The 56,049-nt window shown below is 63.6% G+C and carries 54 protein-coding genes and 1 tRNA gene (1 of these 55 only partly in view); 31 read left to right on the top strand and 24 right to left on the bottom strand.

Features of this window, described 5'->3' with window-relative positions; genetic code table 11:
- Together HY852_RS24605 and HY852_RS24610 are read right to left on the bottom strand one after the other, a co-directional pair.
- The coding region (locus HY852_RS24605) for a hypothetical protein (RefSeq protein ID WP_291607506.1) at positions 1–549 on the bottom strand (549 nt) is incomplete at its 3' end.
- A gap of 275 nt (positions 550–824) precedes the next feature.
- Complete coding sequence (locus HY852_RS24610) at positions 825–1,577, bottom strand: porin family protein (RefSeq protein WP_291607507.1); 753 nt, start codon at positions 1,575–1,577, stop codon at positions 825–827.
- A 472-nt stretch (positions 1,578–2,049) separates the two neighbouring features.
- On the opposite strand from HY852_RS24610, the gene HY852_RS24615 reads away from it, so the two are divergent.
- Both HY852_RS24615 and gyrA read left to right on the top strand, forming a co-directional pair.
- Positions 2,050–2,535, top strand: a complete 486-nt coding sequence (locus tag HY852_RS24615; protein WP_291607508.1) for a single-stranded DNA-binding protein — start codon at positions 2,050–2,052, stop codon at positions 2,533–2,535.
- A gap of 321 nt (positions 2,536–2,856) precedes the next feature.
- Positions 2,857–5,598: a DNA gyrase subunit A gene (gyrA, locus tag HY852_RS24620; RefSeq protein ID WP_291607509.1), complete on the top strand. Its 2,742-nt coding sequence runs from the start codon at positions 2,857–2,859 to the stop codon at positions 5,596–5,598.
- Positions 5,599–5,633: 35 nt separating this feature from the next.
- On the opposite strand, the gene HY852_RS24625 is transcribed toward gyrA, so the two are convergent.
- Positions 5,634–5,891, bottom strand: coding sequence for a hypothetical protein (locus tag HY852_RS24625; RefSeq protein WP_291607510.1), 258 nt, complete (start codon positions 5,889–5,891; stop codon positions 5,634–5,636).
- A 232-nt stretch (positions 5,892–6,123) separates the two neighbouring features.
- Here HY852_RS24625 and coaD point away from each other — a divergent pair, with 232 nt between their 5' ends.
- The 4 genes from coaD to HY852_RS24645 are packed head-to-tail and all read left to right on the top strand — an operon-like array spanning position 6,124 to position 8,105.
- Positions 6,124–6,621 (top strand): pantetheine-phosphate adenylyltransferase, encoded by a 498-nt coding sequence (gene coaD / locus HY852_RS24630; protein ID WP_291607511.1) that lies wholly within the window; start codon positions 6,124–6,126, stop codon positions 6,619–6,621.
- Between the two features lie 42 nt (positions 6,622–6,663).
- A complete protein-coding gene (locus tag HY852_RS24635; RefSeq protein ID WP_291607512.1) occupies positions 6,664–7,227 on the top strand; it encodes a peptidylprolyl isomerase in 564 nt (187 codons plus the stop codon).
- Between the two features lie 6 nt (positions 7,228–7,233).
- Positions 7,234–7,644, top strand: a complete 411-nt coding sequence (locus tag HY852_RS24640) for a hypothetical protein (RefSeq protein ID WP_291607513.1) — start codon at positions 7,234–7,236, stop codon at positions 7,642–7,644.
- Positions 7,641–8,105, top strand: coding sequence for a peptidylprolyl isomerase (locus tag HY852_RS24645; protein WP_291607514.1), 465 nt, complete (start codon positions 7,641–7,643; stop codon positions 8,103–8,105). Before HY852_RS24640 ends, HY852_RS24645 begins: the two co-directional genes overlap by 4 nt.
- A gap of 188 nt (positions 8,106–8,293) precedes the next feature.
- Here HY852_RS24645 and HY852_RS24650 read toward each other — a convergent pair whose 3' ends face one another.
- On the bottom strand, positions 8,294–9,202 hold the full coding sequence (locus HY852_RS24650) for a hypothetical protein (protein WP_291607515.1): 909 nt from the start codon (positions 9,200–9,202) through the stop codon (positions 8,294–8,296).
- Between the two features lie 107 nt (positions 9,203–9,309).
- Between HY852_RS24650 and queA the strand changes: the two genes are divergently transcribed.
- Complete coding sequence (queA, locus tag HY852_RS24655; protein ID WP_291607516.1) at positions 9,310–10,404, top strand: tRNA preQ1(34) S-adenosylmethionine ribosyltransferase-isomerase QueA; 1,095 nt, start codon at positions 9,310–9,312, stop codon at positions 10,402–10,404.
- Between the two features lie 98 nt (positions 10,405–10,502).
- On the opposite strand, the gene HY852_RS24660 is transcribed toward queA, so the two are convergent.
- Positions 10,503–11,528: an aspartate-semialdehyde dehydrogenase gene (locus tag HY852_RS24660; protein WP_291607517.1), complete on the bottom strand. Its 1,026-nt coding sequence runs from the start codon at positions 11,526–11,528 to the stop codon at positions 10,503–10,505.
- 316 nt (positions 11,529–11,844) lie between these two features.
- Here HY852_RS24660 and tgt point away from each other — a divergent pair, with 316 nt between their 5' ends.
- The gene (gene tgt / locus HY852_RS24665) at positions 11,845–12,978 is read left to right on the top strand and encodes a tRNA guanosine(34) transglycosylase Tgt (protein WP_291607518.1); all 1,134 of its coding nucleotides are present in this window, start codon (positions 11,845–11,847) and stop codon (positions 12,976–12,978) included.
- A gap of 6 nt (positions 12,979–12,984) precedes the next feature.
- Here the strand turns inward: tgt and HY852_RS24670 are convergent, their stop codons facing one another.
- Positions 12,985–13,200, bottom strand: a complete 216-nt coding sequence (locus HY852_RS24670; protein WP_291607519.1) for a hypothetical protein — start codon at positions 13,198–13,200, stop codon at positions 12,985–12,987.
- Between the two features lie 232 nt (positions 13,201–13,432).
- On the opposite strand from HY852_RS24670, the gene cysK reads away from it, so the two are divergent.
- Positions 13,433–14,410, top strand: coding sequence for a cysteine synthase A (cysK, locus tag HY852_RS24675; RefSeq protein ID WP_291607520.1), 978 nt, complete (start codon positions 13,433–13,435; stop codon positions 14,408–14,410).
- Positions 14,411–14,412: 2 nt separating this feature from the next.
- Positions 14,413–14,652, top strand: a complete 240-nt coding sequence (locus HY852_RS24680; RefSeq protein ID WP_291607521.1) for a BrnA antitoxin family protein — start codon at positions 14,413–14,415, stop codon at positions 14,650–14,652.
- A gap of 188 nt (positions 14,653–14,840) precedes the next feature.
- On the opposite strand, the gene HY852_RS24685 is transcribed toward HY852_RS24680, so the two are convergent.
- Positions 14,841–16,289, bottom strand: coding sequence for a caspase family protein (locus HY852_RS24685; protein WP_291607522.1), 1,449 nt, complete (start codon positions 16,287–16,289; stop codon positions 14,841–14,843).
- A gap of 211 nt (positions 16,290–16,500) precedes the next feature.
- On the bottom strand, positions 16,501–17,376 hold the full coding sequence (locus HY852_RS24690; protein WP_291607523.1) for a DMT family transporter: 876 nt from the start codon (positions 17,374–17,376) through the stop codon (positions 16,501–16,503).
- Positions 17,377–17,518: 142 nt separating this feature from the next.
- On the opposite strand from HY852_RS24690, the gene HY852_RS24695 reads away from it, so the two are divergent.
- Positions 17,519–17,917 (top strand): RidA family protein, encoded by a 399-nt coding sequence (locus tag HY852_RS24695; RefSeq protein ID WP_291607524.1) that lies wholly within the window; start codon positions 17,519–17,521, stop codon positions 17,915–17,917.
- 59 nt (positions 17,918–17,976) lie between these two features.
- On the opposite strand, the gene HY852_RS24700 is transcribed toward HY852_RS24695, so the two are convergent.
- The 3 genes from HY852_RS24700 to HY852_RS24710 form a co-directional block, all read right to left on the bottom strand.
- Entirely contained in the window at positions 17,977–18,522 is a 546-nt protein-coding gene (locus HY852_RS24700) for a hypothetical protein (RefSeq protein WP_291607525.1), read from the bottom strand.
- On the bottom strand, positions 18,467–18,817 hold the full coding sequence (locus HY852_RS24705) for a hypothetical protein (protein ID WP_291607526.1): 351 nt from the start codon (positions 18,815–18,817) through the stop codon (positions 18,467–18,469). Before HY852_RS24705 ends, HY852_RS24700 begins: the two co-directional genes overlap by 56 nt.
- Before the next feature lie 159 nt (positions 18,818–18,976).
- The gene (locus tag HY852_RS24710; RefSeq protein WP_291607527.1) at positions 18,977–19,567 is read right to left on the bottom strand and encodes a formyltransferase family protein; all 591 of its coding nucleotides are present in this window, start codon (positions 19,565–19,567) and stop codon (positions 18,977–18,979) included.
- Between the two features lie 172 nt (positions 19,568–19,739).
- On the opposite strand from HY852_RS24710, the gene HY852_RS24715 reads away from it, so the two are divergent.
- The gene (locus HY852_RS24715; RefSeq protein ID WP_291607528.1) at positions 19,740–19,919 is read left to right on the top strand and encodes a hypothetical protein; all 180 of its coding nucleotides are present in this window, start codon (positions 19,740–19,742) and stop codon (positions 19,917–19,919) included.
- 328 nt (positions 19,920–20,247) lie between these two features.
- On the opposite strand, the gene HY852_RS24720 is transcribed toward HY852_RS24715, so the two are convergent.
- On the bottom strand, positions 20,248–20,433 hold the full coding sequence (locus tag HY852_RS24720; RefSeq protein WP_291607529.1) for a hypothetical protein: 186 nt from the start codon (positions 20,431–20,433) through the stop codon (positions 20,248–20,250).
- A gap of 628 nt (positions 20,434–21,061) precedes the next feature.
- On the opposite strand from HY852_RS24720, the gene HY852_RS24725 reads away from it, so the two are divergent.
- The 7 genes from HY852_RS24725 to HY852_RS28005 all read left to right on the top strand — a co-directional run bounded on the left by HY852_RS24725 (position 21,062) and on the right by HY852_RS28005 (position 25,125).
- A complete protein-coding gene (locus HY852_RS24725; protein WP_291607530.1) occupies positions 21,062–21,304 on the top strand; it encodes a hypothetical protein in 243 nt (80 codons plus the stop codon).
- A 242-nt stretch (positions 21,305–21,546) separates the two neighbouring features.
- Positions 21,547–21,622 (top strand) — tRNA-Lys (locus HY852_RS24730).
- A 497-nt stretch (positions 21,623–22,119) separates the two neighbouring features.
- Positions 22,120–22,218, top strand: a complete 99-nt coding sequence (locus HY852_RS24735; protein WP_291607569.1) for a PEPxxWA-CTERM sorting domain-containing protein — start codon at positions 22,120–22,122, stop codon at positions 22,216–22,218.
- Positions 22,219–22,802: 584 nt separating this feature from the next.
- Positions 22,803–23,084 carry a hypothetical protein gene (locus HY852_RS24740; protein ID WP_291607531.1) on the top strand — a complete coding sequence of 94 codons (282 nt, stop codon included), beginning with the start codon at positions 22,803–22,805 and terminating at the stop codon, positions 23,082–23,084.
- Positions 23,085–23,400: 316 nt separating this feature from the next.
- Entirely contained in the window at positions 23,401–23,655 is a 255-nt protein-coding gene (locus HY852_RS24745) for a hypothetical protein (protein ID WP_291607532.1), read from the top strand.
- Positions 23,656–24,252: 597 nt separating this feature from the next.
- Entirely contained in the window at positions 24,253–24,483 is a 231-nt protein-coding gene (locus tag HY852_RS24750) for a hypothetical protein (protein ID WP_291607533.1), read from the top strand.
- Between the two features lie 246 nt (positions 24,484–24,729).
- Positions 24,730–25,125, top strand: coding sequence for an SH3 domain-containing protein (locus HY852_RS28005; RefSeq protein ID WP_367116421.1), 396 nt, complete (start codon positions 24,730–24,732; stop codon positions 25,123–25,125).
- Between the two features lie 68 nt (positions 25,126–25,193).
- Here the strand turns inward: HY852_RS28005 and HY852_RS24755 are convergent, their stop codons facing one another.
- Positions 25,194–27,881: a glycosyltransferase gene (locus HY852_RS24755; protein WP_291607534.1), complete on the bottom strand. Its 2,688-nt coding sequence runs from the start codon at positions 27,879–27,881 to the stop codon at positions 25,194–25,196.
- Between the two features lie 187 nt (positions 27,882–28,068).
- Positions 28,069–28,632 carry a beta-1-3, beta-1-6-glucan biosynthesis protein gene (locus HY852_RS24760; RefSeq protein WP_291607570.1) on the bottom strand — a complete coding sequence of 188 codons (564 nt, stop codon included), beginning with the start codon at positions 28,630–28,632 and terminating at the stop codon, positions 28,069–28,071.
- A 322-nt stretch (positions 28,633–28,954) separates the two neighbouring features.
- On the opposite strand from HY852_RS24760, the gene HY852_RS24765 reads away from it, so the two are divergent.
- On the top strand, positions 28,955–30,511 hold the full coding sequence (locus HY852_RS24765) for a beta-(1-6) glucans synthase (protein WP_291607535.1): 1,557 nt from the start codon (positions 28,955–28,957) through the stop codon (positions 30,509–30,511).
- Here HY852_RS24765 and HY852_RS24770 read toward each other — a convergent pair.
- Complete coding sequence (locus HY852_RS24770) at positions 30,471–30,851, bottom strand: hypothetical protein (RefSeq protein ID WP_291607536.1); 381 nt, start codon at positions 30,849–30,851, stop codon at positions 30,471–30,473. The genes HY852_RS24765 and HY852_RS24770 overlap by 41 nt on opposite strands.
- Before the next feature lie 111 nt (positions 30,852–30,962).
- On the bottom strand, positions 30,963–32,168 hold the full coding sequence (locus HY852_RS24775; protein ID WP_291607537.1) for a hypothetical protein: 1,206 nt from the start codon (positions 32,166–32,168) through the stop codon (positions 30,963–30,965).
- A 211-nt stretch (positions 32,169–32,379) separates the two neighbouring features.
- Here HY852_RS24775 and glmU point away from each other — a divergent pair, with 211 nt between their 5' ends.
- A complete protein-coding gene (glmU, locus tag HY852_RS24780; protein WP_291607538.1) occupies positions 32,380–33,735 on the top strand; it encodes a bifunctional UDP-N-acetylglucosamine diphosphorylase/glucosamine-1-phosphate N-acetyltransferase GlmU in 1,356 nt (451 codons plus the stop codon).
- 28 nt (positions 33,736–33,763) lie between these two features.
- On the opposite strand, the gene HY852_RS24785 is transcribed toward glmU, so the two are convergent.
- On the bottom strand, positions 33,764–33,973 hold the full coding sequence (locus HY852_RS24785; protein ID WP_291607539.1) for a hypothetical protein: 210 nt from the start codon (positions 33,971–33,973) through the stop codon (positions 33,764–33,766).
- Between the two features lie 247 nt (positions 33,974–34,220).
- Between HY852_RS24785 and glmS the strand changes: the two genes are divergently transcribed.
- The 3 genes from glmS to HY852_RS24800 all read left to right on the top strand — a co-directional run bounded on the left by glmS (position 34,221) and on the right by HY852_RS24800 (position 37,854).
- Positions 34,221–36,047, top strand: a complete 1,827-nt coding sequence (glmS, locus tag HY852_RS24790; RefSeq protein ID WP_291607541.1) for a glutamine--fructose-6-phosphate transaminase (isomerizing) — start codon at positions 34,221–34,223, stop codon at positions 36,045–36,047.
- A gap of 88 nt (positions 36,048–36,135) precedes the next feature.
- Positions 36,136–36,906, top strand: coding sequence for a DUF502 domain-containing protein (locus tag HY852_RS24795; protein WP_291607542.1), 771 nt, complete (start codon positions 36,136–36,138; stop codon positions 36,904–36,906).
- A gap of 90 nt (positions 36,907–36,996) precedes the next feature.
- Positions 36,997–37,854 (top strand): NAD(P)-dependent oxidoreductase, encoded by an 858-nt coding sequence (locus tag HY852_RS24800; RefSeq protein WP_291607543.1) that lies wholly within the window; start codon positions 36,997–36,999, stop codon positions 37,852–37,854.
- Here the strand turns inward: HY852_RS24800 and recG are convergent.
- On the bottom strand, positions 37,851–39,950 hold the full coding sequence (gene recG, locus HY852_RS24805) for an ATP-dependent DNA helicase RecG (RefSeq protein WP_291607545.1): 2,100 nt from the start codon (positions 39,948–39,950) through the stop codon (positions 37,851–37,853). The genes HY852_RS24800 and recG overlap by 4 nt on opposite strands.
- Before the next feature lie 203 nt (positions 39,951–40,153).
- Here recG and HY852_RS24810 point away from each other — a divergent pair, with 203 nt between their 5' ends.
- Together HY852_RS24810 and mfd are read left to right on the top strand one after the other, a co-directional pair.
- On the top strand, positions 40,154–40,441 hold the full coding sequence (locus tag HY852_RS24810; RefSeq protein ID WP_291607571.1) for a succinate dehydrogenase assembly factor 2: 288 nt from the start codon (positions 40,154–40,156) through the stop codon (positions 40,439–40,441).
- Positions 40,438–43,956 carry a transcription-repair coupling factor gene (gene mfd / locus HY852_RS24815; protein ID WP_291607546.1) on the top strand — a complete coding sequence of 1,173 codons (3,519 nt, stop codon included), beginning with the start codon at positions 40,438–40,440 and terminating at the stop codon, positions 43,954–43,956. Before HY852_RS24810 ends, mfd begins: the two co-directional genes overlap by 4 nt.
- A 21-nt stretch (positions 43,957–43,977) precedes the next feature.
- On the opposite strand, the gene HY852_RS24820 is transcribed toward mfd, so the two are convergent.
- From HY852_RS24820 to HY852_RS24830, 3 genes are all read right to left on the bottom strand, one after another.
- Positions 43,978–45,207 (bottom strand): GGDEF domain-containing protein, encoded by a 1,230-nt coding sequence (locus HY852_RS24820; protein ID WP_291607547.1) that lies wholly within the window; start codon positions 45,205–45,207, stop codon positions 43,978–43,980.
- A gap of 82 nt (positions 45,208–45,289) precedes the next feature.
- Complete coding sequence (locus HY852_RS24825; protein WP_291607548.1) at positions 45,290–46,795, bottom strand: AMP-binding protein; 1,506 nt, start codon at positions 46,793–46,795, stop codon at positions 45,290–45,292.
- An 8-nt stretch (positions 46,796–46,803) separates the two neighbouring features.
- Positions 46,804–48,630 carry an extracellular solute-binding protein gene (locus HY852_RS24830; protein WP_291607572.1) on the bottom strand — a complete coding sequence of 609 codons (1,827 nt, stop codon included), beginning with the start codon at positions 48,628–48,630 and terminating at the stop codon, positions 46,804–46,806.
- Positions 48,631–48,888: 258 nt separating this feature from the next.
- Here HY852_RS24830 and HY852_RS24835 point away from each other — a divergent pair, with 258 nt between their 5' ends.
- Positions 48,889–49,689 (top strand): invasion associated locus B family protein, encoded by an 801-nt coding sequence (locus tag HY852_RS24835; protein WP_291607549.1) that lies wholly within the window; start codon positions 48,889–48,891, stop codon positions 49,687–49,689.
- Between the two features lie 101 nt (positions 49,690–49,790).
- Here the strand turns inward: HY852_RS24835 and hspQ are convergent, their stop codons facing one another.
- On the bottom strand, positions 49,791–50,123 hold the full coding sequence (hspQ, locus tag HY852_RS24840) for a heat shock protein HspQ (RefSeq protein WP_291607550.1): 333 nt from the start codon (positions 50,121–50,123) through the stop codon (positions 49,791–49,793).
- A 108-nt stretch (positions 50,124–50,231) separates the two neighbouring features.
- Between hspQ and HY852_RS24845 the strand changes: the two genes are divergently transcribed.
- A complete protein-coding gene (locus HY852_RS24845) occupies positions 50,232–51,185 on the top strand; it encodes an AEC family transporter (protein WP_291607551.1) in 954 nt (317 codons plus the stop codon).
- On the opposite strand, the gene HY852_RS24850 is transcribed toward HY852_RS24845, so the two are convergent.
- The gene (locus HY852_RS24850; RefSeq protein WP_291607552.1) at positions 51,154–52,410 is read right to left on the bottom strand and encodes a UbiH/UbiF family hydroxylase; all 1,257 of its coding nucleotides are present in this window, start codon (positions 52,408–52,410) and stop codon (positions 51,154–51,156) included. The genes HY852_RS24845 and HY852_RS24850 overlap by 32 nt on opposite strands.
- A gap of 143 nt (positions 52,411–52,553) precedes the next feature.
- Between HY852_RS24850 and pcsA the strand changes: the two genes are divergently transcribed.
- The 3 genes from pcsA (at position 52,554) to HY852_RS24865 (ending at position 55,176) form a co-directional block, all read left to right on the top strand.
- Positions 52,554–53,279: a phosphatidylcholine synthase gene (gene pcsA, locus HY852_RS24855; protein ID WP_291607553.1), complete on the top strand. Its 726-nt coding sequence runs from the start codon at positions 52,554–52,556 to the stop codon at positions 53,277–53,279.
- Positions 53,276–54,001, top strand: coding sequence for a TerC family protein (locus tag HY852_RS24860; protein WP_291607554.1), 726 nt, complete (start codon positions 53,276–53,278; stop codon positions 53,999–54,001). The genes pcsA and HY852_RS24860 overlap by 4 nt, the downstream gene beginning before the upstream one ends.
- 200 nt (positions 54,002–54,201) lie before the next feature.
- On the top strand, positions 54,202–55,176 hold the full coding sequence (locus HY852_RS24865) for a quinone oxidoreductase (protein ID WP_291607555.1): 975 nt from the start codon (positions 54,202–54,204) through the stop codon (positions 55,174–55,176).
- 52 nt (positions 55,177–55,228) lie between these two features.
- On the opposite strand, the gene HY852_RS24870 is transcribed toward HY852_RS24865, so the two are convergent.
- Positions 55,229–56,049, bottom strand: partial view of an acetylornithine transaminase gene (locus HY852_RS24870; RefSeq protein WP_291607556.1) — the 3' portion only. The gene runs 376 nt beyond the window's last position; the window shows 821 of its 1,197 coding nt (coding positions 377–1,197); the start codon falls outside the window, past its right edge; its stop codon occupies positions 55,229–55,231.

Here is a 56,049-nt window from a genome sequence, read left to right on the forward strand (position 1 = left end):
CGTGGCACCCCAGCGGGTTTCGCTGGCCGAGCCGAGCAGGGCACCGCCTGCCGCCGGCGGATTGAAGACGTCGTACTCGTCGCTGACCACGGCGCCGCCGCCCTTCACATAGAGCAGGACGTTGTTGAAGGCGTAGCCGACATGGCCGGTGAACAGGCCGAAGGCATCGAGGCGCGATCGGTTGCGAAGACCGCTGAACGCGCTGATGTTGTCGCCCGAGAAGTCAGCCCAGTTGCCCTGGCCCTCGAGGCCGAACACCCAGTTGGCGGCCTGCCAGCGATAGCCGAACTGACCACCGATCGTGCCGCCGGTTGCATTGTGGCAGCCCTCGGGAGCGACAAAGACCCCGCCCGCGGTCACGAAATCCCAGCACTTGTGCGCCGAGCCGCCACCGCCGTTGAGACCAATGTAGAAACCGCTCCAGTCATAGATCGCAGCCATTACCGGCGGGGGAGCCTTCATGTAGGGCCGACCCAGATCCGCGGCGGTGGCAGGAGCAAAAGCGCCCAACGCAAACAAACTGGCCGAGGCCAGCAAAAACTTCTTCATGTTCAATTCCCCTGTCCCTTGAACTCTGTTCGCTTCCGTACGCAGGAAGGAAGCGGGCGCTTGGCCCGATAGCGCAGAAACTAGCCCGTACAGCTTAAACTCCTGTTTAAGTTGCGTGTCCCAGCGGCAACAGTTTCCTCCAAATCGCGGGCTACGAATGGGGGCTGGTTAACTCTTGGTTACGCCCGACGTTTGGACGATGGCCCCGGGTGCACCAAACAAAAAGGCCGGCGCGAGGCCGGCCTTTCTTCGAATTTCTGGTGGTCAGGCGAAGATCAGTACTTCGCGATGACCGGGCCACCCCAGCGATAGTTCACGCGGATGAGGGCCATGTCGACGTCCTGACTGACGCGGTTGGTACCGATAAAGACGCCGGCCGGAGTGGTAAAGTTGACGTCGCGATCATCGAGGAAAATGTGATTGTATTCGAAGCCAACCGACCAGTTGGGAGAGAAGCCGACTTCGATGCCAGCGCCGACGGTCGCACCCCAACGCGTTTCGTCACGGGTGGCCAACACCAGACCGGTCGCCACGTCCGAAATTTCCAACCGGTTCCCGACCACAGCCGCACCGCCCTTCACATAGAGCAGGACGTTGTTCCAGGCGTAGCCGATCTGACCGGTGATCAGGCCAAAGGCATCGACACGAGCGTGAAGGCGATCAGCCGGGAAAAGCAGGCTGATGCGATCACCGGAGATGTCAGCCCAGTTGCCCTGGCCTTCGAAGCCGAACACCCAGTTGGCTGACTGCCAGCGGTAGCCGAGCTGACCGCCGACGGTGCCGCCGTCTGCATCGTTGCAACCCTCGGCGACCAGGAGACCGGTCAGCGGATTGACGAAGTCCCAGCACCTCTCACTCCGAGCCCAACCCCCGTTCAGGCCGATATAGAAGCCGCTCCAGTCATACACGGCCGCGATTGCCGGGGGCGGAGCCTTGGTGATGGGACGCGCCGCCATATCCGCAGCGCTTGCCGGAGCCGACAGGCCCAGCGCGATCGCGCCCACTGCACCGATGATAAATTTCTTCATTTCAACCCTCCGGCTTTTTCTGTGGCCTAATTCCGCTTCACGTGATCCCCGAAGCGGCGTTGAACTCAGTCGCGATCGCCCTGCGATCCAGTTTCAAGCGGAACTATAACTCGCATTGGTGATAAAGTCCGTCTCCCAAATGCAACACTCGCTGGCGAAGTACCTCTAACCTAAGTTAGTGAAACTTAAGTCTTTTTGCTCTGCAGCGGAAACTTTTACAGTTCGCCACAATGTGGACAAGGTGGCGTCCCGCGGCGGCATGTTTCGCTGGCTTTTGCCCGGAACAAACCTGGAACATTGGTGGCGCCGGTGCTATATGTGGATAACCGCGGCTAATCAGGCTCGCAGGCGTGAGCAAGCGTTGAGCAAGCGTATAGGGTCCGCGGCAGCAAACGACAGGTCTGGCGCGGAAGCGAGGCGTTTCGACCTTGCCTTTCGTTAAGGCGCCAAAGTTCAGGAGTGGAGAGCGGCGATGGCTGGCAGCATCAACAAGGTGATTCTGGTTGGAAACCTCGGCAAGGATCCGGAGATCCGGCGCACCCAGGACGGCCGCCCGATCGCGAATCTGAGCGTGGCTACGTCCGAGACCTGGCGCGACAAGGCCACCGGAGAGCGCAAGGAGCGGACCGAGTGGCATCGCGTCGTGATCTTCAACGAGGGGCTGGCCAAGGTGGCCGAGCAGTACCTGAAGAAGGGCGCGAAGGTTTACGTCGAGGGCCAGCTTCAGACCCGCAAGTGGACCGACCAGAGCGGGCAGGAGAAGTACACCACCGAGGTGGTGCTGCAGGGCTTCAACTCGAATCTCACCATGCTCGACGGCCGTGGCGGCGGCGGCAGCAGCTTCGGCGATGACGCGGGCAGCGATTTCGGCTCGAGCGGACCGGTCAGCGCGCCGCGCCGGCCGGCCGTCGCCGGTGGCTCGCGCAACAGCGACATGGACGACGACATCCCGTTCTGAGGAAGCTCCGAGGCGGATAAACCTGTCACTCGCCTCTTCCTTTCCAGGCGAAGCGGCCGCATCCGCTACCAGTCAGCGCAACTCGCTGGGGATTTCCCGGCGTGTTTGACCTCAGTCGTGAGCTTTTGGGCCGGGGCTCCTCACGTTCTTTGGCAAAGCCTTGCGGCAGGCGATTTTCCGACGCTCGGCGGTCTCTTCGCAAAACGGTTTAAGTATTTGAAAAAACAAGGATAAAAAGCGCTGCCAAAGGGGCCGAAAAGGTGGCGGCAGAGGCTCCGATGCGCTATATGATTCCCGGACAAAACTTCACCGGATTCCCCCTTGGCTGACGAAGAAGAGAAAAAGCCCGGCGAGCCGTCGGAGCCCTCCGATATTCGCCCCGTCTCCATCCTCGAAGAGATGAAGCGCTCCTACCTCGATTACGCCATGAGCGTGATCGTGGCGCGTGCGCTGCCGGATGCGCGTGACGGCCTCAAGCCGGTCCACCGCCGCATCCTGTTCTCGATGAGCGAGAACGGCAACACGCCCGACAAGAAGCATGTGAAATCCGCGCGCGTCGTCGGTGACGTGATCGGTAAGTATCATCCGCACGGAGACCAGTCGATTTACGACGCGATGGTCCGCATGGCGCAGGATTTCTCCATGCGCGCCCCGCTGATCGATGGTCAGGGCAATTTCGGCTCCGTCGACGGCGATCCGCCTGCGGCCTACCGATACACCGAAGCACGCCTCACCAAGATCGCGCTAACGTTGCTCGACGATGTCGACAAGGAAACGGTCGACTTCCAGGACAACTACGACGGCGCGTTCAAGGAGCCCGTCGTTCTCCCGGCGCGGTTCCCCAACCTCCTGGTCAACGGCGCCGGCGGCATCGCGGTCGGAATGGCGACCAACATCCCGCCCCACAATCTCGGTGAGGTGATCGATGCCTGCGTCGCGCTGATCGACAACCCGGCGCTTTCCATTGAGGAGCTGATCAGCATCATTCCGGGACCGGATTTTCCGACCGGCGGCATCATCCTCGGCCGCCAGGGCATCCGCAGCGCCTATCACCTCGGCCGCGGCTCGATCGTGATGCGGGGAAAGGTTACGATCGACACCATCCGCAAGGAACGCGAGGCGATTATCATCACCGAGATCCCGTATCAGGTGAACAAGGCCACGATGGTCGAGCGCATCGGCGAGCTCATTCGCGACAAGAAGATCGAGGGCATCGCCGACCTGCGCGACGAATCCGACCGCCAGGGCTATCGCGTGGTGGTCGAGCTCAAGCGCGACGCCATGCCGGACGTGGTGCTGAACCAGCTCTACAGGTTCACGGCACTGCAGTCGACCTTCGGCGTCAACATGGTCGCGCTCGACAGCGGCCGGCCGCAGACGATGAACCTGAAGGACCTGCTGACGATCTTCGTTACCTTCCGCGAGCAGGTCGTCACCCGCCGCACCAGGTTCCTGCTCAAGAAGGCGCGCGACACCGCGCATGAGAAGGTCGGTCTCGCCATCGCCGTCGCCAATATCGACGAGATCATTCGCGTGATTCGCTCTTCGCCGACTCCGGCGGATGCACGCGAGATGCTGATGTCGCGCGACTGGCCGGCGAAGGACGTCGAGGCCATGATCACGCTGATCGACGATCCGCGCCACCGCATCAACCCGGATGGCACCATCAGGCTCTCGTTGGAGCAGGCCAGGGCCATTCTCGATTTGCGTCTGCAGCGCCTCACCGCACTCGGACGCGACGAAATTCGCGAAGATCTCGAAAAGCTCGCCGCGGAAATCAGCGATTACCTCGACATCCTGCGTTCGCGCGCCCGCGTGCAGGCGATCGTCAAGAGCGAGCTTGCCGAGGTGAAGGAGGAATTCGCAACCCCGCGCAGGACCGTGATCATCGAGCAGGAGGGCGAGGTCGAGGACGAGGACCTGATCCAGCGCGAGGACATGGTCGTCACCGTCTCGCATGCCGGCTACGCCAAGCGCGTGCCGCTGTCGGCCTATCGCGCCCAGCGGCGCGGCGGCAAGGGACGCGCGGGGATGCAGACCCGCGAAGAGGATTTCGTCAGCCGGCTGTTCGTGGCCTCCACCCACACGCCCGTCCTGTTCTTCTCCTCGCGTGGCCAGGTCTACAAGGAAAAGGTCTGGCGCTTGCCGATGGCCGCGCCCAACGCCCGCGGCAAGGCGCTGATCAACATCCTGCCCCTGGAGCAGGGCGAGCGCATCACCACCATCATGCCGCTGCCGGAGGATGAATCGACCTGGGGTCAGCTCGACGTGATGTTCGCCACGACGGGCGGCAATGTTCGTCGCAACAAGCTGTCCGACTTCGTCGATGTCCGCCGCTCCGGCATGATTGCCATGAAGCTCGACGACACCGAGTCCATCGTCGACGTGCAGATCTGCACCGAGCACGACGACGTCTTGCTGACAGCGGCCGGCGGCCAGTGCATCCGCTTCCCCGTCACGGACGTGCGCGTGTTTACGGGCCGCACCTCGATGGGCGTGCGCGGCATTGCGGTTGCCGGGGGCGACAAGCTGATCTCGCTGACCATCCTGCGCCATATGGAGGCGACCGCCGAGGAGCGCGCCGCCTATCTGCGCCGCGCCAGCGCCGTGCGGCGGGGCGGGGCCGAGGAGGAGGCGCAGACCGATACCGAGGACGCGTCCGGCACCATCGAGCTCGGCGAGCAGCGTTATGTCGAGATGTCGGCGGCTGAGCAGTTCGTGCTCACCGTCAGCGAGAACGGATTCGGCAAGCGCAGCTCCTCTTTCGAGTACCGCACGACCGGGCGCGGCGGCAAAGGCATCGTCGCGATGTCCGTCAACGAGCGCAATGGCAAGCTGATCGCTTCGTTCCCGGTCGAGGATTCCGACCAGATCATGCTGGTGACCGACAGGGGACAGCTGATCCGCTGCCCGGTCGAGGATATCCGCATCGCCGGCCGCTCGACGCAAGGCGTCATCGTCTTCGACACCGCCGAGGACGAGCACGTCGTGTCGGTCGAGCGCATCCCTGAAGAGGGCGAAAACGGGAACGGGAATGGGAATGGGAACGCAAATGGCGAGTAGGGGCGTCCCTCGCTAAGTCGGCATTCGCGATCCAGCTACGGCGTGCGGTCGGCGGTAACGAGCCGCGCCTCGCGGACGACGGCTTTGGTGCCGGCGCGACGCAGGCAGGACGATTCGAAATTTGGCCAGGCCTGTTGCGAGCAGTCCTTGCCTACGGAGCGGATATCGAGCCGGTCGGCCTTGGCGAGGGCCCGCGGCACGCTGGCTTCCACCTTGGGGGCAAAGCCGGGCAGAACGGTCAGCGCCGCTGCAACGCACGCAGCGATCGCAATCGCTGAAAGAGCCTTGATCATGACGGTCCCCTGTCGACTTTCGGGCCTTTGCTGCCCGCCGTTTCGTTGGGACAAGTGGTAATCAAGGCCGGTTTCGGGACGTCTTCGCAGAAACGGAAAGTGGTTTCGTTCCCGGTCCGTTTTGTTTCGTGCCGCGCCGCGGACGAAACACTTCTGCCGTTCCGCCATATGGACCCGGCGGTCGGGAACCGGGCTGGCTTGCCGGGCCGGACTTGGCGCGGTAGGAGGGATCATGCCCCGTATCGCGCTCTATCCAGGGTCGTTCGACCCCGTCACCAACGGCCACCTGGACGTCGTCCGGCACGCCGTTATTCTTTGTGACCGCCTGATTGTCGCCATCGGCGTCCATCCCGGCAAGAAGCCGCTGTTTTCCGCCGAAGAACGGCTGAAAATGGTGCAGGACGTGTTTGGGCCGATCGCGGCCAAGGCAGGCTGCGCATTCGATGCCACCACATTTGACGATCTCACGGTGACCGCGGCGCAAAAGCACGGCGCCACAATCATGATCCGGGGCCTGCGCGACGGCACCGACCTCGACTACGAGATGCAGCTTGCCGGCATGAACGAGTCCATGGCGCCCGAGGTGCATACGGTCTTTGTTCCGGCTTCCCCCGCCGTCCGCCCGATCACCGCCACACTGGTGCGTCAGATCGCCGGAATGGGCGGCGACGTCTCGGCCTTCGTGCCGCCGCTCGTGGCCGCCGGCCTCAAGGCGAAGTTCGCCGGCTAGGGGGCCGCCGCTTTCTATCTCGCTACCTGACCCGGAGTTTTCATGATCCGAATTCTCGCACTGCTGGCCGCGCTCGTCTGTGCGGCGCCGGCCATCGCGCAACCGCTGCCAGCCGGCCTCGACAAGGCCAACGCCATTGTCATCGACACCACCAAGGGCCGCATCGTCGTCAAGCTCAGGCCTGACATCGCGCCGCAGCATGCCGAGCGACTCAAGCAGCTCGCGCGCGACGGCTTCTACAACAACGTGCCGTTCCACCGCGTGATGGACGGCTTCATGGCGCAGACCGGCGATGGCAAGAACTTCGACGGTACCGGGGGCTCGAAATATCCGAACCTGAAGCAGGAGTTTTCCAACGTTCACTTCGCCCGCGGCATCGTCGGCATGGCGCGGCGCGGCGACAGCGTGGATTCAGCCAATTCGCAGTTCTTCATCATGTTCGCGGACGGCGGAGCGCTCGATGGCAAGTACACCGTGATCGGCGAGGTCGCGCAGGGCATGGACGTCGTCGACAAGCTGAAGAAGGCGCCGCCCGGATCGGCCGGCGGCACTGTCATCGATCCCGACAAGATGGTGAAGGTGCAGGTCGCCTCCGACATCAAGTGAGGCGCGATGGCCTGCCGCGGCAACAGGATTGTGCTGGCTGCCACGGCGCTCCTGCTGAGCCTTTCCAGCGCCGGCGCGCAGGTCAGCCCTGAGCAGGTCAACACCATCCGCGAGGTCTTCGCGCGGCTGCGAAGCTGCTGGATGCCGCCGTCGCGGGCCAATCCTATCGACATCACCGTTATCGTCAGCTTCAACCGCGCCGGAGAAATCCTCGGCCATCCGAGGGTCACCTATGAATCCGCTGAGGCCACCGACAACGACCGACTGCTGTACCGAATCGCGGTCATGGAGGCGTTGCAACGCTGCACGCCGATGCCATTTACCGAGACGATGGCCGGCGCTGCTGCCGGCCGGCCCTTCGCGGTCCAGTTCCGCAAGCCGAAACCTTCACCCCCAGCCATAGAGGGAAGAGCATGACCGTCACCGAAAACACATTGATCCTCGAGACCACGCAGGGACCCGTCACCATCGAGATGCGGCCGGATCTCGCGCCTAACCATGTCGCGCGGATCAAGGAGCTGGTACGCGAGGGCTTCTACGACGGCATCGTCTTCCACCGGGTGATCGAAGGCTTCATGGCGCAGACCGGCTGTCCCCAGGGCACCGGCACCGGCGGTTCCGGCAAGAAGCTCAAGGCCGAGTTCAACAAGGAGCCGCATGTGCGCGGCACCGCTTCCATGGCCCGCGCCGCGAACCCGGACTCGGCGGACAGCCAGTTCTTCATCTGCTTCGACGATGCGCGTTTCCTCGACAACCAGTACACGGTGTGGGGCAAGGTCGCGGAAGGCATGGAGAACATCGACAAGATCAAGCGCGGCGAGCCAGTGCAGAACCCCGACAAGATCGTCAAGGCGCGCATGGCGATCGATGGGGAGTGATTCTGCTTCGTCATGGTGAGGAGCCTGCGAAGCAGGCGTCTCGAACCATGAGGTCCCGAATGCCGACAGCAGCCAGCCCTCACTCTTCGAGACGCCGCATCGGCGCGGCTTTCAGGGGTGAGGAGCAAGCAGTGGGCGCACGAATGCGTAGTGCCAACTTCGCGTAGGCAGCAGCGCGCGCTCGCGCTTCATCGCGTTGGCGCAGTCGGAAACATCCTGCGAAGCAACGGCGGCCAAATCAGGAAAAAGGCAAAGTATAAGACCGCCAGTGCCTGAGTGGCGTGCATCGTTTGGAAGTCCATGATGCGGCTGCCAAGGTAACCAAGGGCGATCCAGACCGCCGATTGTGCCAAGCAGAGCAGGAGCCAGACACGCGGCAGGCCGATACGCAATTCATCCGCGCGCATCCATGGCCACACCGCCGGCGCGGCCATCGCCGCGAAGGCGAGAAGCAGGCCGGCGAGCTTGTTCGGCACTGAGCGCAGCAACGCGTACAGCGGTAACATGTACCAGTTCGGAATTATGTGGAGGGGAGTGGTGGTGGGATCCGGCGCCGGCCGCTCGATGAAGCTTGCAGCCAGCACAAGGCCGAACGCTGCCGCGGCGAGCGACAGAAAGAAAATGCCTTTTCGCAGCAGGGATGTCTTGCGCCATCGGCCCCAATGCATCACTGCAAGATCAAGACCGAGCAGAAACAGGCCTAAAATAGGCCAATACGCAGCAGCCTCACCGATCCGCTGGGTGATTCCTGTGAACGGCTCTGCCAGCGCTCGCTCGCCAAACATCCCCACGAGTTTGGCCATCAACCAGAAGCTTAGCTGTCCCCAGTAAGTCACGAAACCAACAAACGAACCGATTTCTGCCCCGAGCCAGGCTGCTATCAAGAGAAGCCAGGTCGCGGTACGACGTGCGTTGAAGCTGCCGTCACAGAGCGAAAAGCCGATGTGGATAAAGAGGGCGAGATAGAAAGTTCCAAGCAATTGGGAAGGAGATATTGAACCGTTGGCGATGCCCCCAAAGAGAGCGGTGACCAGTAGCGTCAATACCAGGAACAATCCGATATCTGCTGCCAGCGATCGATCCTGCAGTCCCTTCATGCTAGTCACGCACTTAAGTCTCGCTTGCAGGCGGCGGCGCTGCAGCCCACTTTGTTCCTGTCGTCTAGCATTGATGCCTGACCTGAAGAAGACTTGAGCGTAATTGCATGCGCACCGATCTCTTCGATTTCGAACTTCCGGCAAGCAGCATCGCGCTACGGCCGGCGAGCCCGCGGGACTCGGCGCGGATGCTTATTGTGCAGCCGGATGGCGTCCTGCGCGACCGCATCATCTCCGATCTGCCGCATTGGCTGGAGGCGGGCGACCAGCTCGTGGTCAATGACACCAAGGTGATCGCGGCCCAGCTCAAGGGTCGCCGCATCGGGCGCGAGACCGAACCGAAGATCGAGGCGACGCTGATCAGGCGCCTCGACGGCTCGCGCTGGAAGGCGCTGGTCAGGCCGGCGAAAAAGCTCGTCGCCGGCGATCGCATCCGCTTCGGCAATGAGGGCAAGGTCTGCCTGCTCGGTCATCTGGATGCCGAGGTCGAGGCCAAGGGCGAGGAGGGCGAGGTGACGCTCGCTTTTTCGTTCCACGGGCCCACCCTCGACCAGGCGATCGGCGATCTCGGCAGCCCGCCGCTGCCGCCCTACATCGCCTCCAAGCGCACCCCGGACGAGCGCGACGCTTCGGACTACCAGACCATGTTCGCGCAAGCCGAGGGCGCGGTGGCGGCGCCTACCGCGGGGTTGCACTTCACGCCAGCGCTGGAGAGCGCGTTGCGCGGGCGCGGCATCGGCTTGCACCAGGTCACGCTGCATGTCGGGGCAGGGACCTTCCTGCCGGTGAAGACCGAGGACACGGCGGGCCACAAGATGCATTCCGAGTGGGGCTCGATCACGGCCGAAACGGCGCGGGCGCTCAATGCGGCACGGCGCGACGGCGGCCGCATCGTTGCGGTCGGCACCACCTCGTTAAGGCTGATCGAGAGCGCAACTGTGGAAGACGGCACCATCGAGCCCTTCGAGGGCGAAACCGCGATCTTCATCACGCCGGGCTACCGCTTCCGCGCGGTCGATATCCTGCTCACCAACTTCCATTTGCCGCGCTCGACCCTGTTCATGCTGGTTTCGGCGTTCAGCGGCCTGGAGACGATGAAGAAGGCCTACGCCCACGCGATCGCGCAAGGCTATCGCTTCTATTCGTATGGCGACGCCTGCCTGTTGTTTCGCGCGCCGGAGCATACCTTCCCGGACCCGTAGGGTCATAGGATGCAGGGCTGGCAAAGCGAAGCTTGCCCCTCATCACGAGCGCCGGTGGGCACGACGCAGCGCTCCGTTGCCCACCCTAACAACTCCCTCTACGCCATGGCGCGCTCGGGCAGGAGCTCCGCGATCTGGACGGCGTTGAGCGCGGCACCCTTGAGAAGCTGGTCCGCGGCCACGAACATCGCAATCGAGTGGCCGGACGGATCGCTGAGGTCCTTGCGGATCCGGCCGACCAGCACGTCATCCTGGCCCGAGGCGTCGACCGGCATCGGGAAATAGTTGCGCGCGCGGTCGTCGACGATCTTCACCCCGGGAGCAGCAGCCAGCAGCGCACGCACCTCGGCGTCGTTGATCGGCTTTTCACATTCGAAGGTGATGGCTTCGCAATGCGCTCGCAGCACCGGCACGCGCACGCAGGTGACGCCGACGGCGATCAGGTCGTCCTCGAAGATCTTGCGGGTCTCCTTGATGACCTTGGTTTCCTCGTCGTTGTAGCCGGTCTCGGGATCGATGGCGGTGTTGTGGCTGAACAGGTTGAACGCGTAGGGATGGGGCATCACCTTCGGCGTATAGACTTGGCCGTTGAGGCTGGCGCGGGTCGATTCCACCAGCTCTTCCATCGCCGCCGCGCCGGCGCCGCTGGCCGCCTGGTAGGTCGAGATGATCACGCGCTTGATGCGGTTCTTCCGGTGGATCGGCCACAGCGGCACCAGCGCGGTAATGGCGGCGCAGTTCGGGTTGGCGATGATGCCCTTATGGTCGCGGATGCGGCGGGCGTTGATCTCGGGGATCACCAGCGGCACGTTCGGGTCCATGCGGAAAGCCGACGAATTGTCGACCACGACGGCGCCGGCCTTCACCGCGACCGGCGCGAACTTCCGGGAAACGCCGCCGCCGGCCGAGAACAGCGCGATATCGACGCCCTCGAAGGAGCGCTCGGTGAGCTCCTCGATCACGACCGGCTTGCCGCGGAAGATGACCGTCTTGCCCGCCGAACGCGCGCTCGCCAGGGCCTTGAGCTTGCCGACGCGGAAGCCGCGCTTGTCCATGGTGGCGATGAATTCGGCACCCACGGCACCGGTTACGCCGACGATGGCGACAACGGGATCGTTACTCACTTCTTGTCTCCATTTCTTTGAGCATGATCTTCTCGGAAAACCGGGGCCCGCTCTTCCGGATCATGCTGCAGGCAATAAAAAAGCCCCGGACCTTTTCAGGCGGAGCTTCGGGTCAACATGATGCGTTTTGTTCGACTACGCGCGCACGCCTCCCGAGGCCCCGGAGGGTTTGGTGGTTTTCGTCGTGCGTTTGGTGGTCGTCAGCATGGTGCGGAACTTATGCGGGAGAGAAAGACCCCCGTCAACGGCTTTCAGAGCGAAAATCGGGCCCAACGAGGTTGAATCCGGTCCCGCAGTCGCGCCATAAGCCGTGTCCATGAGCCTTCCCAACCATTTCGAGCTGCTGGCCACCGACGGTGCGGCACGGACCGGCCGACTGATCACCCCGCATGGCGTGGTGCGCACGCCGGCCTTCATGCCGGTCGGCACCGCCGGCGCCATGAAGGGCCTGCATTGGCGCGACGTGCGCGATGCCGGTGCCGACATCGTGCTCGGCAACACCTATCACCTGATGCTGCGGCCCGGTGCCGAGCGCATTGCCGCGCTCGGGGGCCTGCAGCAATTCACCGGCTGGAACGGACCCATGCTGACTGACTCCGGCGGCTTCCAGGTCATGTCGCTGTCGGCGCTGCGCAAGGTCACCGAGGACGCGGTGACATTCCGCTCGCACATCGATGGCGCCCGGGTCGAGCTGTCACCGGAACGCTCGATCGAGGTGCAGCGGCTGCTCGGCTCCGACATCGTCATGCAAATGGACGAATGCGTGCGGCTGCCCGCCGAGCGCGCCGATATCGAACGTGCGATGCGGCTGTCGCTGCGGTGGGCCGAGCGATCAAGGCGCGCTTTCGAAACGGCGCCGCCGGGCTACATGCTGTTCGGCATCGTGCAGGGCGGCGATGTCGCCGAGCTCAGGCACGCGAGTGCGCGTGAGCTCGTCGACATTTCCTTCCACGGCTATGCCGTCGGCGGGCTTGCGGTGGGCGAGCCGCAATCCGTGATGCTGGCAATGATCGAGGAGGTCGCCCCGCTCCTGCCCGCCGACCGGCCGCACTATCTCATGGGCGTCGGCACGCCGGAGGACATGCTGGAAGCGGTCAGTCGAGGCATCGACATGTTCGATTGCGTCATGCCGACGCGCAACGGCCGCCACGGCGTCGCTTTCACACGCTTGGGCCAGATCAACCTGCGCAATGCCCGCCATGCCGAGGATCCGCGTCCGCTCGACGAAGAGAGCGGTTGGCCGGCGACGCGCAACACCTCACGGGCCTATCTGCATCACCTCGTCAAATCCGGCGAGGCGCTGGGCGCGATGCTGCTGTCCGAGATCAACATCGCCTACTACCAGCGCCTGATGCAGGACATCAGAGAGGCGGTTGCGATGGGGAGCTTCGAAGAGTTCTACCAGCTCACGCGCGCGCAATGGGCAAGGGGCGATATCGCCCCACGCTGAAGCCGGTCAGTTGCTGCCCATACGCTTGATCGAATGCCTGGTGACGTAGCCGTAGCCGCACGTATCGCAGCTCCAGAGATAGCTGATCACACTGTCTGAAATATAGGCGGAGGCCTCTGCAGCGACCATGGAATCCGCGCAAACGGGACAGGTCGGCAATTCCTTTCCGCGCGGATCAGGCCGCAGCGCGGCGGCGGACAGGATTTCAGCAACTGCTGGCATCGTGGCCTCCCTGCTTGGTGGCCTCCTACTTTCCAACCAGGATAGCATAAGCCGATCGGTTGACGATGTCGCGACACAAATGCGTTTCCTTTACGTCATTTGAAGTAGCCAGGATTTGTGCGACGCAATGAATTGCCGCTGTGCCGCATTGTCGCTTGCGCGCGGTCGCAAGCTGCCGCTAACTGCGCAAGGCCCGAGATTCACACGCATATTGCCTCACAAGGAGTTCATGATGGATGTGCCTTCAATTTCGCGTGCAGCGCACGCGCCCGGGCGGGGGCGGGTGTACGACTCGATCGTCGACGCCATCGGCGACACGCCGATCGTGCGGCTGCGCCGATTGCCGCAGATGCACGGAGCGAATGCGACCATTCTCGCCAAGCTAGAATATTTCAATCCGGCCGCGAGCGTGAAGGACCGCATCGGTGCCGCGATGGTGATCGCGATGGAGAAGGCAGGCGTCATCAACGCCGACACCGTGCTGATCGAACCGACTTCCGGCAATACGGGCATTGCGCTGGCTTTTGTCGCGGCCTCGCGCGGCTACCGGCTGAAACTGGTGATGCCGGAATCGATGTCGATCGAGCGGCGCAAGATGCTCGCGTTCCTCGGCGCGGAGCTGGTGCTGACGCCCGCGGCGCAGGGCATGAAGGGAGCGATCGCAACTGCCGAGGAACTGGTGCGGACGACCCCGAACGCGGTCATGCCGCAACAGTTCAGGAACCTCGCAAATCCGGAAGTTCATCGCCGCACCACGGCGGAAGAGATCTGGAACGATACCGACGGCGGCATCGATTACTTCGTTGCCGGCGTCGGCACCGGCGGGACCATTACCGGCGTCGGCCAAGTGTTGAAACTGCGAAAGCCGTCGCTTCGGGTAGTGGCGGTCGAGCCGGAGGAAAGTCCGGTTCTGTCCGGCGGCCAGCATACGCCGCACAAGATCCAGGGCATTGGCGCCGGCTTCGTTCCCGATATCCTCGACCGGTCCGTGATTGACGAGATCGTGAAGGTCAACGGACCGACTGCCATCGAGACTTCGCGGGCGATGGCGCGTCACGAGGGGATCGCGGGCGGGATCTCCTCCGGCGCAGCGATTGCCGCGGCGCTGCAGATCGGCAAGCGACCGGAGGCCGCCGGCAAGACCATCCTGGCGATTGTGCCGTCATTCTCAGAACGCTATCTCTCGACCGCATTGTTCGAAGGAATCTGAAGATGGCGGATCAACCCAGACGGCCAAGAACGCTTGCGGATGCCAGGACCGAGGCGGAGGCGGCGTTCAAGAAGGTGACCACCAAGGTTGCGGAGGCGCCGCTGAAGAAGAGCGCCGCTCCCGGGATCAAGGAGCAGGTCACGTTGCGCATCGACCAGGACGTGCTCGAATATTTCCAGGAAGGCGGTCCCGGCTGGCAGGAGCGCATCAACCTCGTCCTGCGCAAGGCGGCGGGGAAGTAGGGCTTTCGCTGTGCAATCACTCTTGCCTCATGGTGAGAAGGCGCGTTGGCGCCGTCTCGAACCATGAGGCCTGTCGCTGCAGCGGTCGTTCTTTGAGACGCCCGCGGCCGGTGGGCGCCTCAGGACGGGACCGACAAAAAAGCCCGGCGTGGTGAGCCGGGCTTTTCTGACGAGATTGCTGTATCGAGTTACCGACGAATCATGCCGCCCATCATGCCGCCGACCACGCCGCCGATGAAGGCGGCGCCGCCAGGATCGGGACCGCGATGAGCAGGGGCGGGGGCGGGCGCGGGCGCCGCGCCACCACCGGTGGCAGCGCGTCGACGGGCCGGTCGATCGGAGCTCTCGTCGCCGGAGCTGGTGGTCGTGGTGGCTACGATCTCCGACAGCAGCGCCTTGTGCTGGAACTTGTTCAGGTAGCCGCTGGACGGATATCCGCGGGCCGCCTGCCAGCGTTTGATCACGGTGCGCGTCTCGTCATTGAACACGCCGGTCACCTTGGTGTCGAAGCCGATTCCGGTGAGGCGGCGCTGCACGTCGCGGCGCTGTCCCTTGTCCAGGCCGATCTGGTCTTCGGTAAGCTGGGTGGCGTCGTCCGTGAAAGTCGCGGGATCAACACCTGCCGTCAGGGTACGCGTCGCGGTGCCGTTCTTGGAGCCGTTCTTGTCCAGCGCCGCAATCCTCGCCAACGCCAGCGAGCGGAACTGACCGTTGGGGTAGGCGGTCAAGTAGGCGTTGAGCTCCTCCGCCTTGTTGGACTCTTTCGCGGAACGCCAGAACTCGAGCTCGACATCCGAGCCTGCCGAAGGCGAGGCAGCGGGTGCCGCCGTCGTGGCCGGCGCATTGCCGAGAGCCGCCACCGCGGTCGACGCGGGATTGAGATAGACGGTGCCGATCAGGTTGGTATGGCCCCAGGGCAACTGGCCCTTGCTGGTCTCTTCATTGACCTGGGCGCGCACCGCGGTCATCGCCTGCTGGATCTCGATGCCGGGCTGGGTGATGTGGGCGATCAGCGCGCGGGTGAAGGGGCTGTTGGTCCCTTCCTGGCCGTCGAGCGCGGTCTGGCCCGGGCCGGTCGCGAAGGCGATCAGCGTGCCCTCTGCGGATTTCATTTCGGCAAGTCCGGTCTGCACGTTGACGCTGCGCGTCGCCGAGTTCGACTTGATCTTCGCCGCAAACGGATTGTCGCGGCAGGCATCGAGAAACACGAGCTTGACCTTGGCGTCACCCATGGTCTGGTCGAGCGTCAGGTCGATATTGATCGCCGCGCCGAGCTTGACGTCCATTTCCGACTTGATGTCGGCATCAACCGGCAGCAGGTAGTTGGTACCGCTGATGGCAATGCCGTGACCGGCATAATAGAACACCGCGACGTCGGCGCCCTGCGCCTTCTTGCCGAAGTCGAGCAGCTTCTCCGTCATTTTGTCGCGGGTGAGGTTAGTTCCTTCGATCACCTCGAAACCGACATTGCGCAGCGTCGATGCCATCGACTTGGCGTCAATTGGCGGGTTCGGCAATTGCGGAACGGTCTTGTAGGCGCCGTTGCCGACGACGAAGGCAACCCGCCGGTCCGCTTTCGCAGCGCTGACCGACAACGCCATGCAGATCAGGGAAAGTATGATAGTGAAGTAGCGCATCGGAAATCCCCTGCAGAATCGAATTCAAGGCAGCAACAAAACCTGGTTCCAAGTTTACACGAAAAAGCCGCTTTTCGCGCTAGCAAAATCGGCCGAGATCCTGGCTCCGGTTACCGCCTTCGACGGCCAAACATGCATCCAGGGACGCCCAGCGGGCGTGATCTGGATCACGGTCGGCCTTCTTGATTGGTCTTTTGTGGCGCTTGACGGTTCACCGTGCGCGCAACTGGACGGGATTCGGCTGCTTCAGATTGAGAAGATTGCCGAAAAGGATCAGCGCCGCACCGAGTACCGTAAGCGTGTCGAGCCCCTCGGAATAGACGAGCCAGCCGACCGTCGCGGTCAGTGGAACTCTCAGGAAATCCATCGGCACGACCACGGTCGCATCGGCGTACCGCATCGCGCTGGCCAGGCAATAATGCGAAAAGGTCCCGCACAGCGCGATGACGATGACCCAGACCCAGATATGGGCGGAGGGCCAGATCCAGACGTACAGGGTTGGCAGCAATCCTGCGGTTGCCTGCACCACGAGCATCCAGAACAGCACGCGGAGGGCGCTCTCGGTGCGCGTCAAGGCTTTCATCAGCACCATCGAAATGCCGAAGCCAATGGCCGCGCCGAGCGCGATCAACTGGCCCCAGTCGATTTCGCCGGTCGCCGGCCGGACGATGATGACGACACCGACGAGGCCGAGAACGACGGCGGCGACCCTCCACGACGTCATGCGCTCGGAAAGGAAGCTGACCGCCAAAATCGCGGTCCAGATCGGCATGGTGAATTCGATCGCCACCACCTGGCCGATCGGTATCAACGTCAGCGCCAGGAACCAGCCGAGCTGGGCGATATAATGGATCAGATTGCGCGCGACGTGCTGCGGCAGCCGCGAGGTCTTCATCGCCGTCAGGCCGCCGGCACGGCGGATCATCGGGTACAGCAGGACCAGGCCCAAGATCGAACGCACTTCCATGACCTGGAAGACGTTCAACTCGCGCATGGCTTCCCGCCCCGCCACGGGCATGATCAGCATCAGGCTAAGCCAGCCGGCCATCCACAGGGCGGCCATCGGTTTGGACGAGGTCGGATTCATCGTTGTCGGCGCAGAGGAAAAGCCGGGCAGGGCAGGCCGGTATCGGCGACATCGGACGCGATTGCAACGGCCAAATCTGCTGATGCGGCAATGCGCTGGCGCGTGCTATGCGTCGACAATAATGATTAGGGAGAAACAGCTCATGCGCATCTTGCAACCCGCCGAATGGTCAAAGCCGCGAGGCTTTTCCCATGGCGTCGTCATCGACGGTCCGGGCCGCTGGGTTGTGCTCGCGGGTCAGACCGGGGGCGATGAGGCGGGCGAATACGCACCGGATCTCGCCGCCCAGGTCGCCTCCGCCTTGAAGCGTATCGCAACGCTCCTCGCCGAAGCCGGGGCAGGGCCCCAGCATATCGTTCGTCTGACCTGGTATCTGACCAGCCGTGCCGAATATGAAGCCGCCGGCGCCGGCATCGGCGCGGCCTGGAAGGAGACGCTGGGGAGAAATTTCCCGCCTTCGACCTTGCTCTACATCGACGGACTGGTCGATGCGCGGGCGAAGGTCGAGATCGAAGTCACGGCCTTCGTTCCAGCAATGTAGCCGCGGTCAATCCGGTAGCTCGACACGGCTCGATCGACTGCCGGCGCGCGGCTGTCTTGTCATCGTGACAGCGCGATGTTCGCGCCGCGGAATTGGCTGTCGGCCCGGATCGAAACGCTCTGCCTGTTGCCGCGCGTCGCCAGCGAAAGATTGGCATTGAACCCGGCTGCGCTGACCAGGACCTGGAAATTGCCGCCGCCGCCACGCCCCTGCAGCGTGCCGCCGATGTTGCGGCTGGATTCGGTCCAGTTGCCGGTGATCGTGTTGCCTTCCGCGGTGACATCGGCGGCAAGAAGGAATTTGTAGGCGTCGCTGGCGCAAGTCAGCGACATGCTCATGTTGGGGCCGCTGGGCGCATATCTGGCCCGGCAACGGATTCGCTCCGTCGAGCCGTCTTCGAGGCTTACCGTGCCGCTGCCGCTCCAGTTCCCTGCCATGCCCGCGAACGGACCCGACTGGGCCTCCGAGGAAGAACCTGAAATCGAGGCCAGAAACAAAACGGCGGCCGCGATGAGCGGCCGCCGGATCATGCCGACAACTGTGATTGGCTTATTGGCGCGCTGCTTCCCACCGGCCGCTGCACGGTATGCCCGCTGATGCACCATTCCACTTTCCCGATCCGGCGTTGCCATTGAGTTGACCGTTGGCATATGCACCGTTGATCGAAACCCGGACAAGGCCTTCACGTCCGATCGTCCCGGTCACGTCGGCGCCAGAGGCGGAAATCTTGCCGTCCGTTACCTTGAGTGTCGAGCTCGCGGTCGGTTCGCAGCTTCCAGTGTTCGTTCTTATGGTGACATGCCAGAGCCCGTCATATGGGCTTTCCGCAAACGCGGGAGAAGTGACCGAGGCGACGAGAATAGAAACGGCAAGAATCGATGCAATGCGGTCAAAGCGCATGAACTCAAAGTCCCCGTGTGTGTCTGATGCGTTCGCTTATTCCCATCAAATATGACAAAAATGTGCTGCGACGCAATAATGGAATTTTCTCCTTTGGGAACAAGCGCATAAAGGTTACTTCGATCCCCGCTTTCAGCCGCGGGACGTCGAGGTTCAAGGTTAATGCGACAGGCTGGGGGCCTGGGTCGCGAACTGTTCGTCCTGGGGCTTGGCGGGCAGGGAGTTGTGGGTGATGGCGTAATCGATCACTGCGGCGAGCAGTTTCTGGCCAAGGGGCGCCAGCGCGCGCTCCCACAGCTCGCGCGCCGACTCGCCCTTCTTCACAAAGCACCACTCCTGCGCCGCAATGGCGCCGGCGTCCATGCGATCGGCGAGGTGATAGATCGTCCCGCCGGCGATCGGATCGCCTTCCTTGATTGTCCATTCCACCGCTGCAATCCCGCGGTGACGGGGCAGGAGCGAGGGATGATAGCCGATGCCGCCAAGTCGGGCGGCGGCCAAGGCCTCCTTGCTGACTCGCGCGTGGCTGTGGGCGGTGACGATCAGGTCGGTGTTCGGGGCGATCTCGGACGCGACAACGAGTTTCGGATTGGCCTGGACCGTGACCTCGATGCCGGCGGCGCGCGCGGTCGCGGCGAGCCGGTCCTCGCTGTCGGCGACCACGACCCGAACCGGCTGCAAGCCGCGCTCCTTGAGCATGTTGAGGGTGGTCACGCCGAAATGGCGCGAGCCGACAAGGGTAATACGCATGGGTCCGGATTCCGTTTGGCGAGTACAGCGGCCCCGTCGATAACACGTCGGCCGGCGCTGTCACCCCCGCTGGGACACGGCGTACCTGTTATCAACAGAGGGGGGCGGGGCTCGGTGCTGAACCTTGGGCCGGTTATTTCCCTCAAAACGGCGCCAGCGGAGGGCCGAAGACATGCAGAGATGGCAGAAACTGATGTTGATGAGTGCGGCAAGCTCTGCGCTGCTCATCTATGAGATCACGACCGCGACGGAGGCGACGAGCCAGGCCCTTGCCGTCCTGCAATACGGCTTTCTCGCCTGCGCGCTGATCGGGCTTGTCGGCTCGCTCGTCATGTACGTTCAGCAAGAATGATACGGAAAGCCGTCGAGACCTGATCGCCAGTTTAGCCACCTCAGGCGCCCCTTACATTGCGTCGAGGCACGTGAGTTTGCTCCGGCGAATCATGTTTGCATTGCAAGGAAGGGCACGGCCTCACCTTTCGGGGGGTGGGGGCTGGTGGGGCGAGGCCGTGCAGGCCATTTAACATTGCCCGCCGGATCAATGCGCGGCGTCGAACTAGGTTCCGGGAGGCGATGAAAGTCATCTGCTCAAGAATATGGGCAGCGGTCTGATTGTTCTGTCCGTCCCGCGCCGCAAATCCGACGCTGGCCCACCAAGCATGGAGCTCCCCGGTTCAGGTTCACGTATCGCCGTCCGCGATCCTGCCTGCGATGACGCTCTCCAGCTCCGCGGCCATCTGACGGAGGTCGTCGGCCAGTTTGGCAAACGTTTCCCGCTTCGCTGTGTCGCCGGCGAGCATGCTGATCAGCGTGCAGTCTTCGGCATCGGTGCGGAGCTTTTCGAGCTTTTCCAGGAGATCTTTCATCGCCGGCGATCATGCACGACGCCGGGCGCCGGGAGCGTTCCGAAGTGCACACAAGAATGAAATACTCAGCAAAGCGAACTTTTCCGCGCCGAGCCCATATACCCGCACTTTTTCATGATGCGGACCAAGCCAGTGGGAGCCAGGCCGCATTCCTGCGGGCAGCGTACGTGAAACCAATGCCGGACTTTCTCCGTCGCCTCTGGCAAGCGGACGAACCCGCTCCGTCAACAGTCGCTGATTAGCGATCGCTCTGATCACTCCAGCATGGCCGAATTCGCTCGTATCCTGCAGGAGGAGCGCCGCAGGCACAGGCAGGATGCATGAACCGCCGACGCGGGACTTCGGCAGTGATCATCCCGCGTTCAAACGGCGCAACGCTGAATGCTGGCAAGTTCCGAGCAAGCAGCGGATTCCTTTTCCTTCACTGGTCAGCTATCCCCAAGCCGCAGGTCTGCTCTGGCTTCTGGCCCATTGCGAACAACGCGAGAGTCACCATCTCTCAATTCCGCATCGATCAGGGACTCGTTGCAGGGGGGGCTTGGAGGTCGCTGATCGTTCAAGCTCGGGCTTTTCCCGCTCATCGCGACCATGCCGGGGCGGCAATTTTTTGGGACATCGAACCATAAGCATGCGGAAGGCAATCGAACTGATCGTGGACGGCTATGTCCGGCTGCACAACCGCGGCGCTCTCGAAGAGCTGCGGATGCACCGGCGCAAAATGGCGGTCGAACTGAAGGGAAAGACCGGGTTTGATTACAGCAAGACCATCAACCAGATCGAAGATGAGATCGTGGTGATCGAGGCTGGCTTGAACAGGCTGGAGGCGGGGCAGGGCGTGGATTCACATCAGGGCAGTTCTCTTCAGGATTGAGCCGCAGAGGTATCGCATCCGGGCACAGGCACATCGTCGGACCTGAACCGTGCAGCGGGGACCCGTAGGCCAGCCGACCCTTTCTGCCGGCCATTGGTCGTGGATGACGGGTGTCGCCACGGACTGAAGAACTTCCGCTAACAGTCAGAATTACTTGGGAATCTCTGGGGCGCGGCGCCACTTTTCAGCCTCCGGCGCTATTGACCAGCAAGCTTCCGCCCCCTACACAGCGCGGGCTAAGCGAGCGCGTAGCTCAGACGGTAGAGCACGTGACTTTTAATCACGGGGTCCTGGGTTCGAGCCCCAGCGCGCTCACCATAATCATTACATAACGCAAGCTGTTACGCGAGATTAGAAGAGCATTTTGCTTTAGCTTCGGCGACCGCGAGGGTGCACACAGCAGCCATCGGCGGGGTGCTTCCCGAAGGAACAACTGATCCCGAACACGGCTTGTCTCATGGGCCGCGTCGTCCGCGCCCGCCGCCCCGGCGGCGATCCGATGCAGGAGGCAGATAATGTTCGAGACCGAAATCGAGCGCCAGATCCGCCGCGATACACTGATTTATAAGATATCGGTTGCCGGGTTGCTGACCGTCCTCACCGGATCGTTCTTCATGATCTTTGCGGCTTAGCGTCGGAACCCCGGGGGGCGACAATAGCGATTGACCCCGCTTGCGGCGGGGCTGGACAGCCGGATTGGCTGGACCATCGTCGACGAGCCTCCTCCCGGACTCGGAAGTTATTATGCGCTGGGGTCGCTGAACTATACGGAGCAGGCTCCCGTCGTGAAGCTGGAGTCCAGCGTCGTCACTGGCGTGCCCGAACCCTCCACATGGGCGATGATGATACTCGGCTTCGCTGGCCTCGGATTGGTGGCGTATCGGCGCAGGAAGATCGCACTCGGAGCTGCGTAATCTTGCAATCCCCAACTCTGGAGCGGCTTTCAGGGCTATGCACGACTCGCCCATCGGCATTGTGGTGGCTGTCCCGTGATGACCACTCACCGTCGGCGAGATGACGCGGACGGGCATCCGCGACGTGCTGATCTGACGTGCTGATCTAATGCGCCGACTATCACTGCAGCCGCTCGTTTGCGATGAAAGCCGACCACTGGCTTGAACACGTCGAACTGTCCGACATCGTGTGCAAGGCGTGCGGCATACGCGTCGCGGATGTGCGGCCGAAGTTTTTGCGGGAGAGCGGAGCTGCGGCGGATCATCGGCAGGCCGGCAGGGGCTGGGCTTGTTGCATAAGAGATCGAAACCGTCTTCGAGGGACCCCATACGGCTCCCTGCAGGCCTTCTGAGTCTGAAATTTCCGGCCGCTATCCCGGCGGAGTCGTCCAAACCAGTACCTGACCCGTCCGGTTCCGCGCGGAACCATTGTTCGCTTTGTCGCTTAACAAGTATCGGCGTGCTCCGACGCATCCTCTCGTGGTTCGAGATGATGGAGCGCGAGAGGCCGACATTGGGCAGATGGAGCAATGGCGGGGAACGGAGTGGAAATCGACTACTTGCGCCGTCGAATCGAGGACCAGATCGAGCTGATCGGAAAGCTCATCTGCGAGGACAAGAAGGCGGACCACGCCATGGGCGTACTGGACGCGCTCACGACGAGGCTGCTCAAAGAGCAAGCGCATCTTTCCGAGTCCATGCGATCGCGCTTTTCAGAGGAACCTTCATCGCACCCGCGCTTAGTTTGTAATGGAAAAGCCGTCCCCGGCAATGCTCAGAGCGTTGCGTCAAGCGCAGCTATACGGCCACCTGGTTGCCAGAAGTGACAGGCTCTACCACCCTGGCGGTAATCACCCGATCTGTGGCCTGCCGACTGCACAGGAGATGGTCAGATCGGGCTGGCTCATCGTGCGAGACGGCAGGTACGAAATAACGCCCGAGGGAATGACGGCCGCAGCAGCGGAACCCGACCGCAGCCGCTAAGTTCCGAGATGCACCGGCTTGCGCGATCTAGTTCCGCGGCCGGAACCATCTACATGTGCCGAAGTTAAGGTAACGGGCCACCCTATGCCCCCAGCCCAGTGGCCCAGGTACGGCCCTGCTCTCGCCATCCGGTGGGGAGCGGGGCCGTGCTTCGGCAGAATGTCGCTGATCCATTCGCGCAATCCGGTATACTGGCGCATGGATCTGCGGCTCAGTCGCGAACACCTCGTTCAAGCGGAGCGCCACATCGCGCTCAGCGACAAGGCTATTGCCCGGCAAATTCAGATCATTGATGAGCTGGAGGTCGGGGGCCATCCTACGGTTCTGGCTCTTGACTTGTTGGCTACCTTCCACGCCGCTCGAGCCATACACGTCGCTCACCGCGATCTCATTCGCAAGGAGCTGGAGCCGTAAGCTGGTGACCGGCAAGCACTCTCGCCGAAATCGCTGGGTGGATCGGCCAGTCCGAGATCCGCGCGGGCTGCATCGACGTCTGGTGCTTCGCCTACCCCGTCATTGGTTAGAAACTTGAGGCTCTGGCGCCCCGAGGCTGCAAGGTCAGCGCGTCGTTAATGTCGGTTCGGTCAGCTGATTTGGGTTGGTCGGCTCGCCCGCCGACCTCTGGGCGCCAGGTTCAGCACTTGGATCTTGCGTCTTTTCGTCTGCAGACAGCCGAGCGCGCATCGCCCTGGGGTAGGTGGAAGACGTGGCGCTCAGTCTGTCCGGCCGCGCGGCGGTGCGGCTTTTCGATGGAATCACCATCCGCTTAACGAACCCTCTTCATCTCGAATACGAGATAGATTGCGTCTTTCGACGCGAAAGCTCGGAGCTATGCTTTGCAAGGCCGTGCGCTGCCCCTCTAACTGACTCCGGCAGGTCGCCGCCCAAGCGCGTCGATCTCGCGCTTGCTCCAGCCGGAGAACCGACTGGACGAAACAATTTGTTGTCGTGGTTCGGTTATGCACGGACGCCTGGCCATGAGGGGCTGAGGCAGAAAGGGAGCCTGGTCATATGCACGATTTCAAAGCCGACCTGGAACGGATCCGGGCCGCATTTGTGGAAGAGCGTCGACGGATTGCCCGGTCCGCGATCACCGTCGCTGAGGCCCACAAGGCACCGCATCCGAGCACCAGCATGTGTGTGGACATTCGCGCACTGCAGGAAACGATTGAGGTAATCGATCGCGCGATCGCAGATGAGAATCGTCTGGCGCCGACAAGCTCGAAGCCGGTGATGGGTTAGCTCCGGCGAGTTGGGTCGCTCCTGGCAGCGTTCCCGCGCCGAGAGCGCGGTGTCAGCTTACGCTATTGATCTCGCTCGTGTGCGGGTCTGGCACACGCAAGCAGGCAAGCTATTGAATTGAATCCGCATTCGAGGCCAAAATCCCACGGAGTTTGCGAGTTTGACAATTTCCGAGCTTAGGGAAATCTGATTGCGGGTGCCGGAGGCCGTCACGAAAGGTTGTGGTCTCAACTGGGGCGAAACAAGATGAATTTTGGTCGGAAGCTATTGACGCTGGTTCTCCTTACCGCGACCGCCATTGCGATTCCTGGTGCCCTCGCACAGCCCGGAAGTGCCGGCGGCAGCATCGGGAATGACGAGAAATCCATTTCCGGCTCGCGCCTGGACTTGCCATCAACCGGTCCTGATCGATCGTCGCGCCGTGGCGATCCTGCCAATTGTACCGTCGCCGATCCGACCTCCACACCGCTTAATGTTCGGACATCGCCACATGGAAAGATCGTCGGGACCGTCGCCAACGGAGTGCGAGTCAGGGTCTTGGATGAGGCACGAGATGGTCGCGGCGAGCAATGGGCGTACATCGCCGACGCAGCCTCAAGGCCAGTCGGTTGGGTGTTCAAGGAATATCTTGCGTGCAGGTAGCCGACCGAACGGGTCGAAGCGAAATTGCTAGCCCTTCGGGACGCTGTTGTGAGCGTCCCTCTGGATCCTCACCGCACCTCTCGATGCACCTCGGACGGCACCGACTGCGTGGAGCGGGCAACCGTCGGCAATGTGACCGGACGCAGGCCGATCAGCTCCGCCGTCCGCACCGCGCTGTTGCGCCAGAAGTCGAACGAGTTGATGCGCGAAATCTCGAGGATCGCAATCGCGACCGCCGACAGGAACGGCAGGCTCTCCAGCACCAGCACCGCGGCGAAAATGTAGATCTCGTGGATCTGCTTGTAGCTGTTGGATGCGATCAGCACGCCGGCGCCGACGAGCAGCAGCACGCCGATGACGGCCTCCCAGAACGCCTGGAACTCGATCGACATGCTCGACAGGCCGCCCTTGGAGGTGCGCGCAAAGGCGAGGTGTTCGGTGATCAGGCCCTGCGCGACGGCGCGCGAAACCGTCCACTGCACGCTCATCGCGGCGACCATGGCGCCCAGCATCTGGCCGGTCTTCACGGGCACGCGCAGGCGATACATCGCCAGGAAGTGGATGAGCGAGACCAGGAAGGCAGCGATGATCGGCAGCGTGAGGATCTGGTCGGGAATGGCAATGTCGGCGAACGCCACGATCGGGACCCAGACGAGGTTCAACAGCGCGACCAGGACGCCGAGGCTCTCGGCGCCAAGCCAGTTGAGCCAGCCCAGCGAATATTCGCGCTTCTGATCCGAGGTGAGACGGCTCGCGCCTGGCAGGAAACGCCGCCAGTGCTTCTTGACGATCTGGAAGCCGCCATAGGCCCAGCGATGGCGTTGCTTCTTGAACGCCTCATAGGTGTCGGGCAACAGCCCCTGGCCGTAGCGATGGTTGGTGTAGTGGGTGACCCAGCCGAGCTCCTGGATCGCAAGGCCGAGATCGCTATCCTCGCAGATCGTGTCGCTGGACCAGCCGCCCGCCATGTCCATGGCCGAGCGCCGGATCAGGCACATGGTGCCGTGCACGATGATGGCGTTGCATTCGTTGCGCTGCACCATTCCAATATCGAAGAAGCCGGCATATTCCCCGTTCATGATGTAGTGCATGATCGAGGTGTCTTCGTCCCGATGATCCTGCGGCGCCTGCACGAGACCCACGCGGGGATCGGCGAAGGCAGGCACGAGGTCCTTCAGCCAGTCCGGATCGACAACATAGTCGGCGTCGAGGATGCCGATGATTTCGGCATCCGCCGCCGTGCGGTCCATGGCGATGCGCAGCGCGCCGGCCTTGAAGCCCTGAACCTTCTCGGCGTGGATGAACTTGAAGCGCTCGCCAAGCGCGCGACAGTGATCCTGGATCGGCTGCCAGAACGCCGGATCGGGCGTGTTGTTGATAATGACCACGCATTCGTAGTTCGGGTAGTCGAGCCGGGCCAGCGCGTCGAGCGTCTGCTTGAGCATGTCGACCGGCTCGTAATAGGCGGGAATGTGGATAGAGACCTTCGGGAAGTAGCCGGATTCGGCGATGGCGGCCTTTTCCTTGGTCAGCAGGCGGCGGGTCGGCCGGCCGAGCGCCACGGCTGCGATCTCCTCGACCCGAGCCATTGCGATCGCAACCAGAGGCACCAGGAGGATCAGGCCGAGGGTGAGTGCAAAGGCCGAGCCGAATAAGAAGTAGTGCCCGTTCCAATAGGCGAATATCGTCGCGATCCAGGCGCCGACGCCGTTGGCGGCACCTGACAGCAGGAACGCCTGGCGCGGGGTCGGCTGCGGCAGGCGCAGAATAGGCAATGAGACCAGGAAGCCGACAAGCAGCGCGATGGCGGCGAGCTTCCAGTAATCCTGGTTCACCGCCGGTCCGGTCCAGGAAAACTTCGGCTCGCGCGCGGCGTTCAGAAAGCCCCAATACGGGCCGACGCCGCCTTCAAAAAACTTCCAGGGCTGGTCGATCGCCTCGACGATGTTGTACTCCATGCCGATCGCTTCGGCGCGGCTGACGAAGTTGCGCAGGGTCAGGGTCTGCTCGAACGGACCGGGGTTGGCGGCCTTGAGATTATACCCGGCGCTCGGCCAGCCGAATTCGGCGATCACGATGCGCTTGCCAGGAAAGGCGTCACGCAGCTTCTGATAGATGATCATCGCCTGATCGACGGCTTTCTTCTCCGAAAAGCCTTCCCAGTAAGGAAGAATATGGGCGGCGATGAAATCGACTGATGAAGCGAGGCTAGGGCGATTTTGCTCGGCAGCTTGTACAGAGTCGTCTTGCCAAATATTCCAGATCTCGCCGGTGGTGACAGGGATGCTCACCTGACGTTTGACTTGCTTGATCAGCTCGATGAGGTGATCGACCTTCAGTTCTCCGCGATACTGAGTCTCGTTACCGACTACAATGCCGATCACATTGCTGTTGCGGCGGGCGAGTTCGATCGCGGATTTGATCTCGCGCTGGTTGCGCTCCTCGTCCTTGTCGATCCACGCGCCCACCGTCACTTTCAGTCCGAATTCGGCGGCGATCGCCGGCACCAGTTCGTTACCTTCCGTCGAGGAGTACGAGCGGATGGCACGCGTCATGGTCGAGAGTTTTTTTAGATCGGCCCGAATCCTCTCGGGGTCGACGATGCTGTCGACGACGTGGCCTGGTTCAAACGGCGTATAGGAGGCGCTCTGTAGCTTACCGGTGAAATCGGGGGCGTCGACCTTCTCGCGCAGGGCTCCCCATATGCCCGCGTGAAGCGCGGACACAAGCAACAAAACGGCGACGACGGCGCGCATCGCAACAAGACCATGTGGGGCTTAGAGGGCAGGGAAACGGATCCGACCCCGAGATCCGACCAAGTCGGCGGCAAGAACGACCATATCTGTGCAGCGCCTGTTAACAATGGGTATGACGCCATGGCGTTTTAAGGGCGCTGCAACCGCCGCCGCAAAAAATACGGGATCGTTTCTGAACGCAGTCTGACTATTTGGACGGCGGCTGGGCCGGGGCCGCTGCGGCAGCGGGTGCCGCGGGAGCCGGCGCGGCGGCACCGGGGGCGGGCGCCTGCGCCGCAGTCGTTTGCGGCTGTGCTGCCGGGTTGATCCAGCAGGCATGGACGCGGCTGGTCAGGCTGTCCGGCACCTTGTTGTCTATCTGCGTCGCGAAACGGGTGAGACACCGGAACGTCGCCTGGATGTGGCCGCCGGGGCAGCCGAAACGATCATAAAGGTCGAGGTGGCGGAAGGCAGTGTCGAGATCGTCGCGCCAGACCAGGACGACGACCCTGCGGCCGATCCACACGCATTCCGGGTTGCCGGCCGGCCCGTTGATGGCCTGGGCGGCCTCGGCGAACTCATCGGTCCGGCGCTGGTTCTGGGCGGCGGTGTCCTTGGAGGCGTCGGCGGGTGCGGCGGCGGGCTTGCCGTCCTGGGCGCGGAGATCGCCGCTCTGTGCGATGGCGCTTCCGATACCGAGGAGAATGGCAAAAGAGGGAACGGCGAGATGCCGTAGGATTACATTTGGTAACTGAACGAGCCGTCGACCCATAAATTCCCCGATTTGTTGCTGGCCGCCGCGAGGTGCGGACGCGCCGGTCATGGCGCCCAAATAGGTCTCCAATGCGGCGGAAACGTCGCGCAGAATCCCATGACTTGGATTTGAGATTTTGTCCAGCAAAGTCACTGCGCTATCTGGTGGTCGAAGAGCCGCAGGCCCGCCCAGGGCTCGGCAAGTGGTAGATTGGAAGCTGCAGCCCCTTGGCAGATGGCCAAGGACCGGGTAATCGACGGACCCTTCGCGGAGGACGGAACCGATTTCACTTCGTACGCCACTGGCGCTGCTGCTCATCTCGCTGGGTGCGATTGCTGCCTTGTGGTGGTGGCTGGCCACGCCAATCACGCTGTCGCGCGCGCCAATCGACCCCAGCGCCAAGCTGCAATGCGTTTCCTACGCGCCATTCCGCGGCGACCAGACGCCGCTGGATCCGACCACGCATATCGATGTCGGACAGATCGAGCAGGATCTCAAGCAACTCGTCCAGATTACCGATTGCGTGCGGACCTACTCGATCGAGAACGGGCTCGACCAGGTCCCCTCGGTCGCGGCCAAAGTCGGGCTCAAGGTGATCCAGGGCATCTGGCTCGGCAGCGATCGTTTCAAGAACCTGGCCCAGGTCGCGGTCGCGGTCGATTTGACCAAGGATTATCCGGGCACCATCACCTCGCTGGTGGTCGGCAATGAGGTGCTGCTCCGTGGGGAGATGACGGCGTCCGATCTCGCCGCGATCATCCGCTCGGTGAAGGCCCAGGTCGCCGTTCCTGTCACCTATGCCGATGTCTGGGAATACTGGCTGAAGAACCGTGAGATCTACGACGCGGTCGACTTCGTCACGATTCACATCCTGCCTTACTGGGAGGATTTTCCGATCCGGGCGAAATTCGCATCCGCCCACGTCAATTCGATCCGCCAGCGCATGGCGGTGGCCTTTCCCGGCAAGGAGATCCTGATCGGGGAGACCGGCTGGCCGAGCGAGGGGCGGATGCGCGAGGGCGCGCTGCCGTCGCGCGCCAACCAGGCGCGCGTGGTGTCTGAAATCCTCAGCCTGGCGAAGGCGCAGAACTTCCGCGTCAACCTGATCGAGGCCTATGACCAGCCCTGGAAGCGTCAGCTCGAGGGCACGGTCGGCGGTTATTGGGGCTTTATCGATTCGGTACATCGAACCTTGAAATATCCGCCGAACCAGGCGATCACCAATTATCCGCTCTGGAAGTGGTACATGGGTGCTGGCATGGGTCTGAGCGTGCTGGTATTTGGCGCCGCGCTTCTGACCCTGCGCCGCAGGCCCTGGACGCCGCGTTTCACCTCATGGCTGGGCGTCGGGATTGCGGCGACGAGCGCCGGCATGCTGCTCGGTATTGCCGCGGACAAGATGTATTATGAGAGCTACGGCTTCGGCGGCTGGCTGCAATGGGGCGCGTTGCTCGCGGCCGGCATTGCCTCGCCCTTGCTCTGCGCCAATGCCCTGATGTCGGGGCGCGGCCTGCCGACGTTCCTCGACCTGCTTGGCCCGCGCAACGGCAAAACACGGCCGTTACTTGCGATCCTGCTCGCGTTCACGCTCGCGGTCACCGCGCTGATCGCCTCGGAGACCGTGCTCGGGTTCGTTTTCGATCCGCGCTACCGCGACTTCCCCTTCGCCTCGCTGACCATGGCGGTGGTGCCGTTTGCGCTGTTGCTGGTGAATCGGCCGCAGACCGGCACGCGTCCGATGGCGGAAGCCGTGTTCGCGGGTCTGTTGACGATCTCGGCGCTCTACACGCTGTACAACGAGGGCCGCGACAACTGGCAGTCGCTGTGGACCTGCGCGGTCTATCTGTTGTTCGCGTTCACGCTGTGGCGGGCGCGGGTCGAGCAAATCCAAGAATAAGCAGCCCGATCGCAATACCCGATAGGGCAATGTTGTAGAGTACGATCCCGAGCCCGGCGGCGACCACGCCGCCGGTCAGAAGAACGATCGAAGGCCGCATCACGTGCAGCGCCGCAATGACGAGCGCGACGATGCCGAATACCGAGTTCTTGAACAACACCGTCGAGACCGAGCGCGCCTTGCAGATGGCGGTCTGCAGACCTGCATCGCAGGCCAGCGCGACCTGGGAGAACTCGATGGCGAGATAGCGCAGGTAAAGCGCGTAGCCGACGGTGAGAAAACCGACGATCAACAGGAACTGGACCTGATAGGGCGTCAGCCGGAAGGGGGTCTTTTTCATGCGCGCAATATGGTCGGGAATGTCTGGGCGGGCAACCCGGCAAAAGAGACTGCCGAACTGGATGAGTTCGCCGCGGCAACGCTCTGACAAGGCACAAGTTTTTTCGCCTGGCTACCTCCGGCCGAAGAATGAGGAGAGCGTCGAAGGCGGCTCCGGCTTCGCCGGGGGCGGGTCTTCGCTCTTCGGCCGTTTGGCCGATGTCCGACGCTGCTGGTTGGCCGACGACTTCGCGGCGCTGGGCTGCGGCTTCTCCTCGGTCTTCATCGCAAGCCGCTGGCCGTCAAAGACAGTGGTCTCGCAGCCCCGCTCGCTCTCGGCCAATGTGGCGCAGATCTTCGCTGCCGCGGCGGCGTCCAAGAGAGGACCTGCACCCAGCCGAAGCTGCATGCCAAGACCGGACTGGCTCTCCCGGACCATGATGATCGGGTGCAGCGGTGCGAGATCCGGGTTTGCCTTGACCAGGCCGCGCCACAGCGCTCGCAACCCGCCGACGGAATTGGCGCTGCCAAGATCGACGGCAAACTCGGTTCGCTGCACCGGGATCTTGGGCAGATCCGCCTGTGCGGCTTGTGCCGGCTCAGGCTCGTTGACGGCCGGGCTGGCGGCGGTCTCGGCGGGAGGCGCCGTCTCGGTCTTGGCCTTTGCAGCTTTCTCCGGCTGTACCAGCTTCGTCGCCGCCGGGTCGGGTGGGGACATGATTGATTTGGACGAGACGAGCGAGTTCGAAGCGGCAGGTGCGGTTGCGACTGGTAGCGGCGAAGTGGTCGCTTGCTCGGCCGGGCCGGTCTCGGCACGCGGCTTTTCCGCTGCAGGCGTGGATGCGACCGGCGCGACGGCAGGCGCAGCGGTCTGAGGAGCAGGCGACGGCGGCGCAGATGAGGGGTCGGAGATCGCCATCTGTGGTCTTGATGCGCCGAGCGGAGTCGATGCCGCGCTCTGCTTGGCGATGGTCCCGGTGACGGAATCGAGTCCCTGCTCGAGCACGGTGACGCGCGTATAGAGCCGATCGCGATCGTTGTTCAACGTCTCGATCGCGGTAGCCAGCCGGCGGGCTTCGTTCTGGGTTTCGCGGGCAAGCTGCTGGATCTGTTGCGCCTGCCGCGCGAGATCGGCGGCAGCGGCCTGCTCGCGGCGCCAGCCGAGCTGGGCCTGGTTGGTCATCACGGCGATCACGATGGCGCCGACGGCCGCGAAGCCCCAGGTGCCAAGCCGCCACATCAGGCGGCGATCGAACTCGTTCTCCTCAGCGAGGAAGCCGGAGAAAAGCCCGCCGGTATTCTCCAAGGTGCCGGCCTGTGGGTCGGAATCCTTTGCCATCCAAAATGCCCAGCCCTGTCAGGCTCCCCGAATCAATTAGGGAACTTTAACAGGAAATGCGGCGACGACTTGAATCCCCGGCGTTTGCGAGGAGGCAAAAAGGCTTTATGACGGCACCAGACGCCAGCCGCGGCGAAAGCCAAAGATCGGCTGACGATCAGCCAAGGTATCAGGCGAAGGATTCAGGCCAAGGGTCAGGTTGAGTATTCGGATGACCGCTCGCTCAAGTCTCACGATCGTTCTCGCAGCCGGCGAGGGTACGCGCATGCGGTCGAGCCTTCCGAAGGTGCTGCACCCCGTCGCCGGCCAGCCGCTGCTCGCGCATGTCCTGGCGGCCGCGCCGCAGGGCGCTGGCGCTTCGCTTGCAGTGGTGATCGGTCCGGACCATGGCGCCGTTACCGCCGAAGTGAAGCGTATCAGGCCGGACGCGGCCACGTTCGTCCAGCAGGAGCGACTTGGGACCGCACATGCCGTGCTTGCGGCGCGCGAGGCGATCGAGCGCGGAGTCGATGACCTTCTCGTCGCCTTCGGCGACACGCCGCTGATTTCCGCCGAGACCTTCGAGCGCCTGCGGTCGCCGCTCAAGCAAGGCGCGGCGCTCGCGGTGCTTGGCTTCCGTGCAGCCGATCCGACCGGATACGGCCGACTCGTCGTTCAGGATGACCGGCTGGTTGCGATCCGCGAGCAGGCCGATGCCAGCGCGGAGGAGCGCAAGATCACGCTGTGCAATGCCGGCGTCATGGCCTTCGATGGGCGTAAGGCGCTGGCGATTCTCAAGAAGATCGGCAGCGCCAATGCCAAAGGCGAGTATTATCTGACGGACGCGGTTGGCATCGTCCGCGAGCAGGGATTAGAGGCCGTGGTGATCGAAACCAGCGAAGACGAAGTGCGCGGCATCAACACCAAGGCGCAGCTTGCGGAGGCAGAGGCCGTGATGCAGGACAAGCTGCGGAAGGCTGCCATGGAGGCAGGCGTGACGCTGATCGCGCCGGAGACCGTCTATCTTGCCGCCGACACCAGCTTCGGCAAGGACGTGACCATCGAGCCGTTCGTCGTGATCGGCCCTCGCGTGTCGATCGGCGACGGCGCCGTGATCCATTCCTTCTCGCATATCGTCGAAGCAACGATCGGGAAGAACGCGTCCGTGGGTCCCTATGCGCGGTTGCGGCCGGGCACCTCGCTCGGCGAGGGTGCCCGCATCGGCAATTTCGTGGAGACCAAGGCGGCAACGTTGGAGGCCGGCGTCAAGGTCAACCATCTCTCCTACATCGGAGACGCGAGCGTCGGCGCCAATTCCAACATTGGGGCCGGCACCATTACCTGCAACTACGATGGCTTCTCAAAGCATCGGACGACAATCGGGAAGGGCGCGTTCGTCGGCACCAACTCCTCGCTGGTAGCGCCGGTGACGATCGGCGACGGTGCCTATATCGGCTCGGGTTCCGTCATCACCCGCGACGTACCTGACGACGCGATGGCGCTGGAGCGCAATCAGCAAACCATCCGCGAGGGTGGAGCGGCCCGCTATCGAGAGATAAAGACACGCGGCAAGAAATCAAAATCGTGATCGAGAGCAGCTCGCGCGCAGGGCGCCATCAATCGTCGGACAGGTCCGTGAAGAGCGATCGCGTCAGGCGCGTCCCACGCCGGTGGGCGAGTTGTCGCCGCGGCTCCTTGACCTTGCGCTTCGCCTGGGAGGCATCGGACTCCTTGGCGCGCATCGGCGGCGGCCAATGGGCCAGACGCAGATTCGCCTTTTCGCTTTCCAGGGCAGCTGCGTCTTCCTTCTCTTCGGATTCGGTCATGGCCAGTTCTCCTCGAGATCGGTCATCGTGCGGGAAATCGGTTGAGGGCGGGTTAAGTCCGGCGGCTGAAATCGACGAATTGCCGGTAAGACGGCACGGGGGCCGAGTTAACCAGTCTCACTGGATGCGCCATTTTACCCTGTCGCAATCCGCAATAATTATTGAGTATCTGGACTCTCGCCAATTTAGTTAAGGAATGCGCGCGTCGTTTTGATCGCTTTTCGACGAATTGAAGGAATTGATCCGCATGTGCGGAATTGTCGGCATTCTTGGACGAGCTCCGGTCGCTGAGCAGCTTGTTGATTCGCTCAAGCGACTCGAATACCGCGGCTACGACTCGGCCGGAGTCGCCACGATCGAGGGCGACCACCTGGAGCGTTGCCGTGCTGAGGGCAAGCTCAAGAATCTCGAGGCGCGGCTGCGGGCCGCGCCACTGAACGGCCACACCGGGATCGGGCACACGCGTTGGGCAACCCATGGCAAGCCGACCGAGCACAATGCTCATCCGCATGCGACGGAAAACGTCGCCGTCGTCCACAACGGCATCATCGAGAATTTTCGCGAGCTGAGGATGGAGCTCGAAAAGCAGGGCGCGATGTTCGCCAGCGAGACCGACAGCGAGGTCGTTGCGCATCTCGTCAACTCGTATCTGCTCAAGGGCTGCTCGCCGGAGGAAGCGGTCGAGGCGTCGCTGCCGCGGCTGCGCGGCGCATTTGCGCTGGCCTTCCTGTTCAAGGGCCATGAAGATCTCTTGATCGGTGCCCGCAAGGGCTCGCCGCTGGCGATCGGCTATGGCGACGGCGAGATGTATCTCGGCTCGGATGCGATCGCGCTTGCGCCCTTCACCGACACCATCAGCTATCTCGAGGACGGCGACTGGGCCGTGCTGTCGCGCGAGAAGGGTGTGATCCATGACGCGCGCGGCGCAGTCGTCCATCGCGAGGTGCTGAAATCGGGTGCATCGTCCTTCCTGATCGACAAGGCCAATTACCGGCACTTCATGGCGAAGGAGATCCACGAGCAGCCGGAAGTGGTCGGCCATACGCTGGCGCGCTATGTCGACATGGCCGCCGAACGCGTATCGATCCCGGTGAAGTTGCCGTTCGACTTCAAGGACATCCAGCGGATTTCGATCACGGCCTGCGGCACCGCGAGCTATGCCGGTTATGTCGCCAAGTACTGGTTCGAGCGTCTCGCCCGGGTGCCTGTCGAGATCGACGTCGCTTCCGAGTTCCGCTATCGCGAGGCGCCGCTGCGCAGAGGAGATCTCGCGATCTTCATCTCGCAATCGGGCGAGACCGCCGACACGCTGGCGGCCCTGCGGTACGCCAAGGCGGAGGGCATGCACACCGTCTCCGTCGTCAACGTGCCGACCTCGACGATAGCGCGCGAGAGCGAGACCGTGCTGCAGACGCTGGCGGGTCCCGAAATCGGCGTCGCCTCGACCAAGGCCTTCACCTGCCAGCTCATGGTACTGGCCGCGCTTGCGGTTGCCGCCGGCAAAGCGCGCGGCGAATTGTCCGATGCGGACGAGGCCAAGCTCGTCCATGGCCTGATCGAGATTCCGCGCCTGATCGCGGCCGCGCTGACGACCGAGCCGCAGATCGAAAAACTCGCGCGCGAGATCGCCAAATCCCGTGACGTGCTTTATCTCGGCCGCGGCACCAGCTACCCGCTCGCGTTGGAGGGCGCGCTCAAGCTCAAGGAAATCTCCTACATCCACGCGGAAGCCTATGCCGCCGGCGAGCTCAAGCACGGGCCGATCGCGCTGATCGACGAGAATATGCCGGTCGTGGTGATCGCGCCGTTCGACCGGGTCTTCGAAAAGACCGTATCGAACATGCAGGAAGTCGCGGCGCGGGGCGGCAAGATCATTCTGATGACGGATGCCAAGGGCGTGGCCGAGGCGACCGTCGATTCCCTCGTCACCATTGTGCTGCCGGATATGGCGGCGACCTTCACGCCGATGGTTTATGCCATTCCGGTACAGCTCCTTGCCTACCACACCGCCGTGGTCATGGGCACCGACGTGGACCAGCCGCGCAACCTCGCGAAGTCGGTGACCGTCGAATAGGCACGCCGGCAGGTTTCGTCACTTCGTGATCTTCAAAAATCTGCTAGAAGATCATAGGTGAAGGTGCCTAGATCGACCTGGAACCCGAATGACCGACGAGAACTTTCCACCCGCGCCTCCAGCAGATTTGCCGCCGGAAACTCATACCGGCCTGATGGGCAGATTCCGCAATTACTTCCTGACAGGTCTCGTCGTCACCGGCCCGATCGCGATCACGATCTACCTGATCTGGTGGTTCGTCACCTGGGTCGACGGTTTGGTGCGGCCCTTTGTTCCCCAGGCGTACCGGCCGGAGACGTATCTGCCCTTCTCAGTGCCGGGGTCCGGATTGGTGGTCGCCGTCATCGCCCTGACGCTGCTTGGCTTCCTTGCCGCCAACCTGATCGGACGCACGCTGGTCGATGTCGGAGAGAGGCTGCTCGGCCGCATCCCGGCGGTGCGCGCAATTTATCGTGGCCTGAAGCAGGTCTTCGAGACGCTGTTTTCGGGGAAGGGTTCGAGCTTTCGCCGGGTGGGGTTGGTCGAGTTCCCCTCGCCGGGCATGTGGTCGATCGTGCTGATCTCGCAGTCGCCGAGCGCCGATGTCGCCAAGAGCCTGCCGGGAGAGGAGGAGCACATCTCCGTGTTTTTGCCGTGCTCTCCGAACCCGACCACGGGCTTTTTCTTCTACGTGCCGAAGAGCAAGATCATCGAGGTCGATCTGACCGCCGAGGACGCCGCGACGCTGATCATGTCGGCCGGCGTGGTGCAGCCGGGCGCGGTTGACCCGAAGAAGGTCGCGGCCCTTGCCGGCGTGGCGAATGCCGCCCGCATTGCCAACACTCCGGCCCTGAACCCCGAGCCCGCGAAAGTGGACTGACGGGCGCTCCAAGGGGGGCTCCAAGTCTGCTACGATTCCAGTCGAGCAAGGGCGCGCAAGTCGCGTCGATCATCGAAGCTGGAGTTCACCATGCCTCCCAGTATTGCGATCCTGGCCCCTGGCGCCATGGGCAGCGCCGTCGCCCGCAGGCTGAGCGAGCATGGCGTGCGCGTGCTGACATCGCTTAAGGGCCGCAGCGATGCGACGGCCAAGCGCGCCGCTGAAGCCGGCATGATCGCGGCTGAGGATTCCGAACTGGCCGGCGCTGACATCATCCTTTCCATCGTGCCCCCGGGTCAGGCCGTCGCACTTGCCGAACGACTCGCCGCGCTGATCGCCGGGACCGGGAAGAAACCGGTGGTCATCGACTGCAATGCAGTCAATGTGGAGACGGTCCTCGGCATCGAAAGGATCATCGCTGCCGCCGGCGCACGCTTTGTCGATGGCGGAATCATCGGCTTTCCGCCCAGGCCCGGCAGCACAGGACCGGCGTTCCATGTCTCCGGCGAGCATGCGCGCGAAGCTCTGGCGCTGAACCAGTTCGGTCTGGACCTGAGCATCATCGATGGGCCGGTCGGCGCGGCGTCTGCACTCAAGATGTCCTACGCCGGAATCGTGAAGGGACTGGCCGGCATCGGGGCGGCGATGGTGCTCGCTGCCACGCGTGCCGGGGCCGCCGACGCCTTGCGCGATGAACTCGCGTTGAGCCAACCGGCCATCCTCGCCCGACTTGCCATTGCACTTCCGGACATGATCCCGAAGTCCTACCGTTGGGTTGCCGAAATGAAGGAGATCGCGGGGTTCCTGGGACCCGATCATCCGGCCAGTCTCATCTATGAAGGCTTCGCGCGGCTGTTCGATTACCTCGCCCAGGATGCCAGCGGCGAGGGAGCGGAGGCCGCGCGGCTCAAGGCATTTGCTGCCAGCATCGCACAGAAAAAGGCCTAGCCTGCGCCGATCAGCGGAATCGCTTCGTCGCGCTCGAATAGATAGAGCAGGCAGCGCAGCGCCTCGCCGCGCTCGCCCTCCAGTCTCGGGTTCTCCCTCATGACACGCAGGGCCTCGTCGCGGGCCTGTGTAATGAGCTGGGCATGGACATCGGAACGAGCGATGCGATAACCGGGCAGTCCGCTCTGACGCACGCCGAGCACGTCGCCTTCACCGCGCAGGCGCAAATCTTCCTCCGCGATCCTGAAGCCGTCGGTCGTCTCCCGGATCACCGCCAGGCGCGCCTTGGACATTTCGCTGAGCGACTCGCGATACAACAGCAGGCAGGTGGACGCTTCCGAGCCGCGGCCGATGCGACCGCGGAGCTGGTGCAGCTGTGCAAGGCCGAAGCGCTCGGCGTTCTCGATCACCATGATGGTGGCGGCGGGCACATCGACGCCGACCTCGACCACGGTGGTGGCCACAAGAAGCCCGATCTCGCCGGATGCGAATTCCGCCATCACGCGGTCCTTGTCGGCGCCCTTCATCTTGCCGTGGACGAGGCCGACCTTGTCGCCGAAGCGCTCCTGCAGGCTTTTGAAGCGCGCTTCCGCGTCGGTCAGGTTGACCATGTCGGATTCCTCGACCAGCGGGCAGATCCAGTAGACGCGTTTGCCGGAGGTGAGCGCGCGCCCGACCGCGTCCATCACCTCGCTCAGGCGGCTGTCGGGCACCGCGCGGGTATCGATCGGCTGGCGGCCCGCCGGCTTCTCGCGCAGTTCGGAAACGTCCATATCGCCGAAATAGGTCAGAACGAGCGTGCGCGGGATCGGGGTGGCGCTCAGGACCAGCACGTCGACCGCTTCGCCTTTCGAGGTTAGCGCAAGGCGCTCGCGCACGCCGAAGCGATGCTGTTCGTCGACCACGGCGAGCGCCAGCGCCTTGAAGGTCACATCGTCCTGGATCAGCGCGTGGGTGCCAACGAGCAGATCGATCTTTCCCTCGAACAGCCGGGCAAGGATGTCGCGCCGCTCCTTGCCTTTCTCGCGGCCGGTGAGGATGGCGACGCGAAGGCCGGCGCGTTCGGCGAGCGGGGCAATGGTCTTGATATGCTGGCGCGCCAGGATCTCGGTTGGGGCCATCAGGGCCGCCTGCCTGCCGACTTCCGCCACGGCCGCCGCCGCGAGCAGCGCCACCACGGTCTTGCCCGAGCCGACGTCGCCCTGCAGCAGGCGCAACATGCGGATCGGCTGGCGCAAATCTTCCGCAATCGCCGCAGCGGCCGTCCGCTGCGAAGGCGTGAGCGCGTACGGCAAGGCGTCGATGATCTTGTTGCGCAGATGCCCATCGCCGGCGTGGCGGTCGCCGGCGGGCCGGCGCAATTGCGCCCGCACCAGCGCCAGTGCCAGCTGACCGGCCAGGAGTTCGTCAAAGGCAAGGCGCGACCAGAACGGTTGATCGGGCAGGATGTCCGTCAGCTCGATGGGTACATGCACGCGGTTCAGCGCGTCCGTAAACGGCGGAAAGTGGCAGCGGCGCAGGATTTCCGGGCAGGTCCATTCCGGCAGCGCCGGCAGCTTCTGAATCGCCTGGGAGATCGCCCGGCGCAGTGAGCCGAGCGCGAGTCCTTCCGTAAGGGGATAGACGGGATCGATGCCGGAAAGCTTCGCCATCCCGGCCTCGTCGACCACCCGATCGGGATGCACGATTTGAGGAATGCCGTCATAAATCTGCAGCGTACCGGAGACGTAGCGCGTTTCACTGACCGGCAGGAGCTTCTCCACATAGCCCGGCTTGGCGCGGAAGAAGGTGAAAACCACGTCCCCGGTATCGTCGCTGGCGTAGACGAGGTAGGGCGCACGCGAATTGCGCGGCGGAGGCGGACGGTGACGGTCGATCGTCACCTCCAGGGTCACCACCGTGCCCGGAACCGCGTCGCGGATTTTGGGCCGTGCCCGGCGGTCGATGACGTTGGTCGGCAGGTGCAACAGCAGATCGACCACACGAGGCGTCTCGCTGCGATCGAGGAGATAGCGCAGCAGCTTGTCCTGCTTGGGCCCGACGCCGGACAGGCTCGTTACCGGGGCAAAAAGCGGATTGAGCAGAGCAGGGCGCATCCAGTCTCTCGTCGCGCAACACTTGTCATGCGCGGGCCTGAACCCGCGCGTCCATCTTTCAATGACGATGGATTGCCGGGTCAAGCCCGGCAATGACGATCCCGGTCAAATCGGAACAAGAAGGGCTGACATCGGCAACCGCGGCCGCTATATGAACCCGCCCGGCACGTCCGGGCTTTCGGCGTTTGAACTGGAATTTCCCAATGACTGGAACGACTCGATCGAGCGGCGGGTTGGATGAGCGTCGCAAGCGGCTCCTGTTTCGCTGCTGGCGGCGGGGCACCCGCGAAATGGATCTGATCCTCGGCAGCTTTGCGGACGTGGAAATCGCCCGCCTTTCGGATAGTGAGTTGTCCGAGCTCGAGCGCCTGCTCGATATCCCCGAGCCGGAGCTCTACGCCGCGCTGACCGCAGCCACGCTGCCGCCGGCCGCCATCGCCGGACCGTTATTCGATCGCATCAAAGCCTCCCGCGTGGACCTCGGTGCATGAAGCAGCGGTCGAAATCCCCTGCCGAGTTGCTGACACCGGGCCGGCCGCTGACGCTGTCCAACGTCGCGGAAGGTGCGGAGGGGCTCGTCATCTCGGACCTCGCGCGCGCCGTCGCGGCGCGGCCGAAGCGGTCGGCCGTCAGCCTCGCCGTCGTCTGCCGTGATGGTCCGCGGATGCAGCAATTGGCGCGTGCGCTGGGATTTTTCGCGCCCGATCTGCCGGTCATGCAGTTCCCGGCGTGGGATTGCCAGCCCTACGACCGTGTGTCGCCGCATGCCGGCATCATGGCCGAGCGGTTGACCACGCTGGCGCGGCTCGCACGCCTGACCGGGAGCGACAAGCCGCTGATCGTGCTAACCACCGTCAACGCCGCTGTCCAGCGCGTGCCGGCGCGCGATACGGTTGCCGCGCAGGCGCTGTCGGTTGCCCCGGGCCACGTCGTGCCGATGGATTCCATCGTGGCGTGGCTCGAGCATAATGGCTACAGCCGATCGTCCACCGTGCGCGAGCCGGGCGAATATGCCGTGCGCGGCGGCATTCTCGACCTGTTTCCGGCCGGACTTGACCAGCCGGTGCGGTTCGACTTCTTTGGCGACAGCCTGGAATCGATCCGCTCCTTTGACGCGGAAAGCCAGCGCACGCTGCTCGACATGCGTTCGCTCGATCTGGTCCCGATCGCGGAATTCCAACTCGTCACCGAGAGCATCCGCCGCTTCCGCATGGGGTATGTCGCCGAATTCGGCACGCCGCTGCGCGACGATCCGCTCTACGAGGCGGTCAGCGAAGGCCGGCGCCATCCCGGCATGGAACACTGGCTGCCTTTGTTCCTGGAGAAGATGGAGACGCTGTTCGACTATCTCGATCAGGCGCCGATCGCCATCGAACCGCAGGTCGACGACGCCGCCCGCGAGCGCTTCAAGCAGATCCAGGACTATTACCAGGCGCGGCGCGAGGCGCTGGAGCATCCTTCGGGGGGCGCGATCTACAAGCCGTTGCCGCCCGACCGGCTCTATTTGACGGACGAGGAGTGGGCGAGGCGGCTTCAGGAGGCTGCGGTTGCACGGCTGACGCCATTCGCCGTCCCAGACGATTCCGGCAGTGTCGTCGACGCCGGGGCACGGAGCGGGCGAGACTTCGCGCCCGAGCGCAACGACGCATCCGTGAACGTGTTCGAGGGCGTGGTTGCGCATGTGCAGGCTCTGCAGGCCAAGCGCAAGAAGGTCGTGATCGCGCTGTGGACCGAAGGCTCGCGCGACCGCATGGGCTCCATGCTGCGCGACCACAAGCTCACCCACACCACCAGCGTCAACAGCTGGCGGACCGTGCAGGCCACGCCGCGCAACGAGACCATGCTGGCGGTGCTCGGGCTTGAAAGCGGGTTCGAGACCGACGACGTCGCGATCATCAGCGAGCAGGACATCCTCGGTGATCGCCTGGTGCGGCCGCGTCGCGCCAGCCGCAAGCTGGACAACTTCATCTCGGAAGTGACGAGCCTTTCCGCCGGCGATCTGGTCGTCCACGTCGACCACGGCATTGGACGCTTCGTCGGCCTGCAGACCCTGGAGGTCGCTGGTGCGCCGCACGATTGCCTCGAGTTGCATTATGCCGCCGACACCAAGCTGTTCCTGCCGGTCGAAAACATCGAACTGCTGTCGCGTTTCGGCTCCGAGCAGGCCAATGTCGAGCTTGATCGGCTCGGCGGCACCGGCTGGCAGACGCGAAAGGCGAAGCTCAAGAACCGCATCCGCGAAATCGCCGGCGAGCTGATCAAGATCGCCGCCGAACGGCAGCTGCACGAGGCACCGAAGTTACCCGTCCAGCCGGGTCTGTATGACGAGTTCTGCGCGCGCTTCCCCTACGACGAGACCGAGGACCAGCTCACGTCCATCGAGGCGACGCTCAAGGACCTCGAAAGCGGCAAGCCGATGGACCGGCTCGTGTGCGGCGACGTCGGTTTCGGCAAGACGGAAGTTGCGTTGCGCGCTGCCTTTGCGGTGGCGCTCGACGGCAAGCAGGTTGCGGTGGTCGTGCCGACGACGCTGCTCGCGCGTCAGCACGCCAAAACCTTCACCGAGCGTTTCCGCGGCTTTCCGATCAGGGTCGCACAAGCTTCGCGACTTGTTTCACAGAAGGAACTGCGAGAGGTCAAGAAGGGGCTTGCCGACGGTTCTATCGACATCGTCGTTGGCACCCATGCCCTGCTCGGCAAGAGCATCAAGTTCCGCGACCTTGGTCTCCTCATCGTGGACGAGGAGCAGCATTTCGGCGTGAGCCACAAGGAAAAGCTGAAACAGCTCCGCGCCGAGGTGCATGTGCTTACGCTCAGCGCGACGCCAATTCCGCGCACGCTGCAGCTCGCGCTGACCGGTGTGCGCGAGCTCTCGATCATCGCCTCGCCCCCGGTCGATCGGCTGGCGGTACGCACCTTCGTTGCGCCGCATGATCCACTGATGATCCGCGAAGCGCTCTTGCGCGAACGCTATCGCGGCGGGCAGGCCTTCTATGTGGTGCCCCGCATCGAGGACCTGGCAGGGGTGAAGGATTTCCTCGACAAGAACGTACCGGAGATGAAGGTCGCCGTGGCCCATGGCCAGATGCCGGCCGCCCTCATCGAGGACATCATGGCGGCTTTCTACGACGGCAAGTACGACGTCCTGCTTTCGACGACGATCGTCGAGTCCGGCCTCGACATTCCCAACGCCAACACGCTGATCGTGCACCGGGCCGACATGTTCGGCCTCGCGCAGCTCTATCAGCTCCGCGGGCGGGTCGGACGCGCGAAGCTGCGCGCCTATGCGCTGTTCACGCTGCCGTCCGAGCACAAGATCACTCCGCAGGCCGAACGCCGGCTCACCGTGCTGCAATCGCTGGAGACACTGGGCGCCGGCTTTCAGCTTGCGTCGCAGGATCTCGATATCCGCGGCGCCGGCAACCTGCTCGGCGAGGAGCAGTCCGGCCACATCAAGGAGGTCGGTTTCGAGCTCTATCAGTCGATGCTGGAAGAGGCGATCGTCAATCTCAAGGCCGGGGTGGTCGAGCCGGCGGCCGACCGCTGGTCGCCGCAGATCACCATTGGGATGCCGGTGCTGATTCCGGAGGAGTACGTGTCCGATCTGCCGGTTCGGCTGTCGCTGTACCGTCGGCTTGCCGACCTCGATACGGAGGACGAGATCGAGAATTTCGCCGCCGAGATGCGCGACCGCTTTGGCGTGCTGCCGGACGAGGTGCGCTACCTGTTCAAGGTCGCCGCGATCAAGTCCTATTGCCGGCAAGCCAATGTCGAGAAGGTGGATGCCGGCCCGAAGGGCGCCGTCATCAGCTTCCGCGACAACAGCTTCGCGCATCCCGACCGGCTGGTCGCCTTCATCCGCCAGCAGGGCCAGGCCGCGCGCGTGCGGCCCGACATGAAGGTCGTATTCTTCCAGGACTGGGAGACACCCGAAGAGCGGCTCGCCGGCACGACGGAAATCCTGCGCCAGCTTGCGCATCTCGCCGAGAACAAGAAGGCGGCCTAGGCGGCGTTGTTGCGGGGAAGTTTACGAGGCCGCGCGCGGCGCTTCGGCATAAAGCCGTCCAAGCAGCGAGGCCGCCGTGTCCGAGGGCGACAGCGAGTCGACGGTCACGACCGGGTCGGTGCGGGGCTCGCGCCGGCCGTGCGAGGTGTGCCGCATGACACTTGAAAGCCGGCGCGCGATCATGTGAGCGGTCCGGAAGTCGGTTTCAGCGAATACCACGATCACGGAGCCGTCCTTGCGGGCCGCGCCGAAATCCATCTGCCGCATCAGCCGGCTGAGGATGCGCGCTCCGTCGATCTGCGCCCGTGGATTGTTCGGATCAAAGGCAAATCGCGCTACCGACAGCCCGCCGCCACGCGCCAGAGTCTCCTTTACCGCTCGGGAAAAATCCCGGCTGAAGGCTTCCACCGTGAGCAGGCCGCTATGGGGATCGAGCCATCCGCCGGCATCGATCGACTTCAGCGTGCGGCTCAACTGCGCTTCCATGGCGTGCTGGCGGATCAGCGGCAGGGCGTTGGCGGCGATCTGCGTCGGCAGGCCGGAGATATTCTCGATGTTCGGCAGGTCGTAGCTTCCGGCTGGCTTGTGCGCGGTGACGACCACCGGCAGGTTGCGAAAGCGCGGATCCTCGGCAAGCACGGTCAGGAAGGCGTCCACCACGCGCCCGGTGAATCCTTCGGCCAGCACGATGCCGTCGATATCGCGCGAGTTGAGGTGTTTGGCCGCGGCTTCGATGCTGAGCGCGCCGATCACGCCCATGCGCTCGCCCAGTGCGACAGAGAGGGCCGGATACGCGGCGCCGCGGCCGATCAGCAGCACGGTCGCATCCCGCGCCGGATCGGTGTCCGGCAGCGGCAAATTGCCCTTCACCTCGGGAAGCCTGCGCAGCACGGTCGCGTGCAGGGTGCGGACGCGCAAGGCCGCGCGCAACCGGGCGATCAGGCGGTCAGTACTGCCCCCCTGCAGCGAAAAGGGAAGGGCGTTGTGCGGCAGCGGCTTCTCGGCATCGACCGCGACCAACGGTAGATAGAGCGGTTGGTCGGCGACCTTCTTTGCGACCGCAGAAACCTGCCTGTCCATCGCGCCCGACATCACGGCCAGCACAGCGGCGGGCTGAATCTGCTCAACAGCGCACGCGGCATTCTCCCAGTCGCTGTCGATCAGGGGAAAGAGCCGGGCTTCACCGAGCGCGGAGGCGAAGGCAGGTCGCCCTGCGTTCGAGACAAAAAGGATCGGGCCCGCCTGAGACATTGCCAACTCGCGTTCGCAGCAAACGGGTGCAATCTAGTTTGGCGCGTCTTAATGCGGGGTCAACGGAACCGCATAAGGTCGCTCAGGTCGCACCGGCCCGGTCGCGAAACGCTTCAACCATCAAAGGGTTAAGTCCGAGCTCGCTCAGCGCCTCGCGCGCGCGGGCATTGTCCTGGGCGCGTCCGGCCAGCCGATGTCCGCTCAAACGATCGGGAAGGGCGGTGATGAGCGCGCCCTGGCCCAGGCGGCGCGACCACTCCTGCAGGTCGTGGGACAGGAAACGATAGCCTCCAACCGACATGATGCCCGCGGGCGGAGCGGTGATGCAGATTGCTCCGGTCGAGCGGTCGAGGCGCGCGGCATAGCCGGTGTCGGCATAATCGCGCGGCGGCTGCGCCGCGACGCCGTCGCTCGTCGGCAGTGGTGGCGGCGCGTAGGCAGCGACCGGCACCATGGCTCCGCGCAGGCCGAGCGTGCCCTTCGGCGTCAGCAGGATTTCGCCGGCGACCGAAGAGCCTTGCTGCTCGCGTGGCGCGCCGTGCGGCCCCGGCACGATCGCGACGGGCAGGCCGTCGTTGCCGCGGCGGGCTCCGAACAGACCGACCTCACCGAACAGGTAGACGTCCGTTATCGAGGCGTGCGGCGCGGCCCAAATGTCGCTGGACGCGACCTGCTCCGGCGCGCGCCACAAGCCGATAACAGTGCGCAAGCCCGGCAGCCTCGCGGCGGCCTCGAGTTCGCCGAGCCGGAGAGCGAGCAGGCCCGGCGCGACCAATACGTCGCAGGAGTGCTCGTTGATCTGCTCCTCCAGCACGTCGCTGTCGAAGGGGTGGTGCAGCACCAGCGTTCCGCCCGACAGAAGCCAGACCACCAGCGACGAGGCAAGCCCGGCAAAGGACATCGGCGCGAACGCCGACATCACGGTAGCGCCCTGCGGGACGTCGCTTTCCAGCGAGATGGCAAGCCCGCCCGCGATCAGGCTGAGGTGCGGGCGCGGGACCGGGCGGAATCCCTCTGCGGTCATGTCGAAGGAAATCAAGGCCGCCTTGCGGCCATCCTGGACCACTCTGCGGGTCGTCCCGGGGGCGCGCGCGAGCGCTTCGTCGAGCGAAGCCATGCCTTCCGGCAGGTCGTTGCCGAATCCGCAGACATGGCGAATGGAGAATGCCTCGGCCGCAGCGTTCATGGCGAGATCGGAGTAGGAGATCCCGTCGATCCTGCTCATCGTCACGATCGCGCGCGCGGCCGTGCGATTGAGCGCGGCGGTGAGTTCGGCATGGCGCCACAGCAGCGGCAGCACCGCGACGACGAGGCCGGCGCGGTGGGCGGCGAGTACGGTGAGCACGAATTCGATCGTGTTCGGCAACTGGATGGCAATCACGGAGTTGGCAGGCAATCCCGCTTCTACGAAATGCGCCGACAGCGCGGTAATGGCGCGATCGGCTTCGGCATAGGTCAGCCGTTTGGGTGCGTCTCCGGTCACGCGGGGCTTGTTGAGCGGATCGAGCAAAGCCAGCGCGTCCGGCTGCCTGGCCAGGGTCCGCTGAAACAGCGTTTCGAGCGTCGGCGATACGGGGGACTGGTTCACGTGGGCTGTCACCTCGCTTGCGGCTCAGGCTTATGCCACCAGGTCTCCGGCAGATAGCCGGTGAGCGCGGTGGCCGAGGGCCGTTCTATCCGATTCCAGCGTGCGATCCATTGTTCGGAAACATTAAAGAGGGGGATGGCATAGAACCCGGACATCAAGGTCCGGTCCAGCGCGCGGACCGCGGAGACGAAGACGGCATGCTCGCGGGCTTTGAGCAGGGCCTTGATCATGGTGTCGATGGCCGGGTCCTTGGCGCCCATGTAGTTGCGGGTGCCCGGGATGTCGGCCGCTGCGCTTCCCCAATAGAAGGACTGCTCGTTGCCCGGCGACAGCGATTGGTCCCAGCGATTCTGGATCATGTCGAAGTCGAAGCTGAGCCGGCGTTGATCGAACTGAACGGGGTCGACAACGCGGACGGTGGCCTCGATCCCCGCGCGCTTGAGGTCGCGCGCATAGGCGAGCGCGATGCGTTCCTGATCGCGGGTTGTCGCCAGAATCTCGAAGGTGAGGGGCGTCCTGGTCGAGCGCTGTCGCAGGACCGTGCCGTCGAGATCGTATCCGGCATCGGCAAAAAGCTTCAGCGCAGCGCGCAACGTCGTACGGTCGCGACCGGAGCCGTCGGTGATCGGAAGGCGGTAACTGCCATCGAGAACTTCCGGCTGGATCTGCGAAGCGAACGGCTTCAGCAGTTCGCGTTCGCGCTCGTCCGCGGCTCGCGCGTACGCCGACAGTTCGGAGCCCGCGAAAAAGCTGGCCGTGCGTGAATACAGCCCGAAAAAGTAATTGCGGTTGATCCACACGAAGTCGAACAGCAGCGTCAGCGCCTGTCGGACGCGAATGTCGGAAAACACCGGACGTCGGGTGTTGAACACGAGGAATTCCGACGGTTGCGGCACACCGGGCTTGAGGGTATCGCGGATCACCTCGCCGTCGCGGGCGGCCGGAAAATCATACCCGTCGTGCCAGCGCAGCGGCTCATGCTCGACGCGAAAGTCGTAAAGGCCGCGCTTGAACGCTTCGAACTGGCCATTGGCCTCGCGGTAGAAATCAATCCGGACCTCGTCGAAGTTCCACAAGCCGCGGTTGACCGGCAGGTCGCGCCCCCAATAGTCCGGATTGCGCGTCAACGTGATGCTGGTGCCCGGCTTGACCGCAGTAACGCGGTAGGGGCCCGAGCCGACCAGGCCCTTCATGGTGGTTTCTTCGAAGGTTGAAACGTCGATAGCGTGGCGCGGCAATACCGGCATCAGTCCAAGGATCAGCGGCAGCTCGCGGTCATTGGCGCCGGAGAGATCGAAGCGCACGGTGAGGCGATCGAGCGCTTCGGCTTTGGCGACCTTTGCGTAATATTGCCGATGGTTGGGGCGGCCGTGGTCCCGCAGCAGCGCCCATGAGAACAGGACGTCGTCGGCAAGGACGGGTTTGCCGTCCGAGAAGCGCGCCCGCGGGTCGAGGCGGAAGGTGACGAAGGTTCTGTCCTCGTCGGTCTCGACGGTCCTGGCGAGCAGGCCGTACAAAGTGAAGGCCTCGTCGTTGCCGCGGGCCATAAGGCTCTCGACCACGAAGCCCCTGATCTGCTGGACCGCAAGGCCCTTCACGATAAGGGGATTCAAGCTGTCGAAAGTGCCGAGCATGCCCCAGGTCAGCCGACCGCCCTTGGGAGCGTCGGGGTTGGCGTAAGGCATGTGGGAGAAGCCCGCCGGCATCGCCGGCTGGCCGTGCATGGCGATGGCATCGCCTTCCTGGGCCGACACGCGACCGAGCGGGAGCGCAAAACCCAAGGCGAGCGCCAGGCGGATGAGAAGGCGGGCGCTGAGGCGCTCAAGAAACAGCATTGGCACGCGGATTGATTCGTGGCCGGCAAGCACGAAAATCCTACCACAGGCGCCCCCCAAAAGCCCTTCCCGCAGCTCAAAGATGCTTGCCGGCATTGATCTTTTCGTCCGCCACGTTATGAAGGCGGGCAATCGCGCAACAGGGCAGGAACCTGTCACTCATCCGCCTCAATTGACGCGGAGACAGCCGCACGTAGCGGCCAGGGATCGGCGCTTTGCCGCGGTTCGGGCGCTCCCGTTCAGAAAGGGTTTTCCGCAATGAATTTCCGTAATTTGGCGGCGTCGGTCAGGCCGCGTGGGCGGCTTCTCGCCCTGTTCGCGGCATCAGCTTTGGCTGTTCCTTTCGCCGCCCAGGCCCAGGCTCCCGCTCCGGCTGCGCCCAAGGCCGCTCCGGCGGCTCCCAAGGCTGCGCCCAAGGCCGCTCCCAAGGGTCCGGCCCCGGCGCCGACCGCCCAGCAGGGCCAACCGCCCGCTCCCGGTGGCCAGCCGCAGGACCAGCAGATCCAGCTGATCTACGCGCCCTGGACCAAGTTTTGCCTGAAGGGACAGGACGCCAACGCCAAGCAGGTCTGTTTCACCGGCAAGGACGGCCGCATCGAGTCCGGCCAGCCGGTCATCGCCGCGGTGATCATCGAGCCCGAAGGCGAGCCGAAGAAGATCCTGCGCGTGACGCTGCCGCTTGGCATGCAACTCACGCACGGAACACGCATCATCGTCGACAACAACACGCCGCAGCAGTCTCCTTACGTGATCTGCTTCGCCAACGGCTGCATGTCAGACTATGAAGTCTCTCCCGAGCTCCTGAGCAACCTGAAGAAGGGCCAGAATCTGGTGGTGCAGGCGATCAACGCCAACGGCGCGCCGCTGACGCTGCCGCTGCCGCTCGCCGGCGAGTTCGCCAAGGCCTATGACGGCCCGCCGACCGATCCGAAGGTGTTCGAAGAGACGCAGAAGAAGCTGCAGGAAGAGCTGCAGAAGCGCGCCGAGGAAGCGCGCAAGAAGCTCGAGGCGACGCAGCCGGGCGGCGCGCAGCCGAACGCCGCGGCAGGGCAGAAGTAGTTCGACCCGCTTTACCAAGATCAAAATATCAAGATCAAAAAGGGCGCTTGCCAAAGCGCCCTTTTTTCATGGGACGGAGATTTCGTCCAAGACCACAGCCGTTAGTTCAGCGACGAATTCCGGGGGCGATAGCCGCCCGATTTGTCCGTTATAAAAATCTCGGTAAGCTGCGAGTGCCGGATCGGCTCTCCGGAATCGTCGGGCAGAAGATTCTGCTCGGAGACATAGGCGACGTACTCGGACTCCGCATTCTCCGCGAGCAGATGATAGAAGGGCTGGTCCTTGCGCGGACGGATTTCTTCCGGAATCGACAGCCACCATTCCTCGGTATTGTTGAATTCAGGATCGATGTCGAAGATGACGCCGCGGAACGAAAAGATCCGGTGGCGCACGACCTGTCCGATCTGGAATTTGGCGGTTCGCGCTGTAATCATGGCTTCGTCGATAGACCAGGATTGTGGCTGATGCTAGTGCCCCGGGGGGGAATTAACCTGTGGACGGTAGCGGGATGCTTGCCGTCGTCCTCAGAAACAACTTCATAAATGACTGATATCCTCAATCTCGCCCTACCTTATTTCGGGCTGATCTTCATCGGTTTCACCTGCGGCAAGACCAAGTCCATCCCGGAATCGGGCCTGGCCTGGATGAACTTCTTCCTCCTCTACGTCTCGCTTCCGGCGCTGCTTTTCGTCATCATGTCGAAGACGCCATTTTCGGAGCTCAACAACCCGCCGTTCCTGATTGCAACGACACTGGGAACAATGACGGCGTTTGCGATCGCGCTCGTCGTCGGGCGCGTCCTTGGCCGCCTGCCGCTACGCGAAGCGACGCTCTCCGCGCTTGCCGGTGCTTACGGCAACATCGGCTACATGGGCCCGGGTCTGGCGCTTGCCGTGCTCGGCAGCAAAGCGGCGGCGCCGACGGCGCTGATCTTCTGTTGCGACAGCATTTTCCTGTTCACCATTGTACCGCTGCTGATCGAACTGAGCGATCGCGATCATCCCTCGATCCTGCACGCCCTCGGTGTGGTGGCGCGGCAGATCGTGCTGAACCCGCTGATCATGTCGGCCTGTGCCGGTGCTGCAGTCGCGGCGCTTCGCATTCCGCTGCCTGCCTCGGTCGACAAGACGCTGCTCTTTCTTCAGAACGCTGCCGCGCCGACCGCGCTGTTCGTGCTCGGCGTGACCGTTGCCTTGCGCCCGTTCGCCCGCGTGCCCTGGGAGGTGCCGGGGGTGATCGCAGTCAAGCTCTTCGTGCATCCGCTCGCCGTGTTCGGGCTGATGCTGCTGTTCGGCCCGTTCGCGCAGCCGTGGGCCGCGACCGCCGTGCTGATGGCATCGCTGCCCCCGGCGCTGAACGTCTTCGTGATCGCGCGCCAGAACGAGGCGTGGATTGAATCCGCTTCCGTCGCCGTGATGCTGGGAACGTTCGCCTCCGTGATCACGCTGACGAGCGTGATGTGGGTCATCCAGGCCGGGCGGCTGACATTTCCGTAGCGGGGCGGCCGCGTCCCCAGGAGCGGCGCCAGGGACGCCAGGTCGGCGCCAGGCCCTCGCGCATGGCAAAACGTCGCAGCGGGCCGACGGAGCCCAAGAGGTGCATGCCGGCCGCGCGAAGCGGCTGCAGCGGCAGGAAATCGTGGACGAGCGAGCGGTTCGCCATGTCGATGACGAAGGTGCGGCTCAAGATATCGGGACGGCGCGCCCAGTCGTATCGCTGCAAGACGCTGGCCGCGCCCGGATCGCCACCCGCGGCGATCGCCTCGCCGGCGACATCGGCAATATCCGCGGCATCGCGCAAACCGAGATTCAGGCCCTGGGCCCCGATCGGTGGAACCACGTGCGCCGCTTCGCCAACCAGCGCGATGCGGTCGCGGGCATATTGCTGCGGGCGCTCGATCGCGAGCGGAAACAGATTACGGCCGGGTTCCACGCGCATCTTGCCGAGGATGAATTGCGACTTCTTCTCGATCGCCGCCGACAATTCGTCATCGCGCAGCGCCTTTAGCCGCTCCGCCTCTGCCGACGAACCGACCCACACGATGCTGCAGCGATTGCCGGTCAGCGGCACGAACACGCATGGCCCGTGCGGGGTATGGAATTCGGTCGACACATTGTGATGGGGGCGCGAATGGCTGACGTTGAACGTCAGGGCCGACTGCCCCAAGTCGCGGCGGGTGACCGAAATTCCGGCGGCCTCGCGGCAGAGCGAATGGCGTCCGTCGGCGCCTACGACAAGACGCGCGGTGAGAAGGCGGCCCGACGTCGTATGGATTGCAACATCCGAGGCTTCCGTGACGACCGAATCGGCCTCCTCGTCGAAGCGCGTCAGGTTGGAGAATTCCGCGGCACGCCCCTCCAGGGCGAGCATCAAGGTGCGGTTTTCGACATTGTAGCCGAACGTCTCGAGCCCGATTTCGTGGCACGAGAAACGCACCTCCGGCGCGCGGATCAGGCGCCCGGTGTCATCGACCAGGCGCATCTCCTCCAGCGCAGCCGCCTCGCTCTTGCAGCGCGACCATACGCCGAGGTCTTCCAAAAAATCGATCGAACCGCCCAGCAGCGCCGTGGTGCGGTTGTCGGCGTACGGCACCCGGCGTGCGACCAGCGCGATGCGCGCGCCGGTCCCGGCCAAGGCGATCGCGGCGGTTACGCCGGCCGGTCCGCCGCCGATCACTGCGACGTCAAAGGATGCGGAAGGGGACGCAGATGTGTTTTCCATACCGGGAGATTTGACATGCCCTGCGACAAATTCAAGCCCGGTTGCGCCCGTTAGATCCTTTGGATTTTTGTTGCCGCCACGCGACCGAACGCCGCAACAGCGGATGTGCAAGACATTCCCGTTCTGCTAGCACTGCGGAAGCCATGGACACCCAGCAAGACTCCCTGAAGGAAAGCTCCACGATCCGCGCCGCGGCGTTTTGCGTGCATATTTTTACGGCGCTCGGCGCCGGCCTTGCCTTGCTCGCGCTGCTGGAGGCGGTACGGGAACACTGGGCCGCTATGTTTCAATGGCTGGGCGTGGCGCTCATCGTGGATGCGATCGACGGTCCCATCGCGCGACGGCTCAATGTGAAGGGCCTGCAGCCGAACTGGTCGGGCGAGGTGCTGGATCTCGTGGTCGACTTCGTCACCTATGTCTTCGTGCCCGCCTACGCAATTGCGGCTAGCGGGCTCTTGCTGCCGCTCGCAGCGCCGCTCCTTGGGGCGGCGATTGTTGTCACCAGCGCGCTGTACTTCGCCGATCTTCGCATGAAGGCGGAGGACAATCACTTTCGCGGATTTCCGGCGCTATGGAATGCCGCGGCGTTCTATCTCTTCCTGCTGCACTGGCCACCCGCGCTCTCGACGCTGTTGGTCGCGGTTCTCCTCGTGCTGACCTTCGTGCCTCTTCATGTGCTGCATCCGGTGCGGGTCGTGCGCCTGCGCGGCCTGACGCTCTCGCTGATGGTGCTGTGGGGCGTGCTGGCGATCTACACGCTCGCAGTCGATTTTCACGCAGGTCCGCTCGTTCAATTCGCTCTTTGCGCCATCGCCATCTATGTTGTGGCGAGCGACGCGGTTATCAGGTTGGCAAAGTCTTTCACATGATGGAATTATTGACGAGCCCCGAGGCGTGGGCGGCCCTTCTTACCCTGTCGGCACTGGAGATCGTTCTCGGCATCGACAACGTCATCTTTATTTCCATCATCGTGTCGCGCATTCCGGAACGACAGGCGCGGCGCGCGCGACAGATCGGCCTGGCGCTGGCGCTCGTCTTCAGGCTTGTGCTGCTCAGCGCGCTGGTGTGGTTGATCGGGCTGACGCGCCCCGTGCTCACGGTGAGCTCGTTCGAGTTTTCCTGGCGCGACATCATTCTGGTCGGCGGAGGCCTGTTCCTGCTTGCCAAGGCCACTCACGAGATTCACGGCGAAGTGGAGGCGCGCGAGGAGGGAGAGGAGCAGGGGAAAGCCGGCAGCGCGTTCTTTTGGGTGATCGCCCAGATCATCGTCATCGATCTGGTGTTTTCGCTGGATTCGATCATCACCGCGATCGGCATGGCGCAGGATATCGAGATCATGATCGCGGCCGTCGTGATTGCGTGTCTCATCATGTATATTTCGTCGGGCCCGGTCGCCAGATTCGTGGCCGAGCATCCCACCACAAAAATGCTTGCCTTGGCATTCCTGGTGTTGATTGGCGTCGCGCTGATAGCCGACGGATTCCAGTTTCACATTCCGCGCGGCTACATCTATTTCGCGATCGCGTTCTCGGCAGCGGTGGAGTTCTTCAACGTGCTGGCGAGGCGCAACCGCCGAAAGACGCGCTCCTAGCGCATGTTTCGGGCGAGCAGGCAAGGCCGCGCAGGCCCAGCCGAGAACATGCCAGCCGAGAGCATGGTGCGATCGCGATTGAACTCGTGAACGCATCGCCGGGTTCGACCGTTTGGGTGTTCCGTTCAAGGTCGAGTTGACAACGTGCGGGTGATGGCTTTCGCTGGCCGGCCAGAAAGAACATTCAGGGAGAACAGGCGATGACCAAAGCCGTGCGCGTGCACAAGGTCGGGGGTCCCGAAGCCCTGGTTTACGAATCGGTCGAGGTGCCTCCACCGGCGGTCGGCGAGGTCCGCATTCGTCAGCACGCGGTCGGCCTGAATTTCATCGACGTCTATTATCGGACGGGCCTCTACAAGGCGCCGGGCTTCCCTTTCGTTCTCGGTAACGAGGCCGCCGGCCAGGTGGTCGCGGTGGGTCCCGGGGTGACCAATTTCCATCCCGGCGATCGTGTCGCCTATTACCACAATCTCGGCGCCTACACCGGTGAGCGCAACATCCCCTCGGAGCGGCTGGTCAAGCTGCCGGACCACATCACATATGAGCAGGGTGCCGTCTTGATGCTGAAGGGGCTCACCGTCTGGTATCTCCTGCACAAGACCTTCAAGGTCGAGCCGCATCATCGCGTGCTCATCCATGCTGCGGCCGGCGGGATTGGATTGCTCGCGTGCCAGTGGGCGAGGGCGCTTGGCGCGCATGTGATCGGCACTGTCGGCTCCCGCGCAAAGGCGGATCTCGCACTCGCGAATGGCTGCGACCACGTCATCCTCTACAACGAGGAGGATTTCGTTGCGCGCGTGAAGCAGATCAGCCGCAACGAACTGTGCGACGTCGTCTATGACGGCGTCGGCAAGGCGACCTTCCCGGGCTCGCTGTCGTGTCTCAAGACGCGAGGCATGTTCGTGAGCTTCGGCAATGCGTCAGGTCCTGTGCCGCCGTTTGCGATCGCCGAGCTCAACAATCATGGCTCGCTGTTTGCGACGCGGCCGAAGCTGAACGACTACATCGGCAAGCGCTCGGAACTGCTGGACGGAGCCGATACGCTGTTTGCGGCGGTTATCTCCGGCAAGCTGCACGTACGGATCCAGCACGCCTATGCCCTGAAGGATGCGGCCAAGGCGCACAGCGATCTCGAAAGCCGCAACACGACCGGCGCATCCATCTTGAAGCCCTAAGAGGAGCGCACGGCCGGGTTCACATACGGCCGTGCTGCGCCAGAGCTCTTCCCTACGCAACCCGCCGGGCGGCGCCTGCCTTGGTCAGGATCGCGTCGAGGCAATCAACCATATCACCGATCTGCTGGCGCGTGACGTTGAGCGCCGGCATGAACCGCAGCGTGTCAGGCTGCGGGGAGTTGAGCAGCACGCCCGCCTCGAACGCCTGGGCCACGATCGCGCCTGCTATCGGCAGCTTGAGGTCGAGCGCGAGCAAGAGGCCGCGCCCACGCACTTCGCCAAGGCCATGCCGCGCCGAGAGGCGCTGCAGCTCGCTTTCCAGGAACAGACCGGTATCAGTGACCGCTTTGAGGAATTCGTGCCTATTCACTTGCTCGAACACGGCCAGGCCCGCGGCACACATGAGCGGATTGCCATTAAAGGTGCCGCCCTGGTCGCCGTGCTCGAAACAGGAGGCGCGCTCGGTGGCGAGAAGGGCGGCGAGCGGCACGCCGCCCCCGATTCCCTTGCCCAGCGTCATGATGTCGGGCTCGATTCCGGCATGCTCGTGGTGGAACAGCCTTCCGGTCCGTCCCATGCCGGTCTGGATCTCGTCGACAATCAACAGGAGGCCATGCTCCTTGGTGAGTTCGCGCAACCCCTTCAGGAATTGGTCCGTGGCCGGCCAGACACCCGCTTCGCCCTGGATCGGCTCCAGCATCACGGCGATCGTGTGGTCGTTGATGAGGGCTTCGACGGAAGCAAGGTCGTTAAGTCTCGCCTTGCCGAAGCCTGCGACCTTGGGCTCGAACAGAGGCTCGAACACCTTCTTCCCGGAGGCTGACATGGTGGCGAGGGTCCGGCCGTGAAAGCCGCCTTCGAAGGTGATGATTT

This window comes from Bradyrhizobium sp. (assembly GCF_016213215.1).
Classification (GTDB): Bacteria; Pseudomonadota; Alphaproteobacteria; order Rhizobiales; family Xanthobacteraceae; genus Bradyrhizobium.

What these genes read in the sequence shown, in the direction of transcription:
- HY852_RS24610 (WP_291607507.1), bottom strand. Translation starts at nt 1,577, where the DNA reads ATGAAGAAATTTATCATCGGTGCAGTGGGCGCGATCGCGCTGGGCCTG.
- HY852_RS24615 (WP_291607508.1), top strand. Translation starts at nt 2,050, where the DNA reads ATGGCTGGCAGCATCAACAAGGTGATTCTGGTTGGAAACCTCGGCAAG.
- HY852_RS24625 (WP_291607510.1), bottom strand. Translation starts at nt 5,891, where the DNA reads ATGATCAAGGCTCTTTCAGCGATTGCGATCGCTGCGTGCGTTGCAGCG.
- coaD (WP_291607511.1), top strand. Translation starts at nt 6,124, where the DNA reads ATGCCCCGTATCGCGCTCTATCCAGGGTCGTTCGACCCCGTCACCAAC.
- HY852_RS24635 (WP_291607512.1), top strand. Translation starts at nt 6,664, where the DNA reads ATGATCCGAATTCTCGCACTGCTGGCCGCGCTCGTCTGTGCGGCGCCG.
- HY852_RS24640 (WP_291607513.1), top strand. Translation starts at nt 7,234, where the DNA reads ATGGCCTGCCGCGGCAACAGGATTGTGCTGGCTGCCACGGCGCTCCTG.
- HY852_RS24645 (WP_291607514.1), top strand. Translation starts at nt 7,641, where the DNA reads ATGACCGTCACCGAAAACACATTGATCCTCGAGACCACGCAGGGACCC.
- HY852_RS24650 (WP_291607515.1), bottom strand. Translation starts at nt 9,202, where the DNA reads ATGAAGGGACTGCAGGATCGATCGCTGGCAGCAGATATCGGATTGTTC.
- queA (WP_291607516.1), top strand. Translation starts at nt 9,310, where the DNA reads ATGCGCACCGATCTCTTCGATTTCGAACTTCCGGCAAGCAGCATCGCG.
- tgt (WP_291607518.1), top strand. Translation starts at nt 11,845, where the DNA reads ATGAGCCTTCCCAACCATTTCGAGCTGCTGGCCACCGACGGTGCGGCA.
- HY852_RS24670 (WP_291607519.1), bottom strand. Translation starts at nt 13,200, where the DNA reads ATGCCAGCAGTTGCTGAAATCCTGTCCGCCGCCGCGCTGCGGCCTGAT.
- cysK (WP_291607520.1), top strand. Translation starts at nt 13,433, where the DNA reads ATGGATGTGCCTTCAATTTCGCGTGCAGCGCACGCGCCCGGGCGGGGG.
- HY852_RS24680 (WP_291607521.1), top strand. Translation starts at nt 14,413, where the DNA reads ATGGCGGATCAACCCAGACGGCCAAGAACGCTTGCGGATGCCAGGACC.
- HY852_RS24685 (WP_291607522.1), bottom strand. Translation starts at nt 16,289, where the DNA reads ATGCGCTACTTCACTATCATACTTTCCCTGATCTGCATGGCGTTGTCG.
- HY852_RS24690 (WP_291607523.1), bottom strand. Translation starts at nt 17,376, where the DNA reads ATGAATCCGACCTCGTCCAAACCGATGGCCGCCCTGTGGATGGCCGGC.
- HY852_RS24695 (WP_291607524.1), top strand. Translation starts at nt 17,519, where the DNA reads ATGCGCATCTTGCAACCCGCCGAATGGTCAAAGCCGCGAGGCTTTTCC.
- HY852_RS24700 (WP_291607525.1), bottom strand. Translation starts at nt 18,522, where the DNA reads ATGGTGCATCAGCGGGCATACCGTGCAGCGGCCGGTGGGAAGCAGCGC.
- HY852_RS24705 (WP_291607526.1), bottom strand. Translation starts at nt 18,817, where the DNA reads ATGCGCTTTGACCGCATTGCATCGATTCTTGCCGTTTCTATTCTCGTC.
- HY852_RS24710 (WP_291607527.1), bottom strand. Translation starts at nt 19,567, where the DNA reads ATGCGTATTACCCTTGTCGGCTCGCGCCATTTCGGCGTGACCACCCTC.
- HY852_RS24715 (WP_291607528.1), top strand. Translation starts at nt 19,740, where the DNA reads ATGCAGAGATGGCAGAAACTGATGTTGATGAGTGCGGCAAGCTCTGCG.
- HY852_RS24720 (WP_291607529.1), bottom strand. Translation starts at nt 20,433, where the DNA reads ATGAAAGATCTCCTGGAAAAGCTCGAAAAGCTCCGCACCGATGCCGAA.
- HY852_RS24725 (WP_291607530.1), top strand. Translation starts at nt 21,062, where the DNA reads ATGCGGAAGGCAATCGAACTGATCGTGGACGGCTATGTCCGGCTGCAC.
- HY852_RS24745 (WP_291607532.1), top strand. Translation starts at nt 23,401, where the DNA reads ATGTCGCTGATCCATTCGCGCAATCCGGTATACTGGCGCATGGATCTG.
- HY852_RS24750 (WP_291607533.1), top strand. Translation starts at nt 24,253, where the DNA reads ATGCACGATTTCAAAGCCGACCTGGAACGGATCCGGGCCGCATTTGTG.
- HY852_RS28005 (WP_367116421.1), top strand. Translation starts at nt 24,730, where the DNA reads ATGAATTTTGGTCGGAAGCTATTGACGCTGGTTCTCCTTACCGCGACC.
- HY852_RS24755 (WP_291607534.1), bottom strand. Translation starts at nt 27,881, where the DNA reads ATGCGCGCCGTCGTCGCCGTTTTGTTGCTTGTGTCCGCGCTTCACGCG.
- HY852_RS24760 (WP_291607570.1), bottom strand. Translation starts at nt 28,632, where the DNA reads ATGGGTCGACGGCTCGTTCAGTTACCAAATGTAATCCTACGGCATCTC.
- HY852_RS24770 (WP_291607536.1), bottom strand. Translation starts at nt 30,851, where the DNA reads ATGAAAAAGACCCCCTTCCGGCTGACGCCCTATCAGGTCCAGTTCCTG.
- HY852_RS24775 (WP_291607537.1), bottom strand. Translation starts at nt 32,168, where the DNA reads ATGGCAAAGGATTCCGACCCACAGGCCGGCACCTTGGAGAATACCGGC.
- glmU (WP_291607538.1), top strand. Translation starts at nt 32,380, where the DNA reads ATGACCGCTCGCTCAAGTCTCACGATCGTTCTCGCAGCCGGCGAGGGT.
- HY852_RS24785 (WP_291607539.1), bottom strand. Translation starts at nt 33,973, where the DNA reads ATGACCGAATCCGAAGAGAAGGAAGACGCAGCTGCCCTGGAAAGCGAA.
- glmS (WP_291607541.1), top strand. Translation starts at nt 34,221, where the DNA reads ATGTGCGGAATTGTCGGCATTCTTGGACGAGCTCCGGTCGCTGAGCAG.
- HY852_RS24795 (WP_291607542.1), top strand. Translation starts at nt 36,136, where the DNA reads ATGACCGACGAGAACTTTCCACCCGCGCCTCCAGCAGATTTGCCGCCG.
- HY852_RS24800 (WP_291607543.1), top strand. Translation starts at nt 36,997, where the DNA reads ATGCCTCCCAGTATTGCGATCCTGGCCCCTGGCGCCATGGGCAGCGCC.
- recG (WP_291607545.1), bottom strand. Translation starts at nt 39,950, where the DNA reads ATGCGCCCTGCTCTGCTCAATCCGCTTTTTGCCCCGGTAACGAGCCTG.
- HY852_RS24810 (WP_291607571.1), top strand. Translation starts at nt 40,154, where the DNA reads ATGACTGGAACGACTCGATCGAGCGGCGGGTTGGATGAGCGTCGCAAG.
- mfd (WP_291607546.1), top strand. Translation starts at nt 40,438, where the DNA reads ATGAAGCAGCGGTCGAAATCCCCTGCCGAGTTGCTGACACCGGGCCGG.
- HY852_RS24820 (WP_291607547.1), bottom strand. Translation starts at nt 45,207, where the DNA reads ATGTCTCAGGCGGGCCCGATCCTTTTTGTCTCGAACGCAGGGCGACCT.
- HY852_RS24830 (WP_291607572.1), bottom strand. Translation starts at nt 48,630, where the DNA reads ATGCTGTTTCTTGAGCGCCTCAGCGCCCGCCTTCTCATCCGCCTGGCG.
- HY852_RS24835 (WP_291607549.1), top strand. Translation starts at nt 48,889, where the DNA reads ATGAATTTCCGTAATTTGGCGGCGTCGGTCAGGCCGCGTGGGCGGCTT.
- hspQ (WP_291607550.1), bottom strand. Translation starts at nt 50,123, where the DNA reads ATGATTACAGCGCGAACCGCCAAATTCCAGATCGGACAGGTCGTGCGC.
- HY852_RS24845 (WP_291607551.1), top strand. Translation starts at nt 50,232, where the DNA reads ATGACTGATATCCTCAATCTCGCCCTACCTTATTTCGGGCTGATCTTC.
- HY852_RS24850 (WP_291607552.1), bottom strand. Translation starts at nt 52,410, where the DNA reads ATGGAAAACACATCTGCGTCCCCTTCCGCATCCTTTGACGTCGCAGTG.
- pcsA (WP_291607553.1), top strand. Translation starts at nt 52,554, where the DNA reads ATGGACACCCAGCAAGACTCCCTGAAGGAAAGCTCCACGATCCGCGCC.
- HY852_RS24860 (WP_291607554.1), top strand. Translation starts at nt 53,276, where the DNA reads ATGATGGAATTATTGACGAGCCCCGAGGCGTGGGCGGCCCTTCTTACC.
- HY852_RS24865 (WP_291607555.1), top strand. Translation starts at nt 54,202, where the DNA reads ATGACCAAAGCCGTGCGCGTGCACAAGGTCGGGGGTCCCGAAGCCCTG.